This window comes from Nostoc sp. DedQUE09 (genome assembly GCF_034530915.1).
Classification (GTDB): Bacteria; Cyanobacteriota; Cyanobacteriia; order Cyanobacteriales; family Nostocaceae; genus Nostoc.
The window spans coordinates 1-46,933 of sequence record NZ_JAVRCE010000064.1 but is presented as its reverse complement, the minus strand read 5'-3'; the positions used below and the strand labels follow the sequence as shown (position 1 = coordinate 46,933).

Annotated in this window: 39 protein-coding genes and 1 pseudogene; 27 read left to right on the top strand and 13 right to left on the bottom strand. The window is 42.3% G+C overall.

Annotated elements, in window-relative coordinates; genetic code table 11:
* Positions 1-2,770: caspase family protein (locus RMY27_RS28755; protein WP_322668254.1), on the bottom strand; the 2,770-nt coding region annotated here is incomplete at its 3' end.
* Positions 2,771-2,837: 67 nt separating this feature from the next.
* Between RMY27_RS28755 and RMY27_RS28750 the strand changes: the two genes are divergently transcribed.
* Positions 2,838-3,215 (top strand): CU044_2847 family protein, encoded by a 378-nt coding sequence (locus tag RMY27_RS28750; protein ID WP_322668253.1) that lies wholly within the window; start codon positions 2,838-2,840, stop codon positions 3,213-3,215.
* A gap of 284 nt (positions 3,216-3,499) precedes the next feature.
* Positions 3,500-3,769, top strand: coding sequence for a hypothetical protein (locus RMY27_RS28745; RefSeq protein ID WP_322668252.1), 270 nt, complete (start codon positions 3,500-3,502; stop codon positions 3,767-3,769).
* Here the strand turns inward: RMY27_RS28745 and RMY27_RS28740 are convergent.
* Together RMY27_RS28740 and RMY27_RS28735 are read right to left on the bottom strand one after the other, a co-directional pair.
* Positions 3,751-4,224 carry a hypothetical protein gene (locus tag RMY27_RS28740; protein WP_292863455.1) on the bottom strand — a complete coding sequence of 158 codons (474 nt, stop codon included), beginning with the start codon at positions 4,222-4,224 and terminating at the stop codon, positions 3,751-3,753. The genes RMY27_RS28745 and RMY27_RS28740 overlap by 19 nt on opposite strands.
* 361 nt (positions 4,225-4,585) lie before the next feature.
* Positions 4,586-7,777: a WD40 repeat domain-containing protein gene (locus RMY27_RS28735; protein ID WP_322668251.1), complete on the bottom strand. Its 3,192-nt coding sequence runs from the start codon at positions 7,775-7,777 to the stop codon at positions 4,586-4,588.
* A 341-nt stretch (positions 7,778-8,118) separates the two neighbouring features.
* On the opposite strand from RMY27_RS28735, the gene RMY27_RS28730 reads away from it, so the two are divergent.
* From RMY27_RS28730 to RMY27_RS28715, 4 genes are all read left to right on the top strand, one after another.
* Positions 8,119-10,548, top strand: a complete 2,430-nt coding sequence (locus RMY27_RS28730; RefSeq protein ID WP_322668250.1) for a GH116 family glycosyl hydrolase — start codon at positions 8,119-8,121, stop codon at positions 10,546-10,548.
* A 170-nt stretch (positions 10,549-10,718) separates the two neighbouring features.
* Positions 10,719-10,880 carry a hypothetical protein gene (locus RMY27_RS28725; protein ID WP_322668249.1) on the top strand — a complete coding sequence of 54 codons (162 nt, stop codon included), beginning with the start codon at positions 10,719-10,721 and terminating at the stop codon, positions 10,878-10,880.
* Positions 10,881-11,098: 218 nt separating this feature from the next.
* A complete protein-coding gene (locus RMY27_RS28720; protein ID WP_322668248.1) occupies positions 11,099-11,446 on the top strand; it encodes a cysteine peptidase family C39 domain-containing protein in 348 nt (115 codons plus the stop codon).
* Between the two features lie 980 nt (positions 11,447-12,426).
* The gene (locus RMY27_RS28715; RefSeq protein ID WP_322668255.1) at positions 12,427-12,897 is read left to right on the top strand and encodes a HetP family heterocyst commitment protein; all 471 of its coding nucleotides are present in this window, start codon (positions 12,427-12,429) and stop codon (positions 12,895-12,897) included.
* An 873-nt stretch (positions 12,898-13,770) separates the two neighbouring features.
* Here the strand turns inward: RMY27_RS28715 and rpe are convergent.
* On the bottom strand, positions 13,771-14,478 hold the full coding sequence (gene rpe / locus RMY27_RS28710; RefSeq protein ID WP_322668247.1) for a ribulose-phosphate 3-epimerase: 708 nt from the start codon (positions 14,476-14,478) through the stop codon (positions 13,771-13,773).
* A gap of 227 nt (positions 14,479-14,705) precedes the next feature.
* Between rpe and RMY27_RS28705 the strand changes: the two genes are divergently transcribed.
* Both RMY27_RS28705 and RMY27_RS28700 read left to right on the top strand, forming a co-directional pair.
* A complete protein-coding gene (locus tag RMY27_RS28705; RefSeq protein WP_322668246.1) occupies positions 14,706-16,301 on the top strand; it encodes a S8 family serine peptidase in 1,596 nt (531 codons plus the stop codon).
* Between the two features lie 399 nt (positions 16,302-16,700).
* Positions 16,701-18,032, top strand: coding sequence for a serpin family protein (locus tag RMY27_RS28700; RefSeq protein ID WP_322668245.1), 1,332 nt, complete (start codon positions 16,701-16,703; stop codon positions 18,030-18,032).
* A 211-nt stretch (positions 18,033-18,243) separates the two neighbouring features.
* Here the strand turns inward: RMY27_RS28700 and RMY27_RS28695 are convergent, their stop codons facing one another.
* A complete protein-coding gene (locus tag RMY27_RS28695; RefSeq protein ID WP_322668244.1) occupies positions 18,244-18,846 on the bottom strand; it encodes a hypothetical protein in 603 nt (200 codons plus the stop codon).
* A 424-nt stretch (positions 18,847-19,270) separates the two neighbouring features.
* On the opposite strand from RMY27_RS28695, the pseudogene RMY27_RS28690 reads away from it, so the two are divergent.
* Positions 19,271-19,709: pseudogene (locus RMY27_RS28690) on the top strand (protein kinase domain-containing protein); the annotation flags it as partial.
* 163 nt (positions 19,710-19,872) lie between these two features.
* Positions 19,873-20,685, top strand: a complete 813-nt coding sequence (gene egtC / locus RMY27_RS28685; protein WP_322668243.1) for an ergothioneine biosynthesis protein EgtC — start codon at positions 19,873-19,875, stop codon at positions 20,683-20,685.
* A gap of 832 nt (positions 20,686-21,517) precedes the next feature.
* Here egtC and RMY27_RS28680 read toward each other — a convergent pair.
* The 6 genes from RMY27_RS28680 to RMY27_RS28655 form a co-directional block, all read right to left on the bottom strand.
* Positions 21,518-24,736, bottom strand: a complete 3,219-nt coding sequence (locus tag RMY27_RS28680; RefSeq protein ID WP_322668242.1) for an efflux RND transporter permease subunit — start codon at positions 24,734-24,736, stop codon at positions 21,518-21,520.
* The gene (locus RMY27_RS28675) at positions 24,733-26,070 is read right to left on the bottom strand and encodes an efflux RND transporter periplasmic adaptor subunit (protein ID WP_322668241.1); all 1,338 of its coding nucleotides are present in this window, start codon (positions 26,068-26,070) and stop codon (positions 24,733-24,735) included. Before RMY27_RS28675 ends, RMY27_RS28680 begins: the two co-directional genes overlap by 4 nt.
* A 40-nt stretch (positions 26,071-26,110) precedes the next feature.
* The gene (locus RMY27_RS28670) at positions 26,111-26,989 is read right to left on the bottom strand and encodes a phosphotransferase (RefSeq protein WP_322668240.1); all 879 of its coding nucleotides are present in this window, start codon (positions 26,987-26,989) and stop codon (positions 26,111-26,113) included.
* Between the two features lie 583 nt (positions 26,990-27,572).
* Positions 27,573-28,052, bottom strand: a complete 480-nt coding sequence (locus RMY27_RS28665) for a GNAT family N-acetyltransferase (protein WP_322668239.1) — start codon at positions 28,050-28,052, stop codon at positions 27,573-27,575.
* 274 nt (positions 28,053-28,326) lie between these two features.
* On the bottom strand, positions 28,327-29,199 hold the full coding sequence (locus RMY27_RS28660) for a GNAT family N-acetyltransferase (protein WP_322668238.1): 873 nt from the start codon (positions 29,197-29,199) through the stop codon (positions 28,327-28,329).
* A gap of 18 nt (positions 29,200-29,217) precedes the next feature.
* The gene (locus tag RMY27_RS28655; RefSeq protein WP_322668237.1) at positions 29,218-29,619 is read right to left on the bottom strand and encodes a hypothetical protein; all 402 of its coding nucleotides are present in this window, start codon (positions 29,617-29,619) and stop codon (positions 29,218-29,220) included.
* 205 nt (positions 29,620-29,824) lie between these two features.
* Here RMY27_RS28655 and RMY27_RS28650 point away from each other — a divergent pair, with 205 nt between their 5' ends.
* From RMY27_RS28650 to RMY27_RS28615, 8 genes are all read left to right on the top strand, one after another.
* The gene (locus RMY27_RS28650) at positions 29,825-31,129 is read left to right on the top strand and encodes an O-acetylhomoserine aminocarboxypropyltransferase/cysteine synthase (protein WP_322668236.1); all 1,305 of its coding nucleotides are present in this window, start codon (positions 29,825-29,827) and stop codon (positions 31,127-31,129) included.
* 415 nt (positions 31,130-31,544) lie between these two features.
* The gene (metX, locus tag RMY27_RS28645; RefSeq protein WP_322668235.1) at positions 31,545-32,624 is read left to right on the top strand and encodes a homoserine O-acetyltransferase MetX; all 1,080 of its coding nucleotides are present in this window, start codon (positions 31,545-31,547) and stop codon (positions 32,622-32,624) included.
* Between the two features lie 190 nt (positions 32,625-32,814).
* Entirely contained in the window at positions 32,815-32,997 is a 183-nt protein-coding gene (locus RMY27_RS28640; protein ID WP_322668234.1) for a hypothetical protein, read from the top strand.
* 100 nt (positions 32,998-33,097) lie between these two features.
* Positions 33,098-33,736: a YybH family protein gene (locus tag RMY27_RS28635; protein ID WP_322668233.1), complete on the top strand. Its 639-nt coding sequence runs from the start codon at positions 33,098-33,100 to the stop codon at positions 33,734-33,736.
* Between the two features lie 8 nt (positions 33,737-33,744).
* On the top strand, positions 33,745-35,028 hold the full coding sequence (locus RMY27_RS28630) for a glycosyltransferase (protein ID WP_322668232.1): 1,284 nt from the start codon (positions 33,745-33,747) through the stop codon (positions 35,026-35,028).
* 89 nt (positions 35,029-35,117) lie between these two features.
* Positions 35,118-36,410: an AAA family ATPase gene (locus RMY27_RS28625; protein WP_322668231.1), complete on the top strand. Its 1,293-nt coding sequence runs from the start codon at positions 35,118-35,120 to the stop codon at positions 36,408-36,410.
* Positions 36,388-37,062, top strand: coding sequence for a hypothetical protein (locus tag RMY27_RS28620; RefSeq protein WP_322668230.1), 675 nt, complete (start codon positions 36,388-36,390; stop codon positions 37,060-37,062). The genes RMY27_RS28625 and RMY27_RS28620 overlap by 23 nt, the downstream gene beginning before the upstream one ends.
* 24 nt (positions 37,063-37,086) lie before the next feature.
* Entirely contained in the window at positions 37,087-38,793 is a 1,707-nt protein-coding gene (locus tag RMY27_RS28615; protein ID WP_322668229.1) for a D-aminoacylase, read from the top strand.
* Between the two features lie 180 nt (positions 38,794-38,973).
* On the opposite strand, the gene RMY27_RS28610 is transcribed toward RMY27_RS28615, so the two are convergent.
* Both RMY27_RS28610 and RMY27_RS28605 read right to left on the bottom strand, forming a co-directional pair.
* Entirely contained in the window at positions 38,974-39,288 is a 315-nt protein-coding gene (locus RMY27_RS28610; protein ID WP_322668228.1) for a helix-turn-helix transcriptional regulator, read from the bottom strand.
* 54 nt (positions 39,289-39,342) lie between these two features.
* Positions 39,343-39,786: a GNAT family N-acetyltransferase gene (locus RMY27_RS28605; RefSeq protein WP_322668227.1), complete on the bottom strand. Its 444-nt coding sequence runs from the start codon at positions 39,784-39,786 to the stop codon at positions 39,343-39,345.
* A gap of 193 nt (positions 39,787-39,979) precedes the next feature.
* Between RMY27_RS28605 and RMY27_RS28600 the strand changes: the two genes are divergently transcribed.
* The 9 genes from RMY27_RS28600 (at position 39,980) to RMY27_RS28560 (ending at position 46,825) form a co-directional block, all read left to right on the top strand.
* Complete coding sequence (locus RMY27_RS28600; RefSeq protein ID WP_322668226.1) at positions 39,980-40,468, top strand: hypothetical protein; 489 nt, start codon at positions 39,980-39,982, stop codon at positions 40,466-40,468.
* Positions 40,469-40,703: 235 nt separating this feature from the next.
* Positions 40,704-40,868, top strand: a complete 165-nt coding sequence (locus tag RMY27_RS28595; protein ID WP_322668225.1) for a hypothetical protein — start codon at positions 40,704-40,706, stop codon at positions 40,866-40,868.
* A gap of 35 nt (positions 40,869-40,903) precedes the next feature.
* A complete protein-coding gene (locus RMY27_RS28590; protein ID WP_322668224.1) occupies positions 40,904-41,326 on the top strand; it encodes an Mpo1-like protein in 423 nt (140 codons plus the stop codon).
* Positions 41,310-42,314, top strand: a complete 1,005-nt coding sequence (locus RMY27_RS28585) for an aromatic ring-hydroxylating dioxygenase subunit alpha (protein WP_322668223.1) — start codon at positions 41,310-41,312, stop codon at positions 42,312-42,314. The genes RMY27_RS28590 and RMY27_RS28585 overlap by 17 nt, the downstream gene beginning before the upstream one ends.
* A gap of 260 nt (positions 42,315-42,574) precedes the next feature.
* On the top strand, positions 42,575-43,315 hold the full coding sequence (locus RMY27_RS28580) for a hypothetical protein (RefSeq protein WP_322668222.1): 741 nt from the start codon (positions 42,575-42,577) through the stop codon (positions 43,313-43,315).
* A gap of 5 nt (positions 43,316-43,320) precedes the next feature.
* Positions 43,321-44,340: an aromatic ring-hydroxylating dioxygenase subunit alpha gene (locus tag RMY27_RS28575; protein ID WP_322668221.1), complete on the top strand. Its 1,020-nt coding sequence runs from the start codon at positions 43,321-43,323 to the stop codon at positions 44,338-44,340.
* A 22-nt stretch (positions 44,341-44,362) separates the two neighbouring features.
* Positions 44,363-45,268 carry a ferritin-like domain-containing protein gene (locus tag RMY27_RS28570; RefSeq protein WP_322668220.1) on the top strand — a complete coding sequence of 302 codons (906 nt, stop codon included), beginning with the start codon at positions 44,363-44,365 and terminating at the stop codon, positions 45,266-45,268.
* Between the two features lie 39 nt (positions 45,269-45,307).
* Positions 45,308-46,513, top strand: coding sequence for a P-aminobenzoate N-oxygenase AurF (locus tag RMY27_RS28565; protein WP_322668219.1), 1,206 nt, complete (start codon positions 45,308-45,310; stop codon positions 46,511-46,513).
* Positions 46,514-46,531: 18 nt separating this feature from the next.
* On the top strand, positions 46,532-46,825 hold the full coding sequence (locus tag RMY27_RS28560; protein ID WP_322668218.1) for a 2Fe-2S iron-sulfur cluster binding domain-containing protein: 294 nt from the start codon (positions 46,532-46,534) through the stop codon (positions 46,823-46,825).
* Positions 46,826-46,933: the final 108 nt, after the last annotated feature.

The window sequence follows — 46,933 nt, the reverse complement described above, 5'->3', positions numbered from 1 at the left end:
CACCACCCCCACTGACAATCGTCTGCCCATCCGGGCTAATGGCGACAGAAGAAACCCCACCATAATGACTACGGAAGGGTTCAGCCAAGAGCTGACCTTGGAAATTCCACAACCGCACTCTGCCGTCACCACCCCCACTGACAATCGTCTGCCCATCCGGGCTAATGGCGACAGAAGAAACCCCACCATAATGACTACGGAAGGGTTCAGCCAAGAGCTGACCTTGGAAATTCCACAACCGCACTCTGCCGTCACTACCGCCACTGACAATCGTCTGCCCATCCGGGCTAATGGCGACAGAAGAAACTCCACCATGATGACTACGGAAGGGTTCAGCCAAGGGCTGACCTTGGAAATTCCACAACCGCACTCTGCCGTCTTCACCCCCACTGACAATCGTCTGCCCATCCGGGCTAATGGCGACAGAAGAAACCCCACCCTGATGACCACGGAAAGGAGTTAAGACCTCCATCGCTTGTTGCAGGCTATTCTGAACTGAAGTGAGAATTTGCTCTGGCATTTTCTCCAGATTCTCACCTATGACTTGTATTGCCATAACCGAAGCTGTGAGGGGTTGGACAGGGAGTATGTTCTTGATAGCTGCTGTTTTATCTTGCAACAACTTTTCAATGCGGACTCTGTAAGCAACTTGCCGTTCAGCACTCCGTTTTTCTTCATAAGCATCACTGCGTTGATAAAAATTCTTCGCTTGAGGTGATGATAATAACTCTAGCTTTTCCCAATTTTCCCGCACCTCTGCCAGCAATCCCCCTTGGATTAAGTATTTTTCATTCTCCCCTTTGTTTTCCCACTCGCGTAAAGCATCTGCTAACCTATCACGCAACCACCGCAAATCTGGGTCTTGTTGTCGCCATTGGACAAACCTCTGCCAACTCTCAATTAAAGCTTCATGGGCTAAGTCAATCCAAGCTTTTCCTTGTTCATCTTTCCCAGCAACCAGCAAACGTCCTTTCACCAATCCTTCATCTAGCAATTCACTTAATGCTTCCTGCTTTTCTTGCTCATTACCAGCAATGGCTAACAGTTCAATTTTTGGTTGGCGCTGTCGCGTATCCTTTTCTCCCTCTCCCGTTCGCACTAATCGCAGGAAAATTTGCCCAATCCAGTCCTTCTCCTGTTCATTTCGTTTTTGAGTCGGGGAATCACGCTGATAATCTTCGTAAAGATAAACATTTTCTGCATGAAAATTTAGCGCCCCTGTCAATCCTTGGAAGTTTTCATACTGTTCTAGGGTGAGTTGATGCTTTTGTTGGTCGCGTTTTTCCCAGAGTCTAGTTAAAGCAAACTCCATCAACGGCAAGTATCCCGGTTCTTTACCAACATCTTCTAAAATTTTCAGTAATAGTCCTTCTTCAACACTATGGCCTTGAAGTTTAGCAGGTTCGGTTATTGTCTCTTTTAAATCAATTCCAGTTATACGAGGTATCAAAACAAGCTGATTTTCAATCAATTTATTTAAAGAGGGATAGTCTGAACATGGTTCGAGAAAATCCGATCGCATGGTAATCACAACCGCCAACCGCGAATCGGTCATCTCTACTACCTGAGTCAGCAATTCAATAAATCTCTGCTTTTCTTCAGCAACAGAGACAGTAAATAATTCCTCAAACTGGTCTACTACCAATAAAAATTTTTCTGCACCTGTGAGATGCTCCAGAATTACAGGTAAAGGATTCGGTTCATTAGTAATCAACTCCCACAGCAATTTTTCTTTTCTCGCCCCTGGAAAAAATGCTTTCAAAACTGCTCTCAATTCCTGCAACGGCTGAAATCCTGGCTTGATTGGCGGTAAAATTTGCCAGACTCTATCATCTAATTCTGGAATTAAACCCGCTTGAACTACAGAAGATTTACCACTCCCGGAAGGGCCAATAATCGGGACAAGGGGCTTTTGTGCCAGTTTCCCCAGAATCTTCCTTACAACCTGCTTGCGCCCAAAGAAAAACTGTTTTTGTTCCGCTTCAAAGGCTTTTAAACCTTGGTAAGGACATTCATCTTTGACTTCAAAGGTTTCAGCTTGTGTTTGATGCTTGTAGCTAACTAAAGTAATCGAACTTCCCCAACCTAATTGAATCGGTTGTTGACCACTACCTTTAAGTTCGGCGCTAATACTAGCGAACAGATCAACACTTGTCACCTGTCCATGCTTATTAGCCTTCTCTGGTGACAACCCAGCCAGCAAAGCAGTTGAAAAAATACTGTGTTGTGCCTTTTTGTTGGCATAGGCTTCTTGAAAAGGTCTGCAAGCTGCAATAAAGTAGTAATCGCTTTCTAAATTAAAGGCGGTAAGAGTTGTTTTGAGCAGATTGTTTTCCAAAAAATAACCACTGTGACAGCAATCTAACAGCACTACTAAACTACTCAAGTTGGATTTTGCAATTAAATTGTTGAGACTTAAAAGACTAATCCCGCCTGTTTGTTCAATAATTTGCTTGCCTTGAGTGACAATTGTCAAGTCAGAGGTTGCTAGATATGCTTGTTGTGTTCCTAAGCTGTCAGAAACGGTGATGCCATGCCCTGTAAAGTAAATTAGCGCTTCGTTTTTAACTGCTTGTTGTTGCAAAAGTGTTTTGAAAGCTTCAGCCAACTTAGTTGTACTAACTTTCCCTTTGAGAACAACGATATCCTCAAAATCACCATGCGCTTTTAGTACTTGCGCCACTGCTTCGGCATCCGTAACTGGTTTTGTGAGATTGGAAAGCTGATTTGTATAATCTGTAATGCCAACTACAAGCGCGTAACGAGCCATCTATACGTATTTAAATTGTCTGTTACAGAATAAGATAACTTAAATACACCTAAACTCTGAGGGCTTGATGTCGAACATAGAACGTTTAGTCTTTGAAGAAGACGGAGAAATCTATACAATTCTGTTCGAGTCAAAGGAAACGCCAAATATACCAGAAGTTGTCACACCGGAGGTTGATGAGGAGAAAGAATCCTACGGCTTTCGAGAAGAGGCATTTGTCAAGATTGAGGAAGTTCACCATCAAATTCGAGCTTATACCAAATATGCCATTGGCGCTTTTAAAAATTTAGGTGCTGCTGAAGTCGAAGAGGTGACTCTGAAGTTTGGCTTGAAGATAGGCGGAAAAACTGGTATCCCCTTCGTAACTGAAGGTTCGGCGGAGAGTAATTTTGAAATTGAGGTGAAGTGTAAGTTTCCTGAAAATAAGCAAAATTCCAGCACTTAAGGTTTTGCTTCAGCAAAGATAAGCTTTATACCTTCAACTCTGCTAATAATTATGGAAGTGATGTCTAAGAGGTTGGTTGAAAAATCGTAAAGTATACCAGAGACCCCTCTCCAAACCTCTCCCCGAAACGGAGAGAGGCTTTAAAACCCCCCTTCTCTACAAGGGAAGGGGGGCTAGGGGGGTTAGGTTTCCGAGGTCTAGAAGTTACCAAAAATACTTTTCAAACATCCTCTAAGGGCGAGCTACGCCTACACCTTTCACTCACCATAATTCACCCTTGAATCTTGGCTGTTACTGTTCAAAACACGAAGTTCCGAGTTCAAAGGGAGAGCGATCGCCTTTTTTTCACCATCATTCACCTTTGGATCTCAGATGTTGCTGTTGTAAGCATGAAACTCCGAGTTCTGAGGTTGAAACTTAGAGTTCAGAACTCGGAACGCCGAGCAATTTACTCCAACATCCGAGTTCTGAGCCTCAACATTGCACCTAAGAAGTGCGTAGGCGTAGCCCGTCGTAGACATCGCCGAGCTATTTTCTACAAGGCTGCGGCTTGAGGCTTGGACTTCCGAGATTTACGGGCGAACCTTTGCCCCATTTCCTCAACTACTCCATCTAAACCAGCGCCTTGTCCACTAGCTTTGGCATAGTTATACACCTGCAACGCGGCTGCATAAGCTTCACTTCCCACTGCTATAGATGTATCATCTAGCAACTCTTGTAATTGCGACAAAGACAGCAGTACTGGATACAAAGCTTCAAATAATTGTACGTCTTTCCGCATCTCATTAAGGTCAAACGATCGCGGTAAAAACTCTGGGTTCTGTGTCGCCACCTCTAATGCTTTACTAACAAAGGCGCGGCTTTTATCTCCCATCTTGGGTAAAGCTTTCCGCTCCTCGTTACTTAAATCAATCAAAAATGGTAATTTGTCTTTAATGGTGGCGATCGCTTGCAACACAGCATCTCTATCTGATTGCGCTAGTGTTGCACTGATTGGGGCTGTGGACATAGAAATTAGTCTCCAGTATGTTACTTAATTTTAGAGTGCCCACATATACCAGTTAAATTTAAATAACACTAATAAAAATTCCAAGGACAAAGGGTGAGCTTTGTCAAAGTGCGGGTTACGCCTAAGCTTTTCACTCACCATAATTTACCCTTGGATCTCGGCTGTTGCAGTTGTGAACATAAAATTCCGAGTTTTGAGCATGAACTTCCAAGTTTTGAAGGTGAAAACTGGAGTTCTGAGCCTAAATGGAGAAGATAATAAGTCTCTTTTTCGTATTCTCCTTTCTTTAGTTACTGCTTTGATAGCCGCTTGCAATTTAGTCGAGTGCAGACCTTCTTAGAGGCACAGTAATGCCGTGTTTTTACCCGCTGACTTTACTCCAAACATATTTTTGGCAGGTTTCGCAGGCGGCTTTTGCTTCCTCTGTTTGCGGATTGGTGAAGACGGGATGGTAACGTAACCTGTCACAACAAACTTGCAACCATGCACGCCAATCACCGCGCCACAACCGTACAGTGCCATCTTCACCGCCGCTAACAATCGTCTGCCCATCAGCGCTAATGGCAACAGAATAAACCCAACCCTCATGACCACGTAAAGGTTCAGCCAAGGGAAGACCTTGCAGGTTCCACAACCGCACAGTGCCGTCATCACCGCCACTAACAATCGTCTGCCCATCAGCGCTAATGGCAACAGAATTGACAAAACCTTTATGACCACGCAAAGGTTCAGCTAAAGCAAGACCTTGCAGATTCCACAAACGCACAGTGCCATCAGTACCGCCACTAACAATCGTCTGCCCATCGGCGCTAATGGCAACAGAATTGACAAAACCTTTATGACCGCACAAAGGTTCAGCTAAGGCAAAACCTTGACTATTCCACAACCTTACCGTGCCGTCATCACCGCCACTAACAATTGTCTGCCCATCAGCACTGATGGCGACAGAATTGACATAACCCTGATGACCACGCAAAGGTTCAGCTAAGGCAAGACCTTGACTATTCCACAAACGCACAGTACCGTCACTACCACTGCTGACAATCGTCTGCCCATCGGTACTGATAGCGACAGAATAAACCCAACCCTCATGACCGCGCAAAGGTTCAGTTAAGGCAAGACCTTGGTGGTTCCACAACCGCACCATGCCGTCAGTACCGCCACTGACAATCGTCTGACCATCGGGGCTAATGGCGACAGAATAGACCCAACCCTTATGACCGCGCAAAGGTTCAGTTAAGGGAATACCTTGGTGGTTCCAAAACCGCACTGTGCCGTCAGTACCACCACTAGCAATTGTCTGACCATTAGTGCTGATAGCAACAGACCTAATATTGCCTTCATGACCACGCAAAGGTTCAGTTAAGGGAATACCTTGGCGATTCCACAACCGCACAGTGCCGCGATCACTGCCACTGACAATCGTCTGCCCATCGGTGCTGATGGCGACAGAAGAGACATTACCCTGATGACCGCGCAAAGGTTCAGCTAAGGAAAGACCTTGGCGATTCCACAACCGCACCGTACCATCAGCACCGCCACTGACAATGTTCTGTCCATTGGCGCTGATGGCTACAGACCTCACATTCCCCTCATGACCATACAAAGGTTCAGCCAAGAGAAGACCTTGGGAATTCCACAACCGCACCATCCCGTCGGCACCGCCACTGGCAATCGTCTGCCCATCGGCACTGATGGCAACAGAAAAGACATCATTTTTATCCCCACGCAATGGTTTAACTAAGGGAAAACCTTGGCGGTTCCACAACCGCACAGTGCCGTCAGCACCGCCACTGACAATCGTCTGTCCATCAGCACTGATAGCGACAGAATTAACATAACCCTGATGACCACGCAAAGGTTCAGCTAAGGAAAGACCTTGGCGGTTCCATAACCGCACCATACCGTCAGCACCGCCACTAACAATCGTCTGCCCATCAGCACTGATAGCGACAGAAGAGACATAACCCTGATGACCATGCAAAGGTTCAGCTAAGGCAAGACCTTGGTAATTCCACAACCGCACAGTGCCGTCAGCACCGCCACTGACAATCGTCTGCCCATCGCTACTGATGGCGACAGAATTAACATAACCCTGATGACCATGCAAAGGTTCAGCTAAGGCAAGACCTTGGTAATTCCACAACCGCACAGTGCCGTCAGCACCGCCACTGACAATCGTCTGCCCATCGCCACTGATGGCGACAGGAGAGACATTACCTTCATGACCACAGAAGGGAATCAAGACTCTTGCTTTATTCACCACCCGATTCAAACTGTTCTGAATTGATGCAAGAATCTGCTGGGGTAGTTTCTCTTGATTCTCCCCCATAGCTTGAATTGCTAAAACTAGACTATCTAGGGGTTGTAAGGGCAATAAATCATCTACTTTAGCCGCTTTTTCTCGTAACTGGGATTCAGTAAGCGCCCTTTCCATCTCGGCAATCCGGTCTTTGTCGTCGGCATCACTGCGCTGGTAAAAATCCTCATCTTGTTGGGGTGATTGCAAATCAGGCTGCAATTGTTGCCAGCTATCCCTCACTTGGACCAGCAATCCCTTTTGCATTAAATATTTGTCATCCGGCCTTTCGTTCAACCATTCCCGTCGCGTATTTTCTAATGTCTCGCTCAACGGTCGCAAGTCTCGGTCTTGTTGTCGCCACTGGGCAAACTGCTGCCAACTTTCAATTAAAGCTTCATGGGCTAAATCAATCCAGACTTCTCCTTTTTCATCTTTCTCAGTAATTAATAAGCGTCCCTTAATCAATCCCGCTTCACCATCTAATAACTCACTAAGTTGTTGCTGTTGATTGGTATCATCACCTGCAATATTTAATAATGTGGCTTTTGGTTGGCGCTGTCGGGTATCCTTTTCTCCCTCTCCGGTTCGCACTAACCGCAGAAAAATCTGCTTAATCCATTCTTTTTCTTGTTGACTACGTTCTTGGGTTGGGGATTCTTTCTCATAATCTTGATAGTGATAAACATTTTCTGCATGGAGATTTAACACCGCAGTTAATCCTCCTAACTTCTCATACTCTTCTTGGGTAAGTTGATGTTTCTTTTGCTCGCGTTTCTCCCAGAGTTTAGTTAAGGCAAACTCTAACAATGGTAAATTCCCTGGTTCTTGTTGAAGATTTTGGAGAATTTTTAATGCTCCTGCTTCTTCAAGACTATGAACCTGAAACTGGGTAGGTTTGGCGATTGTCTCTTTGAAATCAACTCCAGTTAAAGGCGGTATAACAACTACTGGGGTTTGAATCAGGTGAGTCAGAGAAGGATTATCTAAACAGGATTCTAGAAAATCACCTCGCATAGTAATTACAACTGCTAACCGCGAATCATGAATTTCTACTACCCCAGTCAGTAGTTCAATAAATCTCTGCCGTTCTTCCTTATCTATACAAACTGTAAATACTTTCTCAAACTCATCTACCACCAGCAAAAATTTTTCTGTGTTAACCACAGCTTCTGCATCATCAATAGGTTTAGTCAGGCTGCCAAAACTGTTGTCATTCTGAGCAATTTCGACTAAAAGGGCGTATTGTGTCATCTGTTTTGTTAAAACTATTGAGAAAATTACCTCTGTGCTTTAAAATACCCAAATTAACGAGTTATTTACCCACTAGAGTTAAAAACTCTAGATTTAAAGTTCAAGTAGCAGTTGAGTAACACCCGGTAGAAGCACAATATTAAAGTCTTAGTGACTGGGATAAGCTCTATACCTTGTAGTTCAGTAGTAATTACGGCAGCAATGTCTAAGGGCGGGCTACGACCAGTTAGAAAATTTCAGATTAAGTTGACACCAATGGGCATTACCGTGCTATTACCTTGAGAAAAATCTCACATCGCGCTAGTCTTCATTGACGTAACTGCACGCTGTAACATTAGGCGATGACAAATCAACTCTCTCCAGAAATTCCCTCTTGCACTTGGAGCCGTCCCATCGGTTTAGGCTGGGACAAACCTTATACCGTCCGCTATGCAAGTAATATTGATGATGGCCCTTGGCATGGTATGCCTTTAGGCGGCTTTGGTGCAGGTTGCATCGGTCGTTCTTCACGGGGAGACTTTAACCTGTGGCACATCGACGGCGGTGAGCATACCTTCAAAAACGTTCCGGCTTGTCAATTTAGTGTGTTTGAATCCAATAGCACATCTTCCCAAGCCTACGCTTTATCTACCCAAGCGCCCGATGATGGTACTCTCAAAGGGTGGCAATGGTATCCGACAACTCCCAACACAGAGGGGACGGGCAATTATCACGCGCTATATCCACGTAGCTGGTTTGTATATGAAAATGTATTTCAAGCACAGTTGACTTGTGAGCAATTTTCCCCTGTCTGGGCAGGCAATTACCAAGAAACTAGCTACCCTGTGGCAACATTCCTCTGGAATGCCCACAACCCGACAGATACACCGATTACTCTCAGCATTATGCTCACTTGGCAAAATATGGTGGGCTGGTTTACAAATGCTCTCAAATCTCCCGAAGTGCGGGTGCGTGATGATGGTAGTCCGGTTTACGAATATCAACCGCGCTGGGGCGAAAGTCAAGGAAACTACAATCAGATAGTTGAAAATACACAACAGTTTGGCTGTGTTTTAGGTCGGGTTGGTAGTAATGAACCTTTGCAAGAAGGCGACGGAACTTGGTGCATTGCGACGCTGAAACATCCACAGGTGGAAGTATTTCATCATAGCCGCTGGAATCCGGAAGGTACGGGTGATGAGGTATGGCAAAGCTTTGCTCAAAATGGCTCTTTGCCCAATTATGTTGATACTACTCCAGCAACAGAGAATACACAAATCGGGGCTGCGATCGCTACGCCGGCCGCAGGCATCGCAATCCGTTTCACTCTCCAACCAGGCGAAACTCTGGAAATTCCCTTTGTTGTCGCTTGGGATTTGCCAATCACAGAATTTGCGGCTGGAGTCAACTACTACCGCAGATATACAGATTTTTTTGGTAAAAATGGCAACAACGCTTGGGCGATCGCATCCACTGCATTACAAGAATACCAAACCTGGCGATCGCAAATTCAAAGTTGGCAAAAACCCATTCTCGACCGGGAAGATTTACCCAACTGGTTTAAAATGGCTCTATTTAATGAGCTTTACGACCTTACTAGCGGCGGTACTCTCTGGAGTGCTGCATCAGAACTTGACCCCATCGGTCAGTTTGCGGTGCTGGAGTGCTTAGATTACCGTTGGTATGAAAGTCTAGATGTACGGTTGTATGGCTCTTTTGCGCTGCTGATGCTGTTTCCAGAATTAGAAAAGTCGGTGATTCGGGCATTTGCACGGGCGATTCCTCAAAGTGATGATACTCCCCGAATAATTGGCTATTACATGACAATTAAGGCCGAAAGCCCGATTGCAGTTCGCAAAGTTGCAGGTGCAACACCCCACGATTTAGGCGCACCCAACGAACACGTTTGGGAAAAAACTAACTACACCAGCTATCAAGACTGTAATTTATGGAAAGATTTAGGTAGTGATTTTGTCTTGCAAGTATACCGTGATTTTTTACTCACGGGTGCTGATGATGTGGAATTCTTGGCAGATTGCTGGAATGCGATCGTTCAAACTCTCGACTACCTGAAAACTTTTGACCTCGACGGCGATGGGATTCCGGAAAATTCTGGTGCGCCTGACCAAACTTTTGATGATTGGCGATTACAAGGTGTCAGCGCCTATTGTGGTGGGTTGTGGTTGGCAGCGTTAGAAGCTGCGATCGCAATCAGCGATATTTTATTAACTTACCAGACAGGTAACACAACAGAGTTGGCAGCGCAAAAATCCACTTATGAAACTTGGTTACAACAATCTCTTCCTATTTACCAAGAAAAACTTTGGAATGGGGAATATTACCGACTAGATAGTAAAAGTGGTTCCGATGTGGTAATGGCAGATCAATTGTGCGGACAGTTTTATGCTCGTCTGCTGGACTTACCTGATATTGTACCGAGCGATCGCGCCCTTTCAGCGCTGAAAACTGTTTATGACGCTTGCTTTTTGAAATTCTGTAATGGTGAGTTTGGTGCTGCTAATGGTGTTCGTCGTGATGGTTCACCAGAAAATCCCAAAGCTACTCATCCCTTAGAAGTTTGGACGGGGATAAACTTTGGGCTAGCGGCTTTTCTCGTGCAGATGGGAATGAAGGATGAAGCGTTGAGGTTGACGCAAGCTGTGGTGCAGCAAATTTATGAAAATGGTCTGCAATTTCGCACGCCAGAAGCTATCACCGCAACTGGTACTTTTCGCGCTAGCACTTACCTGCGGCCAATGGCGATTTGGGGAATTTACTTAGTTATTAATTGATTGACTATCAAAGCGGTTCTCGTTTTGACGCAAAACACGTAGATGTCATGGGTGTCAACTTACAGCTATTTTCAGATAAATAGACCACACGGTAGGGGCGCAAGGCCTTGTGCCTCTACCGTGTGGTTCAAATACATGAAAACTGCTGTAAGCTGAAATCTTCTGATTGTATGAGTTTACCCAGCCCCTCTCCCAACATTGCCAGAGGAGCAAATTCTCCAGTTCCCTTTCTCTCAATATGGGAGAAGGGGTTAGGGGATGAGGGCATAGAACCCTTACTCTTACCTAACTTCTACCTTAAGTTTACACCTACCACAGATGTGCGTCCCTAGCAAATTTAACCTGTCTTCATCTGAGAAACCAGACTTTATATCTGTGATTTTATTTTCCGAGTGTTTCCGGAAGCGAAGGAAAATTTCAGTAATGGTAAGAGTTGAAGCATTGAGAATTTAAGACTACTGTTTCAAAAAATGCAAATATTACTAGCTTTAGCCATAAATATTGCTAATAGTTCCCAGACTACGTTCACAATCAAAAGCTAGGTTATGACGTGCCTATTCCTTTACTCAACAGCAAAGTTAATTCAGATTGTGGTGCTGGGTCTTTGGCAATGATTAGCCAATACTTGAAAATACGCTTAAACCTCTACAGTTTGCGTAACTCAACGCCAGCAAGTCCTACAAGTGAATTTCACCAGCCTTTAACAGAAACAGCCCAAACTTTAGGATATGAAGCGTTATCAGTTAGGGGGAGTCTTAGCAAGGTGGACTCATACTATAACCCGTGGATAGCTCATTGTCAAGTAATTCATTGTGTAGTTGTCTGGAGAGATAAAGGCGATCGCATATTGATTTTTGATCTTGTGCCACCATTTAGCCCAATTGCCCTACATTTGTAATCTCAATTTTATAAATCTGTTAAATATTCATCTCATATATAATTTTTTGCTTAATCAACTTAACAATATTCTGTGTTAATTAGCTTTATATCTATTCTTAAATTCTTTAATATTGTACAGACTTAGCCTGCGACAATTTTCGAGTAAATTTATCGATTTGGGGATTTTTTGATTGACTCAATCAAGGCTTGTTATAACTCTCTACTTATATTATCCCCAAACAGGAATTTTATTTTACAACTGGTCTATTTTATAATGACTGGCTGCTCGTTATGAAATCTTCGCAATCAGTTGACAGCGATTATATTTAGATCCGCTAAATCTGTAGTCATTGCAAGCCAATAAAGACAAGTCTAATAAGTATCCTTGTCTAATCAAACTTATTGAAAAATAAGTTCAATCCTATTGCCATGTAAGGTTTTATTTTCTATCTGCTAATATTTTTACAAGTTGTTTTACATTCTATTTAATGGTATTGTTTTTTAGTTACTCGACAATAATAAAGGTTTTAAAATAAGATCGGGTGAGGGGTAAGACCCCCTGAAGAATTAGCAAAAGAGGACAAAACTAAAAGCTGCACAATACACAAGTAAGTATAGGAATATATTCAGTAAATTTTACCTATAAATATACTAGATTAGTAGATGACATCAACCACAAAAAATAGTATAAATACGAATGGTGTTGCTAACGCTCAAAGATAAATAGATTTTCTCTCTTAGTCTAAAAAAATATGCAAACTTCCCGGAAATTGCCTAATCCAACAGTAGTAAGAAATATAAGCGTGTGAACCAATAAAGTTTATTTACTTATGGATTTTTATCCCTTCTAAACATCAAACACCGCTCCGCTGCTGATAATTTGCCACAAGCAATTCAAGATTTGCAAAAAGGCTAGTGTAGTCTGTACACCTCAATTGAAACATCAACAATCGCAGAGAAGAAAATAGTTTACTTCACCAAAAATAACTAACCACTATGATGAATCAAGATGTTGCTGGTATTAGTAGTAACTTAGATAAGACAGTGAAAGCTCAACAATTTGACAAAGTAGTTGAAGCAATTCTTGCTGGAAAGTATTCCTGGGCATGTGTTTTAATGTTGCGATTTGGTGGTTATAATCCTCTGCATTACATTCCATATCGCACCTACAATCGATTGCTCAAAGAGAACTCTCAAGCAGATAGGACAAAACAACAGCAAAGTGAAAATCTAAATATGCTAAAACATACTCATAATTCCAAGTCTGATAATAATGTTTCATCAAGCTGCTTAAGCAAAATTAAAGACGTAGCTTATCTAGAAGTAGTTAGGAAGCAAAAAGCAGAAATGCGTGCTGGTAGTTTAGACCAGAGATTGACACAGCAAATTAGCGAGCATCAATCAAGCAAATCGCCATTAAAAGCAGAAAATGTTCAAGACATTTCCTTGAAATCCTGTGGATTCAATTAAAAAGTATTTGGAATTAATAGATTCTGCGCTAAAGTTGATTGATTATCTGAAAGCCTGTTATGCTAATTTAAAATTGATAGCATGACAGGTTTTCTATAGCAGTAATTAATTTGATAATTTTTTGTAGAAATCTGCCAAAATGGCAAATATATACTAATGATATTGGTAAACTAATAACAACTAAATTTAAACTAAAATAGAGGTGATTTGGCAAGCAAGTTAATTTAAAAAATAAAATCAACGATTAGTTCTGACTATGAAATAAATCAAACTGATTACAAAAGTAATCAGCATTTCATGGAGTAAATAACTCCTAAACCAAGACCAATAATCTAACCGTTGCTAGTGGTGGTTCTTTTTCTGAGGAAGTCTAAGCAAAGAGAATTTGGCGAGGTGGATTCCCCCAATCCAAATTTTACACAGCTTTCACTGACTGCAGACGGTGCGAGTAATGCTGATAAAACTTTCTATCCTGTGGTTGGTGTTGCTTTAGTTAATAAAGCAAACGCTTAACATCAATTCCAGGAACAGAAATAGAAAAGTTACGGTGAAATTGTTGTCCTTGGCTGGTAGAACTAGTAGCTCATACGCTTCTCTTTCGACTATTGTAATCCTAGTCCTCCCAACCTGGATTATCTTTGGTTTCTAAACTTTCAATTTATATAACACTACTGGAAGTTCAAAACTTGAATAGCTTCCAGTTTTTTATCTGTATATAAAAAGAAATAAGGTGGGCAAATTGCCCACCTTATTTTTTATGAAGACTAGACATTCGGTGAAATTAACCTAGAACCCTTGTAAAGACGTAGCGGTACTACGTCTCTACATTCTTTTTCGGTTTTATATTTAATGATTGGTTAATTCAAAAAAGAATTAAACCTTAGCTAATTCTGGAGTAGGACTCTTGCTGTTGCGAATTGCTGTAATAGCCTCAGCATAATCTTTTGCGTTAAACACAGCTGAACCGGCGACGATCGCATTGGCTCCCGCTTCCAAAACTTGCCAGGTATTATTTGCCTTCAATCCCCCATCCACTTCAATCCAGGGGTCAAGACCACGTTCATCACACATTTGGCGCAGTTCGCGGATTTTGGGTAATACACCAGGGATAAAGCTTTGACCACCAAAACCAGGGTTGACGCTCATAATTAGTACTAAATCGCACAAATCTAGAACATATTCAATTAGTTCTAGAGGGGTACCAGGATTAAGTACAACACCAGCTTTCTTACCAAGCTCTTTTATTTGCCCCAAGGTGCGGTGTAAGTGTGGGGAAGCATTATGCTCGCAGTGTACGGAGATAATATCAGCGCCAGCCTTAGCAAATCCCTCTACGTACTTTTCTGGCTCCACAATCATCAAATGGACATCCAGTGGCTTGGTTGTAATCGGACGAATCGCCTCCACAATCAGAGGGCCTATCGTAATATTAGGTACAAAACGACCGTCCATGACATCAACATGAATCCAATCCGCTCCAGCTGCATCTACGGCACGAATTTCGTCACCCAAGCGACTAAAATCGGCTGATAGGATAGATGGAGAAATTACAATGGGCTTTTGAGATAGGTTTTGGGTCATGGCTAGTGGGTTTTTAAGCGTCCTCGTCTGTACGCATTGTAACAAAACATTGAACAAGACTCATAATTTCGATCCCGGTTTTTTGGGGAGTGGGGAAGCAGGGGAGCAAGGGAGCAGGGGAGCAGAGGAGCAGGGGAGACAAGGGGACAAAAGTTAGATCCCCTTATCTTATTGTCCTCTTCACCATACCCAATGACCAATGACAAATGACAAATGACTAATAACTAATGACTAAAAAACTAACCTGGATATTTTGGGGATTAACTGCTTCTTGTCTGAGTGCGCCAGTAATTGCTTCAGCTTTAGAATCTGCACTAGGAACTAATGGCATTGATGCTCTGAAGCTACACAAATCTCCTTATAATTTAATCGGTCGTAAGATTGCTATTGGTCAAGTTGAAATTGGCCGGCCGGGAATGTTTGGATGGGATAAGGCGGTGTCTAAAAATCGTGCCATATCTTTAGCAGCGGTTTTTTTACGCAATGGCCCAGCTAAGTCTAATACTGGTGTTGACCCCCACGCCTACAATGTTGCCGGTGTGATGGTGAGTCAAGACAAAGCCTTGCCAGGAGTTGCGCCGGGAGCGCGATTGTATTCATCAGCAGTGGGTTCGACTAAAAACATGGGTCAGCCAGAGGAGTGCTTATCGGCACAGCACATAGCGCTCCAAAATAGTGGCGATCTCCGTGCGATTAACTTTAGCTTTGGGGAACCTCTGAGCCGCGATCCTCGCCCGGAAGCTACTTTAGACGGCAATGCTTTGCTAACTTTATGTGTTGACTGGTCTAGTCGCGTTCATGATGTTTTGTATGCGATCGCTGGCAACCAAGGAAAAGGCGGCATTCCTATTCCTACAGATAATTTTAACGGAATAAACGTGGCTTTTTCATCCCGCCGAGGGGGAGTTTTTAACAAAGTGGACGTGGCTAATCTGGCAGGTGTTAACCAAGGGGTGAATGAAAGACTAGCTGGAAAAGAATTTGACCTTGATGGGCGTCGCGCTATCAGTTTAGTTGCTCCTGGTAATAATATTCCTTTGCTCAATCCAGATGGCAAATTGAACAAGGTTACAGGTACAAGTTTTGCAACACCTCAAGTTACAGCTACTGTTGCTCTGTTGCAGGAATTTGCCAACCGACAGATGCGGACAAAACAACCCCACTGGAGCATTGATTCTCGGCGTCATCAAGTGATGAAAGCTGTATTGCTAAATTCAGCAGATAAACTTTTAGATAGCGGCGATGGCTTAAAGTTGGGAATGACGCGGACGCTAATTGATAAACAAAATCAAAACTGGCTAGATTCTGATGCTTATAAAGATCCAAAGATTCCCTTGGATGCCCAAATGGGAGCGGGTCATTTAAATGTATTTCGCGCTTATCAGCAATTTAGTGCTGGTCAATGGCAGGCGTCGGCGGCGGTGCCGGCTATTGGTTGGGATTATCGCACAGTTGATGTTGGAGCATTTGTTGACTATATATTAGCAAAACCGTTAAAACAGGGAAGTTTTGTTGCTGTAACCCTGAGTTGGGATCGATTGGTAGAACTCAACGATAAAAATAAAAACCAGCAATATGACTTAGGTGAAAGTTTTCGCGATCGCGGTTTGAATAATCTTGACCTCTACTTAGTAAAAGCTGATGCTCAAAATTCTGATGCTGGTGCTGTTTGCTCCTCAATCAGCCAAATTGATAGTGTAGAACATATTTTTTGCCCCGTTACTGCTACTGGCAATTACAAAATCCGTGTCCAGTTTCGTCAAAAGCTCAATGAAGCAACTCAACCCTACAGTTTAGCTTGGTGGAGTGTACCTATTAATTGAAATAGAGTAGCACAAATATCTGTGTAAAATTACAGCGTTTTTCTCGTTCCCATACCGAGCATGGGAACGAGAATTCGTGCCTCTGAGAAACGTTATTCGATCTATAAAAACCTCACAGAAGTGGTTATTTTATGATTACGTAGCTTACAATACTTTTATACGTAAAGATAAAAATTCTTTAAGAAAAAAATTTTTTATAACTTGTCTGTATAGCCGTCTCAATAAGGAATTAGCAACTCCACAAGTTGTGTTTAATTACTCTGAGCTACTAATTTGCTGTTACGAAAACTGTAACAGTCCCATTTTTCTATTGGAGTAAATGCAATAGTTAGTCATTGACACAGTATCTGCGTCAACTCTGAGCACAAATCGGGAATCTTTGGCAAGTGAGGTAGCAGAATGAATCGCCATAAATTGAGTGATGCGAAAGAAAATTTCCTGCAAAGACGTTACGGTGTGAGTCTAGGCAGACGTTATGCTCTGGCAGCTGCAAGTGTTGTTCTATTCAGTGTATTAGGGTGTTCTCAGGTCGATAGTAATAAAAGTGCCCTTGCTCAGTCTAGTTTACCTCAACCAGAAACTCCATTGCAAAAAAAAACAGCGAAAACTGATACAAAAATCGTTGAGTCTAGCAATAAGTTTGGCTTCAAACTATTTTCAGAAGTTCTGAAAAACGATCGGGGTGAGAAAAATGTTTTTATCTCACCTTCAAGTATTGCGATCGCTCTTGCTATGACTTACAACGGCGCTAGCGGTTCGACTCAACAAGCAATGGCAAAAACCCTAGAATTACAGGGGATGGATCTACCAGAAATCAACTCTTCTTATGCGGCGGTATTAAAACAGCTTTTAGACAATTCAGATGCGAAAGTGCAATTGAATATTGCTAACTCGCTTTGGGCAAATCAAGATGTTAGCTTTGCACCAGACTTTCTCAAGAGAACCCAGGACTTCTATCAAGCCAAAGCCAGCAATTTAAACTTTCAAGATGCCGCCGCATCTAGTATTATCAATAACTGGGTAAAAGAAAATACTAATGGCAAAATCACTGAAATAGTTGAAAAAATTGAACCAGATCAGGTATTATTTCTGATTAATGCCATATATTTTAAAGGTAATTGGACTAACGAGTTTGACAATAAAGAAACTGCTCCATACCCTTTTTACATTACATCTGGTAGGCAAAAACAACACCCAATGATGTCACAGAAAGGTGATTATAGATACTATGAAAGCGATAAATTTCAGGCAGTTAGTTTACCTTATGGGCAAGATGGTAAGATAAGTTTTTATATCTTCTTACCCAAAAATAATTCTAACCTCAAAGCCTTTTATCAAAACTTGAATGTTGAGAACTGGGAAAAATGGATAACTCAGTTCAACAACCAAAAAGGGTTTATTCGCTTACCCCGCTTCAAAACAAATTACGATATTACACTCAATGATGCTTTAAAAACTTTAGGCATGAAGGAGGCTTTCAGCAACAAAGCCAATTTTTCTGGTATGGGTAAAAATTTTGCCATTAGCCAAGTTAAGCATAAAACTTTTGTCGAAGTAAACGAAGAAGGCACCGAAGCGGCTGCTGCTACTTCAGTGGGAATAGTAACAACATCTTTGAGACAAGAACCAGAACCATTCCGAATGATTGTTGATCGTCCCTTCTTCTGTGCCATTAGGGATAATCAAACGGGAAACATTTTGTTTATGGGTTCAATTATCGAACCACAATAAAAAGGTAAGAGGGATTGAAGATTTCATCTTTTTCAAAGAGAACTTCTAAAAAAGAAAATCCCCAGTGAATATACAGCATATTTCAAGTTGGTGAGGTACACAAGGTAAGTCTGTTACTCAGATATAAACGGTGTTTTACTCATGATTTTTGACTCTTTAATTCTGGTGTAAATGATTAATTTACATTTACTGTATATGCAGATAATAATTTTTAGAAGTCATTATCCGTAAAAGGAACTATGGATGGTGAAAATCTTTTTAGTGATGGGGAAAATTCTAACCTCGCGGCATAATCATCTATTTGTGATAGTTCCAGTTCAATTGTTTGCTGCTCTTTTTCATCAAAAAGCAACTGAATTTGATAACTTGTCCAGAATTGTTCACCTAGTTCGTCTTCTAAATCAAAAGGCTGTTCTTCATCACCCCATATATTCGACCAAAGGACTATTTGATTAGCCCGAAAATGGTTTTGACCTTTTGTGTCTCCAACTACAAAATATACTTCGACATTTAAATCAAATCCCAAATCATCGACTTCTGCCTCTGCTATGTGACAGCTAACGACAATTAAACTATCTGGGTTAATATCTACTAACTGCTGTTGGCGTTGTAATAATTCTTGAAATACAAAATTAGGTAATAACTTTGAACTCTCCTCAAATAGATTTTTTTGAGTTTCTGGAGAGTAACGATTTTTTAATTCTTGCGTAATTAAATTTAAAATATTTTCACTGGCTAAATTTACAACTATCTGTTTATTTGCAGGATTAAGGAAACATCCTTGATTAAGATTAATGTGATTTTTAATTGGCATAGTTTTCTAAAATCCTTCTAATGCGAACGTATAATTCACAAGTCAAGCTCAAACAAAGGTAAAGAATAAATATTACTTTAGCTTCTGTTCTATATTTTTAGCAAGACCTACTTCATAGCAATTGCATCCTTTAAATCATAATTATAAATGACTATGATCGCAGAGCTAGAAAATATTCATCGGCTCAGGAGCAAAAATGCCACAGTGCTTGAGTAAGTAACGATAATATGATTAGTATTAACAAATACCACGTAACTGAAGAAATCTACAATAGACCTCTTGCAAAAGTATATTTTTGCACTCTTAGGGAAAAGGGTGCATGTTAAAGGGAAAGAATTTTGAGTTTCTTTACCCTTTTCCCTCTCACCTTTACCCCGACTTTTGCAAGAAGTCTAATGGTTCGAGAACACTGGTTTATTGAGATTATCGAGGTTATCGATAAACTGACTCATTAGGTGTAGCAATCAAACTGTTGAAAAATCCTTATCCGAGTTTCAACGAACTAGTACAATTTTGCAATCAGTACACTATTGCCAAAAATCTTAACTCATCCAAAATCATCCCAACTTATAGTCTGGAGGTAGATCAAAATGGTTATGCGTTAGTAATGGAAGACTTTGGAGGTATTTCTATCAAAGATGATTTTGCTTTTCATTTGGACGCCATATCTAGACTTTTTACAACAGTTTTTAGAAATAGCGTAGGCGTAGCCCGTCGTAGACATCACACTACTATGCAATACCTTAGATATACTCCACCAAAAGCGGATTATTCATCAAGATATTAAACCCGATAATATTTTAATTAATCCCGAAAACAAAGAAGTTAAATTAATTGACTTTAATATTGTATCTTTATTACCAATTATAAACAAAACCATGACTAAAGTCACAGTTCAAACATACACAAGATAAACAATAGTTGTTAAATTAGTAATGCTTTGCAATAAATGTCCGGTTAAAAGGTTCGATTTCTATCGGGGCTTGTGACTGATTTTTCTTACTCTTTCAGCAACATCGTTTTTTTATGTGTAGATTAATTGGCTATCTTGGTAACGCCATCCTCTTAGATGAGTTGCTGTATAAACAAGAGCATTCGCTCTACAAACAAAGTTACAGTCCTTTGGAATTAAAATCAGGAGTAGTTTGTGGAGATGGAGTAGGTGTAGGCTGGTATGACGAAGTGGGTAAACCCTTCATTTACCGAAATACAATCCCGCTGTGGAACGAGCCGAATTTGGAAGAGTTGAGCAACTATGTACAATCCAGTTGTACTCTAGGCTATGTCCGATTAGCTGGAATAGGTGAATCGCTCGACATTAGCAATTGTCAGCCATTTCGTAGTGGAAAACTTTTGTTTGTGCATAATGGCGAGATATCAAACTTTGAACAAACTCTTTGTAGACCAATACGTGAGAGCCTGTCTGATTCTACATACCGCCTGATTAAAGGCACAACTGACTCTGAACACATCTTCGCCCTACTAGTGGAAATGTGGCAGTCGTCTCCAAACAGCACTTTGTTGTCAGCATTAAATACCACACTTCAAAAATTGACTGAGTTAGCATCAGAACACGACACCAGCTTTAGTGCCAATGTAATTGTCAGTGATGGTCAAGCAGTTGCAGCAATTCGCTATGCTTATCGCACACAAGCACCTACTCTTTATTGGTCTTATGATGAACTCAAGCAGCCAAACCAAGTTATTGTTGCTTCTGAGCCTTTATCCAATAACCAAAATTGGACTGCTTTTGGTGAGCAAAGTGCGCTATTTGTTGAAGCCCAGTCATTACAGCCAACAATTAGCCTATTGGAGAGGTTTGTTCCTATTGGGGTTTAGATAAGCATTGCGATTTTGTTGAAATTGAGCTTTTCCCTTTAAAATTGCTGCGATGGTAGACAAGCATTGCTGTTGCTTGTGCCCAAAGGCAACACTTGGAGGCAAGTCAGAGAGACAACATACATTATCCGTTTTTCAACTCCTCGCGTTCGCTATCGGTGACTTTAGCGAACGCGAGTGCGTCTCGTAGAGAAGGATTAGCAAGTCATCGGTGACGCAATCATCATATCATGTCCGCATAATTAGTTATGATTTCCACAGTCATTGCACCCCACCCCTTAATCCCCTCCCCGCTTGCGGGGAGGCAGGGTGGTTTCATACGAAAAAAGAAAAATACATATGCCTTGATTTCTTATTTTGTAGCATGGCTTTTTACCCCTCTCCAAACCTCTCCCCGAAACGGAGAGAGGTTTTGAAACCCAGTTTTAATTTTTCTCTGGTTGTATGAAACCACCCTGCTCTGGGGATAAGGGGCGGGGGGAAGGGGAAAGAAAAAACCTTTAACCTTTACCCTTTAACCTTTTCCCCAAACCCAATGCCGAGTTGAAAATGCACAAAGCGAGCAGTATTCCCTTGTACTCTGTCCATCACCATACCCACGCAAGCCGGAGCGATCGCATACTTACTTATAATTGTGCCGAGTACTAGTATAGGGAGAAACAAATGATTTCCTCAGACCTCAAAGTGAGCAATGCCCTGTTGCCTGATTCAATCCAATTCAGTAGACCGAAAACTTTTGCAATCGCTAAAAAATAGTAGCGTGTGATACTGTTTTTAAAGAAATGTGTAAAAACTGAATGCCTTGAATCAGAGATTTGTTGACGAATCAGCTCTAATGGCTGGCTGTATGGCTACTGCGATCGCGTGAAAAATCATGCAACAGTGCCATCAATGCCGGAACCACAGTCGGGGTCAGGATTGTGGAAAACGCTAAACCTCCGGTTAAGGCAATTCCTAGACCTTGATACAGTTCAGATCCCTGTCCTGGAAAGATTGCCAAAGGAACCATGCCCAGGACGCTCGTACCCGCTGACATAAAAATGGGACGGAGGCGATCGCGTGTCGCATTATAGAGCGATTCATCGTACTTTTGCCCCTCCTCCTGAAGCTGTAGCACTCGCTCCACAATCAAGATGGCGTTATTCACCACTACTCCAGTCAAAATCAAAAACCCCAATCCGGTAATCATATCCAAAGGCACAATCACGCCAGGAATCCAGTTGGCAACAACCAGACTTAGCAATGCTCCTGTCAATCCCATTGGTACTGTTGCCATAATCACCAGTGGATAGAGGAATGAACGATACAAGGCAACCAGTAGCAAATAGGTGATAATCACCGAAAATACAAAAGCAGAGGCGAGTTGTCCGACGGTTTCTGAAAGGCGATCCGCAGATCCAGCCAGTTCCAGGCGAAATGTCGATGGCAATTTAGTTCGTAATGGTGCCAGAATTTGATTTTCAGTTTGATCGACAAGTTTTCCTAATGGTGCATCTGGAGTCAAGCTCACCGTTAGAGTAGTAGAGCGTTCTAAATCCACATGATTAATTACACCGGGCCCGGTTGTTTCGCGAACAGTTGCCACATCTGCAAGCTGAATTTGTCCTCCTTGAAAGCTAGTCATTGATTGCTGATTACTCCCTGCTGGCTGCGCTTGAGGAATTTGAGAACTGTACAACGACAACTGGCGCAACTGTTCGGGTGTTTTGACAAAGATATTTTGCAACTGTACAGTAACATCCAGTTCTTCTTTACCATCCACAAACTCAGAGGCAAAGCGTCCTCCCAGCGCCGCTTCGACCATCGCCCCAACCTCTGATTCTGACAAACCCACTTCGGCAAGGCGGACGCGGTTCGGAATGACCTGCAGTTGGGGAGCGCCGTTAATAGAGTTAGAGCGAGCATTCGCAACTCCCGGCAAGGCAGAGATTTGTTGAGTCAACTGTTGCTCTAGCTCCCCAAGTTGTTTCAGGTCTGGCCCAATGATCTGCACTTCAAAGGATTTACCTGGGTCATTGAAGATGGGAAACCGGATTGGAAACATGAATTTGTAGCCTGGATAACCAAAGCTTTTACCAGTCAAGCGTTCTACCATCTGGGCTAGCCCGCTACCCGTCGCTGATTCTGGCTTGAGGCTGATGCCAATCCCGCGAAATTGTGGAAAGTTAATAAAAAATGTATTGGCAATTTCAGATTGCTCTTTCAAAAATCCTCTGGCAGGCACAGATAGTTTGACTGCCTCTGGGACACTGGTTCCGGGAAACGTCTCGGTCAACCAAAACACAAAATTGAGGTTGCCTTCAGGTAAATAGTCGGCTGGGGGCAGCAAGACAATACTGGAAGCTAGCAAAACAATCGGAATAGACAGCAATGCAAGTCTGCGCTTGAGCCGACGCGGGCCTAGTGCCCAACCAACCGTTGCCAATAAAAAGCTTTCTAACTTGCTTTGCAGCCGTCGAAATCCGAACGAAATCTGCATGATCGATCGCTCTAGCCAGTTGCCGCTAGCTTGTAATTGGGAATCGCTGGCGTTTCCTAATTGGAACGTTTGCTGTGCTTCTGCTGGGTTGAGAAACAGACTCGCTAACATTGGTAGCAACGTCAATGATGCAAACATTGATAATACGGCAGCAGCCGTAATTGTAATTGCCATATCGACAAACAACTGTGCGACTTCGCCCGTCACCAGCACCAAGGGCGCAAATACTGCCACGTTTGCCAATGTTGCCGCCAAGATTGCCCCGCCAACTTCTTGCGTCCCATCAATCGCTGCTTGCAGGCGACTTTTACCCTGCTGCATGTGGGTAAAGATGTTTTCAATGACGACGATCGCGTTATCGACCACCATCCCCGCCGCAAATCCCAATGCTGCTAAACTGATGATGTTGAGCGATCGCCCCAACACTGCACTGACGATGAACACCACGATCATCGCAATCGGAATGCTAATGGCAACAACAACAACGGTGCGGAGTGAACCCAAAAACAGCAGCAATACTGCGATCGCCAACACTCCACCTGTAATTAAATCACCCCGGACGTTAGACACCGACTGGTCAATGTACGTGCTTTCATCGTAAAGAATCTCAAACTCAACTCCTTCCCCCTGGCGATCGAGTTGCGTTGCCAAATTCGTTAATGCGGCGCGGACTCCCTTAGAGACTTGCGGCACATTCGCGCCTACCCGACGGATGATGCCAATTCCGGCAGAGGGAGCATCGTTGAACAGAAAGGCGCTGTCTTGGAACTTGCGCCCCATTTCCACCTCAGCGACATCCCCCAGATATACTGTTCCTGCGTCGTTGCGCCGCAGGACAAAGGTTTTGAGTTGATTTAATTCTTGCGCTCGGTTGACCGTCCGCACCTGATATTCGCGTTTTCCTAGCACCAAGGGCCCGCCCCGAATATCACGATTGTTGGTTCTTAGGGTGTCGGTGACATCGGTGAGGGTAAGATTGCGATCAGATAAGGCTTTCGGATCGACTAATATCTCAACTTCCCGTTCCTGTCCACCGACAATAAAGAAGCGACTCGTTCCTTCCACTCGCCTGAGTGCGGGTTCAATCACTTCATCAATCAGGTCGCGGTAGCGGTTAGAGTCAGTCTGATAGCCTGGTTTTGGCTTCAGCACGATCCACATCATCGGGTTATTGTTGCCGCTAGCAACCTGCACATCAGACTCGCCCGCTTCCTCTGGTAGTTCTTCTAGCTGCTGTAATTTGTTCAGCAAATTGACTAGGCGGGCATCGACATCTGTTCCCCACTCAAACTTGATCGTGATAGTGCTAATCCCTGATAGACTTTGGCTGGTTATTTCTTGAACGCCCTCGATTTCCTCCAATACATCTTCAATTGGGCGAGTGATCAAATCTTCTACTTCTGCTGGGGCTGCACCGATGTAGGGAGTGGTAATTGTAATTTCTGGGCGATCGCCTCCTGGTTGCAGTTCCAAAGGCAACCTGAACAGGGCAATCAACCCAAACATCGTCAACAAACAGAATAAAACAAAGGTGCCATGTCGCCAACGGACAGAGGTTTCAATGAAGTTCATGATTCTTGCCTCGTGTTTTGTTCCGCAACCTGCACTGGCGCTCCATGCATCAGCGCTTCACCACCCCGCACCACAACGGGTTGCCCGACTTGTAATTGACTGCTAGAAATTGCCACTGTTTCGCCCATATCAACGACTAGTTTCACCTGCACTTGGGCTGCTTTGCCATTGGCAACGGTGTAAACCAGCCAATCTTCATCGCGCCGAACCAAAGCATCGCGGGGGACAACAAAGCTATTCGGCTCAACCTGCAACTGTAGCTCTGCCGCGATCGCCATTTTGGGCAACAAATTCTGGGGGGGATTTTGCAATCGCACTCGTACCATTTGCCGCCGTGATGCGGCGTTGGCAGCCGGAACCACGCCGCTAATTGTGGCACGTCTGCGCCAGTTAGGAATAGCACGGGCAGCCAATTCTACAGGCAAACCGGGGGTGATGCTGCCGCTGAGTTGCTCTGGCAATTCTAGAAAGACATCCAACTCGTTGCTATTCACCAGGGTTAACACCGGATCGCGAATATCGACCAAATCGCCAGTGCTGACCTCCCGCGATCGCACAATTCCCATCATCGCAGCCTTGACCTGTGTCCGTGCCAAGGCAAGTTGTGCCTGATTGACCAAAGATGCGGCGGCGGCGACGCTGGCTTGTTGAGCCGCAATTTCTTCGCGGGTAGGGCCGGCGGTGGCTTCTGCCAGTGTGGCTTCTACTTTCAACCGTTCTGCTTGGGTTGCATCCACCGCAGCCCTTTCCTCTAATAGCGCCTTCTCACTGATTGCCCCTGCTGCCACTAACTCTTGATAACGTTTGAGGTTCTGCTGTGCCTCTCGTTCTCGTGCTTGGACAGAGCGGAGTTCGGCTCGACGCTGGTTAATGATTTCTGGTCGGGTGCCTACTAAAAGACGCGCTAGTTCGCTGCGCTCCTGCGTCAGCCTTGCTCGTGCTTCTGCCAATGCTAGCTGCTGATCTGCATTGTCTAACGTGGCAATCGTCATTCCTGGTGTGACGCGATCGCCCACCTCCACCAAAACCCGTTCGACCGTGCCGGCTGTTTGGGTACGGAGTGTGGCGCTTTTACTTGCCTCAACTTGCCCTAATAACTGGATGCGTCTAACGCCTTCGCCTCGTTTCAGGGCAACGGTTTCTACGGTCGTTGGGGGCAGTGCTTGAGCCATTTTAGAAGATGCAGGTTCACTGGCAGGAGTGATTGTCCGCCAAATAACCACACCGCTACCCACTAGTAACAGGAGTGCTAGCAGCCCAAGTTGCACTCGGTTTAGGCGGCGAGGTGCAACTGAAGGTTTTGGTGATGAACCCTGAGATTCAGAAGTTTTCATAGTGAACGAAGCATCTCTAATTAGATGCCTGGTATGGATTCTATTCGTTGAGATAGTGCTTGTGATCGCGTAGGTTATTCAGCATCACTTTGGCATATTCAGCCCAATCAGGAAATTCTGGTAGTAACGCATAAACCCAGACAATCGCGTGGAGTTGTCGCATCTTGATGTATGGCTCCAGTACGCTAGAGTCAGGCGCGTTGGCATAAGCTGACCTCCCTTCGTCATCTAGGTTGATCAAGTCCCAGGCGATGTGCCCCCTGCAAGTGTCCTCAAAGTCGTTCCAAAGCCATCCTTCTGCTGTGGGGATTAAATTTAAAGCATTGGCATCACCATGCAATGGCTGTAGTTGATCGGTTGCTAACTGAGGCAATAAGCGATCATAAGTTTCTTGCAGCAATGTTAAATCACTTGTAGTCAAAATATCACCCGCCTGTTTCAACCGCTCCAGCCCACGGGGAATATCGTTCTGGGGCGGTGCTAATAGAGGTAGATCGCCAGGATAATCGTGCAGAAGGGCGTGTAATTCAGCCAGCATTCGGCCAATGATTTGAGGATCTGGCAGGCGATCAGAGACAGGTTGGACATAGCGCCAGAAGGTCATAAACAACCCGTCGTGCTGGTGCGGGATTGCGGGTAAGCGATCGCTAGGTGCAATGACTGGAGAGCCGCATGAGACAAGAAACTCAGCCACAGAAATTTCACGCGCCAGCCAGGACTCGATTGGCGAACGGAGTAAAGCGGTGACAGTACTGACACGGGCAACAATCGGTGCAGGGTGTAAATAAACCCGCACTGAGTAAGCATTATTCAGTACATGGGGAGCGTCTACCTTTACGCCGTGGGCAGAAACAACCGATACGGCTGCTGCGACTGCCCGTGCTGTGAGTGCAGTGCGGTTTGAATTTTCAGATGACATGACGAAGACTTTTTGCTTTGTAGCGTGTGACTTATAGCAGGGAAAGTATATTTTGTAAAAGGGACTGGAGATTGGGGATTAGGGATTGGGGACTGGGTGTAAAATCGATCATGTTATGGTGGGGGCTTTTACCCACCACCAAATTTTAAAAAACAATTCCTGGTATCCAGTACCGGAGCGTCGGAGTCCTCCACCAAATTTTATGTATGATGCGGGACTCCGACGCTCGTAGACTCGCTAACGCCGCGACCAGATGCTATGCTACAAAATAATACAAATGTAGTTTAGCAGGCAATCCACCCATTGAGTCTCTCTCTAAAGAACAGTTTTCTCTAGTTTTGTGGTTTATTCCTCTCATTGCATTCCATGAGATCGAACCAGGGATTTTTGCTCCAGTTCTATGGTCGAGTTAGAAGTTGATACTTAATGTAGAACATCGTATTTCCTCTGTTTAATAGAGTCTTGCCATAGCCTTATTAGGGTAGCAATTGCCTCCTCTATCTGCTTCACCCAATCAGGTGAAGCAAAACTTGTTTATCCTTGAAGATTTATTTCCACTGACCATATCCTGTCTCAATGTCTTTTACAACTTCTTGAAGTACCTGGCAATTGGTAACAATCCGAAACCCAGCTTTTCATAGGTACAACGTGCTGGTGCATGGCCAGGATCGCCTCCAGTCTCGACCATAGCAACGGACATCCCAGCAGCTTTCATCCAATTAAGAGCGAACTCTATGAGAGCGGCTCCAATGCCTTGACGTTGATAATCTGGATCAACGGCAATCATATAGATTTCTCCCATACTACTCTCTGAATGGAGTTTCACAGCTACAAAGCCCACAGTTGAATCAGAGTCAATGGCAACCCATACCTTCATGTCTTTTGTAATACAGACGGACTCGACAGCATTAAGCTGGCTTACACGCCAACCATCAGGGTAGAATGAATGGTACACCTCAATATCCATCGCTTTTTGAATTGAATCAAAGACCGGACTCCATGCCCGAAGTGAAAGACTTTTGATGGTATCAAGTTGGTTATCTTCGTATGGTTCAATTCGCATAGAGGTATTATGTGGTTATATTATGTTACACAAATACTACTAGCAAATTTTGTGTTGTTTTGATATGGGAAGTACACCGTCAGAATTGACCATCTGAAGCCACTGAATTACTTAAAGTCCGAATGCCAACAGAGACAGCAGATTAGCGATGGCATCAGTATTAGTGCCATTCAACACTACCCCCTACCCCCAACACCCTGCCTAGACGAGGTTTCACGTTTTCTTACTGCCATTCCAAACATTGCCAAATTGCACAAGTTAAGCGTAGACGCTCTTAGCGGCTTGTCAAAGACATCGCCTGCCCTAAATTACGATACATAATGACACGTTGATCGATGGGTAATCCTGCCTCAGCTTCCTTGCACCTGATCTGCTGAAAACCAAAGCTTAGTTCAACTTCAGGCAAAATCTGGAAACCAAGTTTTGTATAGAATGGGGCATTCCACTCAATGTCGAGAAAGGTCGATAGTAATATCCTGTGATAGTTCTGTTTTTTTGCCCAAACACAAACGCGCTCAACCAGTTCGCGTCCAATACCTCTGCGTCCATAAGCTGGATGGACATCAATTTGCTGTAGATAAGCATTTCCATCCACCTCTTGGGCGATCGCATACCCCACAACTATATCGCGATCGTTGACCGCAACCCATACCCGTTCTGCTTGAAATTGTTGAGTAACAAAGTCCATTGAGAGGGGTTGAGCGTTAACCAGAAAAGCGTAAGACGTGTCACAAAATAACGTAGCTGCGGCTTGTTCTATCTCAGCTAGCTTGACTAAATCCTCAATGCGGGCAAATCGGATTTTATAATCTGGAAACATAATATGGTTCTTGGGTGTTGTAGTTACCGCTATTCCCATTGATTGCTTAAACAAACTAGCAAAATAATGCGGACTTATCTGTGCGATCGCAGCAATTTCTGCAAGTGACAAATTTTTGTCTAAGTTATCGTTGATATAAGCGATCGCTTCTTTTAATTTATGTTTTGGTAATCCACCTGTGTATTCTCGAATAATAAATTTCTGCGTTGAGTAACGTTTCAACAAATGCACCGCCAGCAGATTTGCTGCTGATTCCATATACAGGGAACTATCAAATCCACTAGCTTCTATTTCTTGTTTGAGCGTCAGTCCAATTTGTTGAATCAATGGATCGTGAGTTTGCAGTTATTGTACAATTTCAACTGCATCAGTATTTCCTGACTCGTAGGCAACACGAGTAATCATCGCTGGTTCAAAACCAAAGTGAATAAACCCTAATTCCTGTTCAAATTGTACTGCTGGAGAAATCTGATGAGCAGGAAAAATGCCCACATCCGTTGCTGCATAGGATTTACTTTGCCAGTGTCCGTTAATTTTTAATTTTGCCTCAAACTCTTTAGTATAAATAGTAACGATATGCTGAAAAGGCGATGTCTCAGGAAGTTGATAGTTTGACTGGCGATGATAGGCAAAATAAAAACCATTCCAACCTGTAACTGGGCTGGAAATAATTAAAGGTTTGGGAAGAAATTGTTTTAGTTTGTCTGGTTGGGCAGCATTAATTCTAAAAGGTTGGTCTATTTGCATGACGACTCACACGCTTTTTTTCTAAATATAAATTAAGAGGTGTTAATTCCCATTGTCTATTTCCCAATTTATTGTGCAAAAGATGAGAAATCCTGGACGCAACCAGTTAAAATACGGTAATTCGTAAGATTTACCGTTGATTTATCCAAAACCAGGCTCAATTATTATTAGTTGTTTGTATAATTGGAAACTCAAATAACTGCTTATGTCAGAACAATATCGTTTTGAAACCCTGCAAGTTCATGCTGGACAAGAGCCGGCTCCTGGAACTAATGCTCGTGCTGTACCGATTTACCAAACGACTTCCTACGTTTTTAACGACGCCGATCACGGAGCGCGGTTATTTGCTCTCCAGGAATTTGGTAACATTTACACCCGCATCATGAACCCGACAACGGATGTATTTGAAAAGCGGATTGCTGCCTTAGAAGGAGGTATAGCAGCATTAGCAACCGCTAGTGGGCAAGCGGCGCAATTTTTGGCGATCAGTACCATCGCTCAGGCTGGGGATAATATTGTTTCCACTAATTTTCTGTATGGAGGAACATATAACCAGTTTAAAGTTTCTCTACCGCGTTTAGGTATTAAAGTCAAGTTTGTTGAGGGAGATGACCCAGAAAGTTTCCGTCAGGCGATCGACGATCGCACGAAAGCGTTATACGTTGAAACCATTGGCAATCCTCAATTCAACATTCCCGACTTTGCCGCTTTAGCTCACATTGCCCACGAAAACGGCATTCCTTTAATTGTGGATAATACCTTTGGTGCTGGTGGGTATCTAGCTCGGCCCATTGAGCATGGTGCAGACATTGTAGTAGAATCTGCAACTAAATGGATTGGCGGACATGGCACTTCCATTGGTGGCGTAATCATCGATTCGGGTAAATTTGACTGGGGTAATGGCAAATTTCCTCTATTTACTGAGCCAGCACCCGGCTATCATGGGCTGAATTTCCAAGAAGTATTTGGCCCTAATGGTTCCTTTGGTAACATTGCCTTTATTATTCGCGCGAGAGTTGAAGGGTTACGAGATTTTGGCCCGTGCTTGAGTCCATTTAACGCCTTTCTGTTACTGCAAGGATTAGAAACTCTCTCTCTACGTGTAGAGCGTCATGTGAGCAATGCCCTAGAATTGGCTCGGTGGTTAGAGCAGCAAGAGCAAGTATCTTGGGTTAATTATCCCGGACTTCCCAATCACCCATATCATGAGCGAGCGAAGAAATATCTTCGGCATGGATTTGGGGGAGTTTTAAACTTTGGCATCAAAGGTGGACTAGAGGCGGGTAGAGCTTTTATTAATCATGTGAAATTAGCGAGTCATTTAGCAAATGTTGGTGATGCGAAAACCCTCGTTATTCATCCTGCTTCTACAACACATCAACAATTAAGCAATGAGGAACAGCTTTCAGCAGGTGTGACACCCGATTTGGTACGAGTATCAGTGGGGATTGAACATATCGACGACATCAAAGAAGATTTCCAGCAGGCATTCCAGCAAGTTAGGATTTAGTTTTCAATTGGGCATTGGGCACAAGAGGCAGAGGGGCAGCACTTCTCTACGAGAGGCTGCGCCAACGGCTACGCTCAGTGACCGAGGGGCAAAGGGGATAAAACTTACTAAGTTGCATAAAAGCAGGGCTGATATTATGTCTGGTTGATTACTTATTAAACCCGAATCACCCCACCCTTAACCCCTCCCGAACAGCAAGGAGGGAAGCACAGCTTTGGCGGGGTGAGGTTCTTTTATTATGGGTAATTTGGCGGGCATGATATGAAGCCCTTACTACAAATGAATCTTTCTAGAAAAATGAATGACGATTAGCTTACAACTCCCCTGCTCCCCTGCTCCCCTGCTCCTCTGCTCCCCTGCTCCCCTGCTCCCCTGCTCCTCTGCTCCTCTGCTCCCCTGCTCCTCTGCTCTAGTTATGATCTACTCAAACTTCATCTCGCCGCTAACCCAGTTTTACCAGCTTACAGTACCATTTCAACTAGAAGGGGGCGAAACATTAATTGGGGTTCAGGTGGCCTATCGCACCTGGGGACAGTTAAATGCTCAAGGCGATAATGGGGTACTAATTTGTCATGCCTTAACTGGTTCCGCTGATGCTGATGATTGGTGGGAACCTTTATTTGGTTCAGGGAAAGCCTTCAATCCAGAACGCGACTTTATTGTATGCAGCAACATTTTGGGAAGTTGTTACGGCACAACTGGGCCAACTACTATCAACCCCATAACAGAAAAACCTTATGGCGTATGCTTTCCTAAGATTACAATCCGAGATATGATTCACCTGCAAGCTGTACTACTAGAATACCTGGGTGTTCAATCTCTGCGGTTAGTAATTGGTGGCTCACTCGGTGGAATGCAAGCACTGGAGTGGGCATTATTATATCCAGAAAAGGTAGAAGGAATTGCACCCATCGCAGTTTCTGGCAGACATTCAGCTTGGTGTATTGGATTAAGTGAAGCCCAAAGACAGGCAATTTATGCCGATCTAAACTGGCAAGGAGGGAACTACACCCTGGATGCGCCGCCGAACCAAGGACTAGCAGTAGCGCGGATGATGGCGATGTCTACTTACCGTTCTTGGGATAGTTTTACAAGCCGCTTTGGACGGCAGTATGATGCATCTGAACAGTTTGCTATAGCCAGTTACTTACAGCATCAAGGTCAAAAACTAACAGAACGATTTGATGCCAACAGTTACATTATCCTCACCCAGGCAATGGATCGCCACGATGTTGCACGCGATCGCACCAGTTCACATTTATCAGATTATGAATCTATTCTGCAAAGTATCCAGCAACCAACTTTAGTTGTCGCCATTGATTCTGATATCCTCTATCCTCCAGTAGAACAACAAGAATTGGCAAATTTAATCCCTAATGCTCAACTGGCATGGCTGAATTCAACCCATGGACATGATGCATTTTTAATTGACATGGCTGCATTGAATGAACTGCTGATCTCTTTTCGGCAAACTTTAGATTTCTCAGCCTCCTAACTCAATAATCTCATTTTGTAGGGTGTGTTATCGCGTTAGCGTAACGCACCGTCAGAGATTTTCGGTGAGTTAGGAATAAATTGCATAACGCACCCTATTAAATTAAAGCTTGTGTATATGATAGAAAAAATTTATAGAGTGGCGACAGTCGCGAGAGTTGAGATTTTGCGACAGCGCTAACTAAAAGATAGTGTATCAGATTTGCGGTGGGTATCTGTGGAAACCTTCCAGCTTGGTTGTTGAGCGACTTGCTCTGAATTGTGCCGAGCAAAGCCGAGGTAGCGTAGTCGTACCACTTGCCTACGGCACGCTGCGCGAACGTGGAAGCAAGCAACGCGTAGCGTCCCGTAGCGAAGTCGAAACATCTTTGTAAAAATTCTTTTAATCAGCCCTAGTCAACAGAAGTGGCAAAATGTGGGTATTAAGATTAAAACAATTATCGGTAAGTATCACCCAATCTACAGGTTTTTTAGATGATGAAACAGAGATGGGCAAGCATATACAAATGCACTCAGCTACTTTGGAGTGTTTTGTTAGTGTTGGTAATTTGGAATCTACCCCAATACGCTCTGGCAGATGTCAATCCACAGGAGATAAATGCAATTATTCGCACACGGGATATTGCGCTGCAAGCCCTAAATACTCGTGATTTTGCCAAAATACAACCTTACTTGCACCCAAATTTCACAATCACAACAGTTGATAACCAGATTTTTCACAAAGTTCCTGAGTTTGAAAAGTACTGGAATCAGCAGTTTTCCAGTTCCATCAAAGATATCAAAATGCAATTAAAGGGAGATACTCTCAGAACATTTCTCACTCCAGAAATAGATATTGCCTCTGGAGAAGCGATCGCATCTTTTTCTTTCAAAGATGGCAAAGCGGCTGATATGGCGTTACGATGGACAGCCGTGCTGCAAAAGCTCCAAGATAAATGGACGATTCAATCGCTGCATTTCTCCTCCAATCTGTTGAATAACCCAGTGTTGAATGCTGCCCAACAAGCGGGACGAATTCTAGCAATTGCAGCAGGAGTCGGCGGTTTCCTTTTAGGAGCAGTGACGATGTTACTATTACGTCGCAAGACTAAGCCACGAACCGAAAGGATATAGCAAATAAAGTGGGAAGAAGTACTTATCAGCCCAGTAAAAATATTAGCTTTCATCGCCGTCTCAAAGCAACCATAGTAGTTTTATTAGTTTGGGGTAGCGTGAGTTTGCTGCACTGGCTACCAGAAACACAATGGTTGATGCTGGTATTAACGGCAATCCTGACTGTGCAAACGTTAAGGATGCTGCTATCAAAACCAGTGGCGGCGGTGATGGAGAGTGAGATTAATTCACTGCCAGTCTCGATTTTAGTTCCGGCTAAAAATGAAAGTTCAGTCTTGGCTAATCTAGTTTACAGCCTATGCCAATTGAATTATCCTAGCGATTCCCTAGATATCTGGATTGTTGATGATGGTAGTACCGATGAAACTCCCCAGATATTGAGAGAATTACAAATTCAATTTCCATCTTTACAAGTTCATCGACGGGAATCAAAAGGTGGTAAATCAGGGGCATTAAATGCGGTGTTTCCCTTTACTCAAGGGGAGATTATCCTAGTCTGTGATGCAGATGCTCAGTTACCTGCTAATTTTCTCCAGCAAACAGTACCTCTGTTTCAGAAGCAAGCGATCGGTGCAGTGCAAGTGCGAAAAGCAATTTCTAATGCTAATACCAATTTCTTAACCCGTTGTCAGCAGATGGAAATGTGCTGTGATAGCTTTTTACAAACCCATCGCATTGCTATCGGTGGAATGTCTGAACTCCGGGGTAATGGGATGTTAATTCGTCGGGAATTATTAGAAAAATGTCAAGGTTGGAATGAGAACACTGTCACCGATGATTTGGATCTTTGCTTCAAACTCTATTTAGCAGGTGCAGAAATTGAGTTTGTTACAGTTCCATCAATTCAGGAAGAAGGTGTAACTACTTGGGAAAAACTTTGGCATCAACGCTGCCGTTGGGCGGAAGGTGGCTATCAGCGTTATCTAGATTATTTTCCGCAAATTCTTACTTTAGGTTGGGCGAAAGAAATTGATTTACTATTGTTTTTTATCTTGCAATTTATTCTACCAATTGGACTAATCCCTGATTTAGTTTGGACAATATTTTATAGCCATCATCCTGTTCTGTTCCCACTTCAGACACTACTCAGCACCATTCTGACAATTGCCTTTATTGCTGGACTTTACCAATTTCAAAATTTACGAGGATGGCCTTTGCTTTGGGCAACAGTGCAAGCATCATTATATATGGTGCATTGGATTCCTGTGATGATTGTGACGACTTTAAAGATGTGTGTGCAAAAGGAGCGATCGCACTGGGTGAAAACTGATCACCGTGGTGGAATGGCATAAATAAAATGAAATATAGTGTTAAATTTATCGAATTGTCAGATAATTGGAGCAACTTGTGGGATTACTTTTAGTTGAGCAAAGGGGCTTAAATGTCTAAAGTAGAAGGCTTTAGGGTAAGAAATTACAGAGTTCTTCGCGATATTACCTTGGGAAAGTTATGGAACACACAGAATGCCAAGCCATTAACGTCAATGACAGCCGTAATTGGTAAGAATGGTGTGGGAAAAAGCACGATTTTCGATACCTTTGGCTTTCTTGCAGACTGCTTGAAAAATGGAGTAGAAGAAGCGTGTGATTCTCGTGGCCGTGGGGGCTTTGAGAGAATTCGTTCCCAAGGACAAGAGGGAAGTATTGAGTTTGATATCTATTATAAAGAGGATCATAATGCCAGACCAATTACCTATGAGTTGGCAATAGATATTGACTCCTCTGGAAGACCTTATGTAAAAAGGGAGAGACTCAGACAACGAAGAAAAGGACAAAGCAAGGGACAACCTTTTTCTTTTCTAATACTCAATGAAGGTAGAGGAATTGCATGGAAAGGTGAACAAGAAGGCAAACAAGTTGAGGAAGAAAAAGGTGATTTTGATTTGTCAAAATTAATAGAAAAAATACAGAGAGGTGAAGGGGAAGAGGAAAGTAAGGAAACTGAGGTAGTTGAACTTGACGATAAGCGAAAACTGGGAATTGCAACTTTAGGTTCACTCAAACAACACCCAAGAATTTCTGTATTTCGTAGATTTATTGAAGGATGGTATTTAAGCTATTTTACTCCAGATGCTGCACGAAGCTTGCCTCTGGCTGGGCCACAAAAGCATTTGAATATTCATGGCGATAATCTGGGTAATGTAGTTCAGTTTATGGAGAGAGAACATCCTAAAAAGTTTCAATCCATACTTGAAAAGATATCTAGCAAAATTCCAGGTATCAACAAGATTAGCACCGAAAGAAGTCCAGACGGAAGACTACTACTGCGTTTCAACGACAAGGGTTTTCAAGATCCATTTTATGCCCAAAATATGTCAGATGGAACACTTAAGGTATTCGCTTATCTCCTCTTGTTAGAAGATCCCTCACCACCACCATTTTTGTGTATTGAAGAACCAGAAAATGGACTTTACCATAAACTTTTAGAAACCCTAGCGCGAGAATTTCGAGAACACGCAACAGGTCAGAAAGGTGGATCGCAAATATTTGTAACAACACATCAGCCATATTTTGTAGATGCCCTTGAACCTGATGAGGTTTGGGTCTTAGAAAAGGGCGAGGATGGATTTGCAAAAATTAAGCGAGCTAGTGAAGATCCTCTGATCAATAACCTTGTTTCTGAAGGTTTACCTCTTGGCGGACTTTGGTACAGTGACTATTTGGATGCAAGTTGAGTATATGCACTTTGAGATACTCGTTGAGGATATTTCCGGTAAAATTGCTCTTGAGATTCTTGTCCCGAAAATTATTAAGACCGAACAACACACATTTAATATCCATCATTACAAAGGAATAGGGCATATTCCTAAAAATCTAACATCTACTTCTGATCCCAAAAAACGAATTCTGCTCGACCAGTTACCACGACTTATTCAAGGCTACGGTAAAACATTATCTTATTTCCCTGCTGTCCTCATAATCATTTGCGATCTTGATGACCGATGCCTGAGTGCTTTTCGCAAAGAACTACTTGAACTCGTAAATTCTTGTAATCCTAAGCCAAAAACACAATTTTGCGTCGCTATTGAGGAAGGAGAAGCATGGTACTTAGGTGATTTAGCAGCAGTGAAGGCAGCTTATCCGAGTGCAAAACAAGCAGTTCTAAATTCATACACCAACGATGAGATTTGTGGCACATGGGAGAAGTTAGCCGACGCAGTATATTCCGGTGGTCGCCAAAAGTTGTCTAACCTTGCTTATCAGGCAATTGGTAAAGAGAAAGCAACTTGGGCTGAAAAGATATCTCCCCTTATGGACATTGACAATAATCAATCACCAAGTTTCTGCTATTTTCGAGATCAGCTTCGACGTTTAAGTGGAGAGTAGAGCAAACAAGCGCAACAAACAATCATGTTAGATTTGCTGATTCAAAATGGGTTAATTTTCGATGGCTTAGGTTCTCCACCTGTTCGGGGAGATATTGGCATTGAAAACGGCCGCATTGTCACCCTTGCACCCTCCTTAACTACCCCAGCGCGTGAATTGGTTGATGCTTCGGGGTTATGGGTGACACCGGGATTTATAGATATTCATACTCATTACGATTTAGAATTAGAAATTGCACCAGGATTGAGCGAATCAGTGCGTCATGGTGTTACCAGCGTGGTTATTGGTAACTGTAGCTTGTCTGTTGCGATCGCCCAACCCCAAATCTTGGCTGATATTTTTCAGAGAGTAGAGACACTTTCCCATCGGTTGATTGCAAAATGGCTACAAAAGTCAGTTTCCTGGCAGACACCAGCAGAATATTTACAGCATTTGCAACAGTTACCCCTTGGCCCCAATGTTGCCCCAATGTTTGGGCACAGTACTTTACGCGCTTATGTGATGGGATTAGAACGCAGTTTAACCGTTCAGCCGACAAAATTTGAACTAAAACTTATGCAGCGCATAGCCAGAGATGCAATAGATGCTGGCTTTATTGGCATTTCTATTGATATGTTTCCTTGGCATCGGATGAGTGGAGAATGGCAAGGCTGCACAATTCCCTCTCAACACGCCAAATTTAAAGAATATGCAATGTTAGCAGACTTGTGTCGGCATAGCCAACGTGTTTTTCAAGTCACACCCAATTTACAACGATTTGCTTCCTTTGTAGAGATTCTGCGTATGGGTTCAGGAATTGGACAAAAACCACTGCGGCTAACTGTCCTCTCAGCCTTAGATGCCGTACACGATCGCAAACTATGGCGAATATTTTCCCCCCTACTTTTTATTTGGAATCGGCTTCTAAATGGTAATGTGCGCTTTCAAACCCTAACTGAACCTTTCACCATTTACTCTGATGGATCTGTGACTCCCTTATTTGAAGAATTTTCCACAGGCGCACAACTCAATGGCTGTCAGTCACGAGAAGAAAGACAACAACTATGGGCATCGGAAATGTTTCGTCGTCAGTTTCGCCAAGAATGGCTGAGTAAACGGCGTAAATCATTCCATCGTCAGTTAGATTTGATGGAAGTTATTCACTGTCCCGAAGCAAGTTGGCAAGGGTTAAGTTTTGCCCAAATTGCTCGTCAAAACCAACAAGAACCAGTGGATTTATTTATCCACGCATTACAAAAATACGATACAGATTTACGCTGGGTGGCGACAGGAGCGAACGATCGCCTAAAACCCCGTTTAGCGATGATGCAGCATCCGCATATTTTGCCTGGTTTTACCGATGCTGGCGCTCACGTTCGTAACCTGGGCTACTATGATGGAGCTTTGTCTTTGCTCAAGCAAGCAGTTGCAACGAAATTCCTTTCACCGGAAGCTGCGATTTGCCGCGTTACCGGAGAACCTGCTGGTTGGTTTCGTCTTGATACGGGAGTTATCAAACTTGGTGCGAAAGCAGATATAGTTTTACTCGATCCCAATGCTTTAAATCAGCCAATTAGCCCGCAAGTGCAGATATCAGATCCCGTTTTAGATGGTGAACTTCGGATGGTTAAGCGTGGTTCGGATGAGATTGTGCAAGCTGTTTATATTAATGGGGTTCGGGTTGTTTGTCGGGGGAAAGTGAGCGATCGTTTGGGGCGTGAAAAGTTGGGAACTGTTTTGTTTCCTGTTTGAATTATCTCACACAGAGGCGCAAAGAGAAGTTTGAGAGATTTCCAAGAAATAAATTATCCAAATAAACGAACCACAGAGGCACAGAGAACACAGAGAGAGGAGAAATAGAGAGGGTTATTGGGTCAGTTTTGAGACATTTTTTTATTTAGAAGTCCCTGAGAGTTTAACATTAAATTGCTTTTACCCCACATCAGCAATCACCTGTCCAATATCTTGAGGGGTTGCACCTGTTGCTAACATTGCCCGGATCAACAATTCAATTGATACTGAAGCATCGCCATTTTCAGCTTTAGCAATCCGAGGTTGGCTAGAACTAATTTTAGCAGCGAGTTCACTTTGAGTCATAAGTTTTTGTCGGCGGTCTTTCAAGTTTTGGCTGAGAGCTAGCTTAATTTCAACAAACATAGTTTCTTCGGGCGTTAACTCCAAAAAATCTGAAACTGTACCAATTTGCCAGCTTTTAGATTCCAAACGTTCTCTCTTAGCTTGATCCATCACATTACTCCTGACAGCGAATTCCTATACTTGGCATAGTTCATAAATGTGGCATTACTGCAACCGCAAAGTATAATGGTAAAACTCTTCATTCTTAATGTAATCTCGCGCTTCATATAATTTTTGCGCGGTTATATTAGAAATTTGAGTAGCTAAAATTACTCGAACTGCTCCACTCTCTTTTGCATATTCTTCCGCAACACTCATCAATAATTTTGCAATTCCCCTCCGACGATACGACTCTTCCACATATAAATCGTTCAATATCCATAATCGTTTCATAGACACTGAAGAAAAGCTGGGATAAAGCTGAGTAAATCCAACTAATTCCCCATTGTCATTAGCTACAAAAACTACCGATTCATTATTCTTGAAACGTTCTTTGAGAAACTCCTTGGCAGCTTCAAGGTTTGATGCCTGATTGTAAAAAATACGATACCGATCAAATAATACTGAAACACTTTCAAGATGATTAATATTAGCCAAGAAAACTTCCATTGAGTGTCCTCATCACTTCAATACAGTTTACACATATAGCGGTTCTCGTTTACGCGACTCGTGTGTACTACATCTGAATGGGAACAATCGCTACTTGGAAAAACTTTTTGGTTTACTGAGTATTTACTTAAGGTTATGGGCAAACTACAGTCTCCTGGAAAAAAACAATAATATTTCAAATAAGAAAACAGTTGTGATCGTTGGACAAGATCCTTTAAAAAAAAGTGAGAAAAGAGTAGAAGAAATTGGTATTGCAACACCATACGCTCTACACTTGAAGAATTGTCGTGAGGATTTGCGTAATACAAGGCTATATTTTGATTTGCTCAAAGTCTTACTAGATGCAGGATGCCGAGTGTATCTCACAGATATTTTCAAAGTATGGGTAAGTGAGGCTAGTTGCGATTGCGGTATTCCTCTGAACAAGAAAGATTGTACTCGCTTCATTCAAGTTCTGAAGGCAGAGTTAGAAATTTTTGAGCCGCTTGCGATCGTTAGCTGGGGAAACAAAGCAAGTGATGCCATTAAAAATATAAAATTAGAAGTCAAACCTCTTGAGTTTCCTCATCCTAGTCCTGTGACAAATGGTGCTTCGAGTAAACTAATAGGTAAACCAGCAACACGAGAAAACCGGATTAATTTCTGGCAGGAAAAAGTTCTTGCCCACTTATCAGGGTTGTAGGCTAGAGTAGTTGCCAGTGCGTTGGTGCAACCGGCTGTAGGCATCGCTTTTCCCATACGCTACCTACGTTAACGAAAATATAACGCACCATTTTTATGAGAGTAATACCTACAGCAGGTGGAGCGATCGCTTTATTCAGGACAGGTATGACTTTGCTATATTAGATAGTGTCTAACCAATAATCACTCCTAAATAACTTGTAAAATTTAAACAGCAAAAAATCCCTACATTACTTATGAGTGAAAAACTTCAGACTGAAAAAGACAAGCTACAGGCAAGCATTAGTATAAAGATAAATCAAGAAACAGAAAATGAAAAAATTTTATGTTCTCATTGTCAGCGTACTGCTACGAACGGTATTAAATGTAAAGGAATTTGTGTGACTGACAATGACTATTAAGGTAGAAATTATATTGATTTTTCATCTACTCTCTTATGATTAATATCAATTTTAATTTTAAACAAAAGGGGAGAAATCGAATTAATAATCAAATTATAGATCATCCTTTCACAGACTATTGGGATATTTTTATTCTTAAACATCAACATCCAATTAATATTACTCTACACGTTCTGGGAATATTCTTTTTTTACGGTTTACTCTTTTATACTTGGAAGTCGCAAAACTTTTGGTTGCTCTTGGGCTTACCGTTAACTCAATTGCTTGGATTAACTGGGCATTTTCTATTTGAGCGTAGCCATATTGATTTACAAGATGCTGTATTTTCTTGGCGGGCTTCTTATTGTTTAGGTAAATTGTTATTTAGAATTTTGACGGGTAAATATCGAGATGATATTCGCCAACGGCAAGAAATATTAAATAATTATCTATCAAACAATTATGAAATTATTCAATAATTGGGATGTAATTGCTAAAGGTTGGTATATTGCCTGTGCTAGTCATGAAATCCCTAAAAAAACAGCAAAATCTGTAGAAGTATGCGGTCAAAAAATTGCCATTTTTAGAGGTGAAGATGGGCAAGTACGGGCTTTGGATGCTTACTGCCCTCATTTGGGGACAGATTTAGGAATTGGCAAGGTTGATGGTAATTGGATTCGTTGTGCATTTCATCATTGGGCATTTGATGAAACAGGGCTTTGTCAAAATATTCCTTGTCAATTAGAAATTCCTACTCAAGCTAAATTACAAGCTTATGCAACAGAGGAAAAATATGGATTTATCTGGATTTATCCAGATGCTAAAGCGCCAGAGGGAGTAGTTGATTTTGATGAATTGAAGGGAAAAGAAATTGTTGCACAAGCTGATATTGCATTTGAAAGAAGTTGCCATCACCATATTTGTATGATGAATGGGATTGATGCTCAACATTTAAAAACAATTCATCATTTAGACATCAAAATGGATTTGTCGCTACATCGCAGTGAATTAGGGACGCAAATTGACTTTACAATGCAGGGACAATTCCCTCAAACTACTTGGAGAGAAAAGTTAGGTCAAAGATTTCTTGGTTCTACATATCAATATTCAATGCGTTATGCTCATGGTTGCATTGGCTTGTTAACAATGATGAAAGATGTTAGGCTTTTTCCGCCACTGTTTATGATATATGCTTATACTCCAATTGCGCCTGGAAGAACGAGAATTCAACCGATTTATGTAACTGAAAAGCGTCAAGGTATTGTGGGATATCTGCTTAGTCAGTTTTTGCTATTCTGTACTCGCTTGGCTTACTATATGCTCAGGGATGAAGATGGCAAAATTTACGACAATATTCGCTTTAATCCAAAATTACTGCTTAGTATCGATCGTCCATTAGCTGAATATATGGAGTATGTAAATCAGCTAAAACCGTCTCGATGGTCAAAAAATAGGGGTGTAGAATAGTAGGTTGGATTAGCGATCGCATAACCCAACAAAAGCTTTGGTAATGTTGCGTTTTGTTTCTCAATCTAAATACATCTTAATTATTTTGTAGAGTAGGCAATTTCCATCAACCCTTATTGAGAAGGTGCAAGATGTGAATACGGAATTGTAGCGTAAATAACCATTCTGGAATCTGTCACATTACACCGTAAATTTACCATAATGGTCGATAAAGTTTTAATTAAATATAATACAAATCGAGTTTAGGTAATTTCCGCGCAATGAAGAGTTTGCTGATTCCTGTTGAAAATTTGCAACATAGCGATCGCACCGCCATGTATGCGTTGCTGCAAAATCACTTTCAAGGCATAACCTGGGATGGGTTTCAAATCGATCTAGAGCGCAAAAACTGGGTTTTGTTGTTGAGAGATGAAACATCCAATACACTCAAAGGATTTTCAACTTTGATGTTATGCCAAAAGACTTTTTTAGGAGAAAAAATTAGTGTGGTGTATTCAGGCGATACTATTGTTGATCCTAGTGCTTGGTCGAGTACAACACTACCACGTAGTTGGATTGCCGCCATCAATTTTCTTCGTCAAAATTATGCAGAAAATAAACTTTACTGGCTGCTAATTTGCTCTGGTTTTCGCACTTATCGTTTTCTCCCTACTTTTTGGCAATATTTCTACCCACGTTATGATGTTACAACACCTGCTGATGTTCAGCATCTAATGGGTAATTTGGCACAGGAATATTATGGCAGCTTATATCAACAAGCAAGTGGTATTGTCCGGTTTCCGCATCCCCAAATTTTACGGGAAGGGCTGATTGAAATTCCATCAGGACGACAAACTAATCCCCATATCCAGTTTTTTGAGGAAAAAAATCCTGGCTATCGGTTAGGGGATGAATTAGTTTGTTTAACTGAAATTAATTATGACAATCTCACCCGTTCTGGACAACGGATGTGGAAGTCAGAATCATCTTTAAAATTTGTGCAAGATTGTGTTCTTGTTTAACTTTTATGCCATCTACCAACCCATACTTAAACTTTAATAACCCAACACAATTTATAGAAGGATGGTACTGGACATTAGCATCAAAAAAATTAAAGCTTGGCCAGGTAAAAGCTATAACTTTGCTAGGTAGAAATCTGGCAATTTATCGGGGAGTTAGTCGTCAGGTAGTAGCTATAGATGCTTATTGTCCACACATGGGCGCACATTTAGCAGAAGGGAAGGTAGAAGGTGATGGAATTCGCTGCTTTTTTCATAATTGGAAGTATGACAGTCGCGGAATTTGTGTAGATGTTCCTTCTCTTGGAAAACCGCTACCTGTGTGTATTAAAACCTGGCATACGGCGGAAAAATACGGCATAATTTGGGTTTGGGTGGGAGAAAAAAAGCCAAGTTCGCTGCCTTTTGTACCAGAATTAGAACAGGCAGATTGTGATTATATATTGGGGAGTCGATTTGTCAAAAATTGCCATCCCAATGTCTTACTAATTAATGCGATTGATGCTCACCATTTCAATACAGTACACAATTTACCTTTAGAGATTGTATTTGATTCTCAAAACCTCAACCCCAACGCTATTACCTTCAGCAACACTACACGAGGAGGGGATGATTCCTGGTTAATCCGCCTGATTCGTCCTTTCTACCGCAACGAGGTTACTTATAGTATGTGTTATTGGTATGGCAGTACTGGCACTGTGACGCTAGGCCCGGATTTTCTGCACTTCTACATTATATTTACACTGCGAATGATCGAAGGTGGTAAAACTGAAGGGCAAACAATTCTTGTCACTCCCAAGCGCCCAGGATTTTGGGGATGGGTTTTAAATCGTGGTTTGTTATGGTTAACTCAGCGGGTTGGTAATTACTTCGCTAAAGGGGATACACAGGTATTTCAAACAATTCAGTTTGATTTAAAGACTCCCACTAAAGCAGATCAATCTATTCTGGAATTTATTCAGCACGTTAATCATCAAAAAGCCTTAAGCTGGGGAACTTGGGAAACTGTTAATTATCCAAATATTTAAACCCCAATTGAACAGGAAAAAAATGGATTTAAAATCTAACATTGTCGGTTTTGATCTACCACACACAGATTCGGATAATCGTTTGCGACGGATATTAACAGCAGCGTTACCCAATCAGAGTAATTATGTTAATTACCCACAATTAAATTATTGGGATGCTGAATTTTTCAATTTACATAAAGTCAAAATTTTTCAACAATCTAATATTAATGAACAATCTACTATTCTGGAACATACCAACCGCGCCCTGTTAGAAGAATCATATTTCATTGAGAAAGCGGGCGTTGGCTATATGGCAAAAATGGTACTGTTAGCAGAAACAGTTGAAGAACGAATGCTTTATGGACTGTTTACGGCTGATGAAGCTACCCACCTTCACCAAATTAGCCATTTTTTACCAGAAATGGAAGTAAATAGCACGAACGATCCGTTTTTGCGCTTACTATCAGAAGTGGTTGAAAGTGCAGATAAAACAGTTTTGTTGTTTGTGCTGCAAGTCGTTTTAGAAGGATGGGGTTTAAGCCATTATCGGCGTTTAGCAAAGGAATGCCGCTATCCAGTTTTAGCAGAACTTTTTTCCAGTTTTTTACAATCTGAATCCCGTCATCACGCTACAGGAACCACCTTGTTTAATCAAATTACTGTTTCAGCATTCAGTCAAACAACAATTCTTGATGTATTGGCACAGTTTTTGTTTATGGTACAGGTGGGGCCGCAAAGTTTACTTGTAGCAATCGAACAAGTGAAAGGACATCTGACGCGATCGCAAAAAATCCAAATTTTAGAAGAACTAGATACACAAACTCATAGCGGAACGCGATTACAAATATTGCGATCACTTATGGGGGGAACATCAGCCCAGTCTATCCTACAAAATTTAGAAGAACGCGGAGCCTTTGAACCACTCCCCGCCCATCAATGCGTGTAATAAATATCAATCTTATCTCTGCGTGAAATAAAAACGGATATGGAAAAAACTATTCATCGCAAATTACAAATTAACCACACTCGCAACAAACAGCAAGATCATACTGCTTTAATGGATGAAGCTGTCACCAATTTTCGTTACGAAGATTGTCAAAACGAGTATTGGAATCCAGAGGAATTTTCTCTGCTATATGGCACACCTTTATGGGAACAGTCCAGCGAACATCAGCGTATAATTTTGAACCAACTTTACTGGGTAGCTTACTACTCACAAATTGTTTCTGCCGAAATTGCAACTATCTTTTTCAATCAAACTAGTGCAGCCGGACTTTACGCTCAAGAAGATTTTCGCTTAATCTGCGATACCTTAGATTTGGAATCCGCCCAAGAGCGATCGCACATTAACGCTTTCCGCACAATTGCCAAACAGGTTGAACAAGCGTTATTTGGGGAACTTCTCTTTACCTATCCCATGCGCGGCCCCTTTACAGAAACGATGGTTTATGCCGACACCAATGCCCTAAAAACTTGGTGGAAAAAAATTCAACTTCAATACTTTGGGCTGATTTCTGCGAATAACACTTTTTTGGCTTGTCAATATTTTACAGTCCGGGGAGTGCGGACACTAAACGGCAAGTTAGTACAGCACAAACTCAGCAATTATTATCAAAAACATCCTCATCCTGAAGCTGCTCCAATTCCTGCTAAAGTCTCCTATTATCACTTCATGGATGAAAGTTTTCACTTCAATAGTTCGACAATTATATCTCACGATGTTGTCACTTGCCTTAAGCCACCGACTGCTTTTGAACGACTGGTTGCTAATTTAGGATTGCTGGGCTGTCAGCGCGATCATTTCCATTTTTCGGCTGCAATTAACGGGATTTTCTGGTACGATCCGGCGCTCTACAGTAAGATTTATCGGGTGTTGCGATCGCCTATTTTTGAGATGAGTGACAAAGATGCTAAAGAAATGATGCGGTGTTGTTTTACGGAGGAGTCGGAAGGATTGCAGCGCAGTTTTTCAACTCATCAGGAGGCGATGAAATCTTATCAGGTGTATATTGAAAAGCTTGATTATCTTTGGCAACGTAATCGGGATATGTCGCTGATGGCTACTAATTCAATTTCTCGATATTTGGCAACTCAAAAAAATGCTTTTAAAAGTTTTGAACACCAAGAGGATTTATTTTTAGCTCACGCAGAGACGCAGAAGTGCAGACAGGAATGGAAGAGTGTTGTTTAAGTAAACTGCTTGCGTATTATGGCTGACTTATGTAAGATATATTTTCCGGAAAGTGATTTTGTTACTATAACTTTGCAATGTCATCAAAGTTTGTCTGAACATCTCACAATTCAGAATTCACCAGTTTTGTTTGGTTGTCGGACTGGTATTTGTGGCACTTGTTTGGTTGAGGTTATTGGTGATATTCCTCCTCCTCTACCTGAGGAACAGGAAATGCTGGAGACATTAGCAGCTAATAACCCTCATGCGCGGTTAGCTTGTCAGGTTCATGATGTTACAGTTAATATTGAAATTCGGAGACTGAAAGGATAAATTTAGTTAAAATTCAAATTCAGAATCAGGCTTAATGGCACTGAAGTTTATACTACAGCATATTCGGAGCTTATGAGGTACAGTAGCAGCAATTTGTAAACCAATTTT

Coding starts and splice junctions, on each gene's coding strand:
- RMY27_RS28750 (WP_322668253.1), top strand. CDS start 2,838: ATGTCGAACATAGAACGTTTAGTCTTTGAAGAAGACGGAGAAATCTAT.
- RMY27_RS28740 (WP_292863455.1), bottom strand. CDS start 4,224: ATGTCCACAGCCCCAATCAGTGCAACACTAGCGCAATCAGATAGAGAT.
- RMY27_RS28735 (WP_322668251.1), bottom strand. CDS start 7,777: ATGACACAATACGCCCTTTTAGTCGAAATTGCTCAGAATGACAACAGT.
- RMY27_RS28730 (WP_322668250.1), top strand. CDS start 8,119: ATGACAAATCAACTCTCTCCAGAAATTCCCTCTTGCACTTGGAGCCGT.
- RMY27_RS28725 (WP_322668249.1), top strand. CDS start 10,719: ATGAGTTTACCCAGCCCCTCTCCCAACATTGCCAGAGGAGCAAATTCT.
- RMY27_RS28715 (WP_322668255.1), top strand. CDS start 12,427: ATGAATCAAGATGTTGCTGGTATTAGTAGTAACTTAGATAAGACAGTG.
- rpe (WP_322668247.1), bottom strand. CDS start 14,478: ATGACCCAAAACCTATCTCAAAAGCCCATTGTAATTTCTCCATCTATC.
- RMY27_RS28705 (WP_322668246.1), top strand. CDS start 14,706: ATGACTAAAAAACTAACCTGGATATTTTGGGGATTAACTGCTTCTTGT.
- RMY27_RS28700 (WP_322668245.1), top strand. CDS start 16,701: ATGAATCGCCATAAATTGAGTGATGCGAAAGAAAATTTCCTGCAAAGA.
- RMY27_RS28695 (WP_322668244.1), bottom strand. CDS start 18,846: ATGCCAATTAAAAATCACATTAATCTTAATCAAGGATGTTTCCTTAAT.
- egtC (WP_322668243.1), top strand. CDS start 19,873: ATGTGTAGATTAATTGGCTATCTTGGTAACGCCATCCTCTTAGATGAG.
- RMY27_RS28680 (WP_322668242.1), bottom strand. CDS start 24,736: ATGAACTTCATTGAAACCTCTGTCCGTTGGCGACATGGCACCTTTGTT.
- RMY27_RS28675 (WP_322668241.1), bottom strand. CDS start 26,070: ATGAAAACTTCTGAATCTCAGGGTTCATCACCAAAACCTTCAGTTGCA.
- RMY27_RS28670 (WP_322668240.1), bottom strand. CDS start 26,989: ATGTCATCTGAAAATTCAAACCGCACTGCACTCACAGCACGGGCAGTC.
- RMY27_RS28665 (WP_322668239.1), bottom strand. CDS start 28,052: ATGCGAATTGAACCATACGAAGATAACCAACTTGATACCATCAAAAGT.
- RMY27_RS28655 (WP_322668237.1), bottom strand. CDS start 29,619: ATGCAAATAGACCAACCTTTTAGAATTAATGCTGCCCAACCAGACAAA.
- RMY27_RS28650 (WP_322668236.1), top strand. CDS start 29,825: ATGTCAGAACAATATCGTTTTGAAACCCTGCAAGTTCATGCTGGACAA.
- metX (WP_322668235.1), top strand. CDS start 31,545: ATGATCTACTCAAACTTCATCTCGCCGCTAACCCAGTTTTACCAGCTT.
- RMY27_RS28635 (WP_322668233.1), top strand. CDS start 33,098: ATGATGAAACAGAGATGGGCAAGCATATACAAATGCACTCAGCTACTT.
- RMY27_RS28625 (WP_322668231.1), top strand. CDS start 35,118: ATGTCTAAAGTAGAAGGCTTTAGGGTAAGAAATTACAGAGTTCTTCGC.
- RMY27_RS28615 (WP_322668229.1), top strand. CDS start 37,087: ATGTTAGATTTGCTGATTCAAAATGGGTTAATTTTCGATGGCTTAGGT.
- RMY27_RS28610 (WP_322668228.1), bottom strand. CDS start 39,288: ATGGATCAAGCTAAGAGAGAACGTTTGGAATCTAAAAGCTGGCAAATT.
- RMY27_RS28605 (WP_322668227.1), bottom strand. CDS start 39,786: ATGGAAGTTTTCTTGGCTAATATTAATCATCTTGAAAGTGTTTCAGTA.
- RMY27_RS28595 (WP_322668225.1), top strand. CDS start 40,704: ATGAGTGAAAAACTTCAGACTGAAAAAGACAAGCTACAGGCAAGCATT.
- RMY27_RS28590 (WP_322668224.1), top strand. CDS start 40,904: ATGATTAATATCAATTTTAATTTTAAACAAAAGGGGAGAAATCGAATT.
- RMY27_RS28585 (WP_322668223.1), top strand. CDS start 41,310: ATGAAATTATTCAATAATTGGGATGTAATTGCTAAAGGTTGGTATATT.
- RMY27_RS28580 (WP_322668222.1), top strand. CDS start 42,575: ATGAAGAGTTTGCTGATTCCTGTTGAAAATTTGCAACATAGCGATCGC.
- RMY27_RS28575 (WP_322668221.1), top strand. CDS start 43,321: ATGCCATCTACCAACCCATACTTAAACTTTAATAACCCAACACAATTT.
- RMY27_RS28570 (WP_322668220.1), top strand. CDS start 44,363: ATGGATTTAAAATCTAACATTGTCGGTTTTGATCTACCACACACAGAT.
- RMY27_RS28565 (WP_322668219.1), top strand. CDS start 45,308: ATGGAAAAAACTATTCATCGCAAATTACAAATTAACCACACTCGCAAC.
- RMY27_RS28560 (WP_322668218.1), top strand. CDS start 46,532: ATGGCTGACTTATGTAAGATATATTTTCCGGAAAGTGATTTTGTTACT.